Consider the following 55,402-nt stretch of genomic DNA (forward strand, 5'->3'; position numbering starts at 1 on the left):
CCGCCGTGCCAAACGGTGGGGATCGCACGACGTCGTGCAAAGCATTGAATAATAAGGGATAGGCACAAAAGAAGTTGAGCCCGGAAGCGCCACCGGGGGGGGGAGGTCGGCGCGTCCGGGCCCATGATCTGGATAGCGAGAGCGGGGGGGCAAAAGGTCACTATCCGAGCCGCTCAACGAGCCCTGCCGGCTTTGGTTCCCCCGGATCGAACTTTTTTTAGGATTCGGGGATTTTCGCTTTTGCCGCCACGCGCCGCTTGCGCGGGCGGCGGAATCGGGTGAGGCTGGGGAACACGGAAAAAAAGGGGGCGATCATGAAGGCTGTCGTCATTTCGCTGGGAACCGTGCTGCTCCTGGCCGGCTGCGGGAACGAGCAAAAGCGGGTCGAGGACGGCGTCCGCGCCCAACTCTCGGCACAGGGCAATGTCACCCAGGTCAGCATGACCAAGCAGTCCGATGGCGGCTGGCAGGGTCATGCGCTGGTTCGCGTCGCCGACGGCCATGAGGCGCGGGTAAATTGCCGGACGGACGCGAACGGCCAGGGCCGCTGCGGCCAAGTGATCGACCAGCAGCTGATCGATGCGACCACGGCCACGCTCCGGCAGCAATATGCCTCGCGCGGCTTCACCGTGATAGAGGCGGCGATGGCGAAGCAGAACGAGGATCTCATCGCCGGTACCGCCGTGGTCCGGGATCCGAACGGCAACCAGCTGAACATCCGTTGCACTGCGCCGCGCGATCCGGCCAATGGCCGGTTCGGGCTGAACTGCGAAGTGGTCGACGAAGCGGCAGCCGCAGCCGCTTCGCAGACCGAGGAACCGCCGCCGGCGGAGGCACCGCCGCAATAGCGGCTGCGCGCTCCGCCTAGCCGGCGAGACGGCGGATCAGGTCGGTCCAGTGATCGACGTCGTTGTAGAAGGCACGGACCGGCAGCCGTTCGTCGCGTCCGTGCGCGCGCTCGTCCGCCGGGATCACCGCCCAGGAGCCGTCGACGCCGTAGACCGGCACGCCGCGCGCCCGGAAATAGAGGCCGTCCGTCGCGCCGGTGCTCATGTCCGGAGTGACCGCGGCGTTCGGATGGCGGGCACGCACCGCCGCCGTATAGGCGCCGACCACATCGGCCCGCAGCGGCGAGGCGTCGGTCGGGCGGGCCGGATCCACCGGTTCGACGGTGACGTTGTCCGGCTGGCCGAGCCCGCGCAAAGTCGCCAGCACGCTCGCCGGATCCACTCCCGGGAAAATCCGGCAATTGACCGTCGCTCTGGCGAGCTGCGGCAGGGCATTGTCGGCGTGGCCGCCCTCCAGCCGGGTGGCGACGCAGCGCGTCCGCGTGATCCCGACCTCGGTCTCGCTCGCCTCGATCGCGTCCGCGGCCTCGCCGTCATTGGGGTTGGCCAGCCAACGCCGGATCGCCGCGGCCAGCGCCGGCTCGGCGGATTCGGCGCGATGGGCGAAATAGGCGCGCGTCGTCTCGTTCTGCATCGGCTCGAAGCGGTGGCGTTCGAGCCGGTCCAGCGTGTGGGCCAAGGCGTAGATCGCATTGTCGGGCCGCGGCCGGGAGCTGTGCCCGCCGGGATTGGTCGCGGTCAGGATGTAGCTTTGATAGGTCTTCTCGGCGGTCTGGATACCGAAGCCGAGCAGCCGGCCGTCGGCGAGGAAGGCCCCGCCGCCCGCATCGGCGTTGAGCGCGAAATCGAGCGTCGAGGTGTCGATCCATTGTGTCGAGGCAAGCTCGGCGCCGCGCCCGCCCGTTTCCTCGTCGCCGGTGAAGAGGACGATGATGTCGCGGGTCGGGCGGAAGCCCTCGGCGCGCAGCCGCAGCAGCGCGGCGGTGACGGCGACCACGCCCTGCTTGTCGTCGAGCGTGCCGCGCCCGTAGAAATAGCCGCCCTCCTCGCCGAGCTGGAAGGGATCGCGCGACCAGTCCTCCCGCCGCGCCTCGACCACATCCATATGGGCCATGAGCAGCATCGCCTTGCGGCCGGACGGCCGCGCCGCCGGCCAGCGCAGGATCAGGGCCGCGGTCCGGTCGGCCGGGCGCTCGACCTCATAGGGATGGATGGTCACGCCCTCGAGCCCGCCCGCGCGGAACTGCTCCTGCAGATATTGGGCGAGCGCCGGCACCTGGCCGCGGCCCTGCACGGTCGGGATGGAGATGGCCCGTTCGTAAATCTCGCGCGCCTTCGCGTGCCAGCGGTCGGGCGGCGTCTCCGCCGAGGCGATGGTGGCGGTGGCGAGGCCGAGAGCGGTGGCGGCGTACAAAGCAAGGCGCATGGTTACTCCCCGGAAAATGCGCGCGGAGAATGGCGCGATTCCGGGGCCGGTCAAGCGGTCGCGGTGCCCGGTTTCTCGACGATGGCGAGGCGGACCGAATAGAGGCCCTGCTCCGGCTCCCGGTCCAGCTCGGAGCGGAGCTGGCGCGCGAGCCCCGTCACGATCCGCTCGAACCTTTCCTGGAAGGCGGCGTCGCAGTCGGGCGATCCGGCGAGCGCGTCGATCCCGATCGAGAGGCGCGCGAAGCCGGGCCCGTCCCGGTCTAACGTCACCGAAACCAGGCCGGCGCCGCAGAGCATGCCGAATTCGGTGATCTCGGTGATCAGGAAGGCCACCGAGACCGCGACGTCCTGGGTGACGTAGAGCGGGCCGACGTCGAGCCGGATCTGCATGCCGGCCGCGGTGCGCGGCGCGGTCGCGCGCAGATTGGCGGTGAGCTCGGTGATCAGCGGCTTCAGCGCGACGCCGCGATTTTCCTCCAGCTCGGCATAATGGTTGCGGTGGACGACCGCGAGCGCGTCGACCCGGCGCTGGATCGACGCATAGGCGGCGGCGACCTCCTCGTTGCGCGAGCCCCGCGAATGCAGATTGAGCAGCGAGGCGACCACCTGGAGATTGTTCTTCACCCGGTGGTGGACCTCGCGCACCAGCCGCGTCTGGCGAACGACGGCCGCCTCGAGCTCGGCCTCGTGCCGGGCGACGGTCTGGGTCACCCGGCCGAACGCCTGGCCGAGGGCGCCGATCTCCTGCGCCGTGCTGTTGACCGCCGGCAAATCGACGGCCGGGTCGCCGGGCTTGTAGGCGGAGATGACGTTCTGGATGCGCTTCAGTGGCCGCAGCAGCACGCGCTGCACGATGATCCAGCCCATGAGGGAGGCCCACAGCCACATCAGGACCGGGGTCAGCACGATGAAGACCTCGCTGAGCCCGAGCGGAGGCTCCGGCATGCGAATCCGGAGCGCATACTGGTTGTTGGCGAAGGCGTTGCTTTCCGTAACCTGCTCCGAGCGTTCGCCTTCGGGCGACATGGCGCGCAGCTGCATCACCCGGTCACCCTGGACCAGCTCCAGCGCGAAATCGCCGGCCAGGCGGGGCTGGTCCACGGCGCGGGCGAGCGTCGCCCGGTCATATTCGGTAATTCCCTCGACCGCGCCGGCCGGGTCGTAGAGGAAGATCTCGATCTGGTTGCCGCCCGGCATTATCAGCGCCCGCCCGACCTCGCCGCGCGCCGCGGGCACCGTCGGCGGGGTGAAGCCGGGGCTCAGGCAGGGCGACGCGGGGGTGCGGCCGTAAATGGCGAAGCGGCCGGTGACGTTCGGGAAACGGCCAAGCCGGCCCAGAGTCCGCTGGCAGATGCCTTCGCTGTCGCCGAATTCCAGCAAGGCATCGCGGCCGGAGCGGATCGTGAAGGCGTTGCGCGAGAGCGCCAGCGTGAAGCGCTGGACATGCTGCGCGAGCAGCGCCTGGGCCGACTTCTGCGCCGAATCCCGGCTGGCCCGCGCATTGTCGACCGAGGCCGTGACGGCGATCACCCCCAGCGGCAGCAGGCCGAGGCTGAGGATGATCCACATTTTGAGGCCGGTGGAGAGGCGCTCCCAGCGCGAGCCCGACGGCGGTGGTTCGTTTGCGGCGCGTGCCATCCGCCGCGGTCAGTCAAGCTTACCGAGCAGCGCCAGGAGGTCGGGGGGAACTTCTTCCTTGAGTGTATCCTTGTAGGCGGCGCTCAGCGCATTGCCGATGTCGCCCAGCGACGAGCGGCGAGATCCGCCGCGCCCGCCGCCCTTGCCCGACCCGCCAGTACCGGAACCGCCCCCAGCTTTCCTGACCGGCGAGGACTTCGCATTCGAATCGGACAAGGTTCCTACACCCTCCCACAGCACGGCGCGGATTGCCGGCCTGTTGTCACTTGTCAGCACAGCAGCCCCCGCACCAGACACACAAAAAGAGGGCGGCCCCCGATAAATGAGACCGCACGGCCTTGGAAACAAAAAACTCCCTGGATTGTTCCACCCCCCAAGCGAGGACGGGGCAGGGACCTTCAGTTGGGAACCAGCCGCGCGCGTCGCGGTTGCATTCGTACCGGCTGCGAACCAAAAGCCGGTGACGAGATTGAAGGAGTCGTACCGGATATGTCGCTTGGCCAGGAACTCGCGCCGCACCTTCCCTTCCTCCGCCGCTATGCGCGCGCCCTGACCGGGAGCCAGGCGCATGGTGACGCTTTCGTCCGGGCGACGCTGGAGGCGATCGTGGCGGCGCCGGGCGATTTCCCGCGCGACGTCGATCCCAGATTGGGACTCTACCGCACCTTCCACGCCATCTGGTCCTCGGCCAATGTCGAGGAGGAGCCCGGCCATTCGGGTACGGACGGGCCGGAGGACATCGCCCGCGCCCGCCTGTCGCGAATCACCCCGCTGTCCCGGCAAGCCCTCCTCCTGACCGCGATGGAGGGCTTCACGCCCGAGGATGCCGGCTATCTGATCGGCGCCTCGGCCGAGGACGTGGAGAGCCTGGTCGCCGAGGCGCTGGCCGAGATCGAGCGGCAGACCCGCGCTGACGTGCTGATCATCGAGGACGAGCCGATCATCGCCATGGATATCGAGACGATCGTCCGCGATCTCGGCCATAATGTCACCGGGGTGGCGGTGACCCGCGACGAGGCGGTGAGCCAGGCCATGGCCCGGCGGCCCGGCCTGGTGCTGGCCGACATCCAGCTCGCCGACGACAGCTCGGGCATCGATGCGGTGAAGGACATCCTTGCGGAATTCTCGGTCCCGGTGATCTTCATCACCGCCTTCCCCGAGCGCCTGCTGACCGGCGAGCGGCCGGAGCCGACCTTCCTCATCACCAAGCCGTTCCAGCGCTCGACGGTGAAGGCGGCGATCGCCCAGGCCCTGTTCTTCGACACGGCGACGGTTCCCGCCTGACGTGGGTTAGTGACGTTCCGGCGGGGACCCTGGATAAGGCGGGGAACCGGTTCGACACGGGACGCGTTGCGTCCCGAAACGACTGGAACCCGAGTCAGGATCTACCATGAGCGACCACCGCGAGCATATCAGCACGACCGACGCCCGCGCCGGCAGCACGCCGCATATGACGCGCTACATCCTGATTTTCGGGACTCTGCTCGTCATCGCCGCGTTCACTGCGATTGTACTTCTCTGGCAGTGAACCCATCTTCTTCGACACGCGACGCCCGTTCCGGGGACTGAAGAGTCGCGCTAAATGACCAGGGGCAGCTTGATGGCGGGCGAAGCGCCGGCACGGACTGAAAACGAGGAGCGGGGCGGGGCCGAATGGCAGCCGCTTCCGGACGGCGAGTTCAAGGAGCAGCTCGCCCTGGTCATCCCGCATCTGCGCGCCTTCGGCCGCTCGCTGTCGGGCAGCCGCGACCTCGCCGACGACCTCGTCCAGGAGACCCTGCTCAAGGCGTGGGCGGCCCGCAAGCGCTTCCAGGCCGGGACCAACATGCGGGCCTGGACCTTCATCATCCTGAGGAACCTGTTCCTCAGCCAGATGCGCCGCGCGCGCTTCAAGGGCGAGTGGGACGAGCTCACCGCCTCGAGGCTGCTGGCCGCGCCGGCCAGCCAGGACCGCCATATCGAGCTCGGCGACATGCAGCGCGCCTTGCTGCATTTGCCCCAGCCGCAGCGCGAGGCCCTGATCCTCGTCGGCGCGGGCGGCTTCGCCTATGAGGAGGCGGCGGAGATTTGCGGCTGCGCCGTCGGCACGATCAAGAGCCGGGTCGCCCGCGGCCGGGTGGCGCTCGAAAGCCTGCTCGCCGAGGGCAAGCTGCCCTCGCGGCGCAGCCACCAGACGCCCGACAATCAGAGCGCGCTGCAGACGATCATGAATGAGGTGGACGATCTCAGCCGCGACCGGGACCCGGGCCCCGGCAAGGGCGGCAACGAGGACGAACCCGCCTAATCGAGCTGCCGCAGCAATTCCTCGAACGGCCGGAGCGAACGGATATGGCCGTCCATGCGGAAGGCCTGGCGCAGGGCGTCGCCCACGCCGGCATGGACGGTGGGGGGAGCCACCTTCACGTACCGGCGCGTCTGAATTTCGCCCGTGGGCTTCATCTGACTATCCAATTCCTTCACACGGCGACTAACGTGTGTTTGCCCGCCTGGTTTCAACCGTTGCGACAGGCGGAACGGAACGGCAGCATCCTGTGGTATGGAAGAGACAAATCATAAACAGGATTTTAACGGCGCAATCGCCCGTGCGCGGGCTGCTTCGCCTTTCCTGACTTTCCTGCTCGAGAGCTTTCCCGAAATCGCCCGGGCGCTGGCGCAAGGCGACATGGACGCGGCGCTGGCCGGGGCGCGCGGGGCCGGCGAGGCCGCAGAGGTAATGACGGCCGTGCGGCGGGAGCGGAGCGCGCTGGCGCTGGCGCTCGGCATCGGCGATCTCGCCGGGGCGCTCGACCTGGAAGAGGTCGTGCAGCCGCTTTCGGACCTCGCCGACCGGCAGCTCGACCGCGCGCTCGCCGCTGCCATGGCCGAGCGGACGCCGGACGCCCCGGTCCGTGGCTTCGCGATCCTCGCCCTCGGCAAGCTCGGCAGCCGCGAACTCAACTATTCGTCCGACCTCGACCTCATCTTCCTCTACGACCCGGAGACGCTCCCGACGCGGCCCCGCGAGGAGGCGGGACAGGCGGCGCTCCGGATCGGCCAACGGATCGTCGAGATCATGCAGAAGCGTACCGAGGCCGGCTATGCCTTCCGGATCGACCTGCGCCTCCGGCCCTCGCCCGAAGTGACGCCGATCGTGCTGCCGGTCGAGGCGGCCATCTCTTATTATGAAAGCGCGGCCTTGCCCTGGGAACGGGCGGCCTTCGTCCGCGCCCGGGCCGCCGCCGGCGATCCGGCGCTGGGCCGCTATTTCCTCGAGGCGGTCCATCCCTTCGTCTGGCGGCGCTCGCTGGATTATGGCGCGATCGGCGAGATCACCGCGATCAGCCGCCGCATCCGCAACCATTATGCGCAAGGCCAGGCCTTCGGCCCGGGCTTCGACCTGAAGCGCGGCCGCGGCGGCATCCGGGAGGTCGAGTTCTTCGTGCAGATTCACCAGCTCATCCATGGCGGCCGCGAGCCGGAGCTGCGCGCCGCGAGCACGCTGCCGGCGCTGGCCGCGCTCGAAAAAGCGGGACGGGTCGGCGCCGCGGAGGCGGCTGCGCTGCGCGAGGCCTATCGGCTGTTCCGGACGGTCGAGCACCGGCTGCAGATGGTCGAGGACCGGCAGACGCACAGCCTGCCCGCCGATCCCGACGCGCTCGACACGGTCGCGCAGCTGCACGGCCTGGCGGACGGCCCCGCCCTGCTCGATCTGCTCCGGACGCATGTCGAGCGGGTCGCGGCGATCTACGACACGCTCGTCGACGAGGACGAGGCGCGGCTCCCGGAGGATCCGCCGGCGCTCGAGGCGGCGCTCGGGGCACTGGGCTTTCCCGATCCGGCGCTCGCGCGGACCAGGATCGAGGCCTGGCGCTCGGGCCGGGTCCGCTCGCTGCGCACCGCCGCCGCCCGCGCGGCCTTCGAGGCGATGCTGCCGGTGCTGATCGAGGCCCTCGCCAAGGCGCCCGATCCGATCGCCGCGATGAACCGCTTCGAGGATCTGATCCAGGGCCTGCCGAGCGGGGTGAATCTCTACCGGCTGCTGGAGGCCCGGCCCGGGCTCACCCAGCATCTCGCGACGATCCTCAGCCATGCCCCGGCGCTGGCCGAGCAGCTGGGCCGTCGGCCCGATCTGCTCGACGGCCTGATCGACGCGAGCGCGCTCCAGCCGGCCCGGTCGGTCGACTCGCTCGCCGAGCGCTTCGCCCGCTCGGACCGCGCCGACGAGGCCTATGAGCAGGTGCTCGACCGGGTCCGCCGGCGCGTCAACGAGACCCGCTTCGCGCTCGGCGCACAGGTCGTGCTCGGGGCAAGCGATCCGATCGAGGTCAGCCGCGGCTATGCCAGGGTGGCGGAAGCGGCGATCCGCGTGCTCGCCGACGCCACCCTCGCCGAGTTCGAACAGGCGCACGGGCGCGTGCCGGGCTCGCGGCTCGTTATCCTCGGGCTGGGGCGGCTGGGCGGCGGGGCGCTCACCCACGCCTCCGACCTCGACCTCATTTACCTGTTCACCGGCAGCTATGAGGGGGAGTCGGACGGGCCGAAGCCGCTGCGCACCAGCGACTATTTCAACCGGCTCGCGCCGCGGATCAGCGCCGCCCTGTCGGTGCCGACCGCGGCGGGCCGGCTGTACGAGGTGGACACAAGGCTCCGTCCGTCCGGGGTCGACGGCCTGCTCGCAATCTCGCTCGACACCTTCGCCGCCTACCAGCGCGACAAGGCCTGGACGTTCGAGCATATGGCGCTCTGCCGCGCCCGGCCCGTCTACGGCAATGCGGAGGACCAGGCCGCTTTGGCCGCGATCATCGGCGAGGTGCTGCGGCTGCCGCGCGATCCGGCCCGGGTCGCCGCCGATGCGGACCGGATGCGGCTCGAAATCGCCCGCCACAAGAAGCCGCGGGGGCCGTTCGACATCAAGCTGGGGCCGGGCGGGCTCGTCGATCTCGAATTCGCGGTGCACGTGCTGCAGCTCGCCCGGCAGGTTGCGCTGACGCCGCGGATCGGGGAAGCGGTGGCGGCGCTGGCCGAGGCCGGCCTGATTCCGCCGGAGACGGTGGCCCACCAGGCGCTGCTCGCGCGGCTGCTGGTGATCCTGCGCCTCGTCGCGCCGGACGGGGGCGAGCCGGCGCCGGCCGCCCGCGCCCTCGTCGCCCGCGCCAGCGGGACAGAGGGCTGGGAGGAACTGCTTGCGGCGCACGAGGCGGCGCGGCAAAGCATTCACTCCCTTTGGCGAATGGTGGCGGAGTCGGGCTGATGCTGAACGTGGGCGATCCGGTTCCCGACGTGACGCTGACCGGCATGGACGGAGCGCCGCTGAGCCTGTCGGCGTTCAAGGGCAACAAGCTCGTCCTCTATTTCTACCCCAAGGACGACACCTCAGGCTGCACCCGCGAGGCGCAGGATTTTTCCGGCCTCGCCGGCGAGTTCGAGAAAGCGGGCACCTGGATCCTCGGCGTCTCCAAAGACGATCCGAAGAAGCATCACAAGTTTACCGAGAAATATGAGCTGAAGGTGGGCCTCGCCTCCGACATGGACGGCAGCGTCTGCGAGGCCTTCGGCACCTGGGGCGAGAAGAGCCTCTACGGCCGCAAATATATGGGGATCGAGCGGGCGACCTTCCTGATCGACCGGGACGGAACCGTGGCGCGTGTGTGGCGCAAGGTGAAGGTGCCGGGCCATGCCGACGAGGTCCTTGCCGCGGCGCGCGAGCTGCCGTGAGCGCCCTGGCGCGTCCAGGAACGGGCCGGCCCCGCCGGCGTTTTTCAGCGATGTTCCGTGGCCGCCCCAGTACCCTGGCCCTGACCTCCGCCGGCGGGATCTTCGCCGCCATCCTCGGCGTCCAGCTCGGTCAGTCGGCGATCTCGGAGATCAATCCGATCCATTTCCAGGGGGCGCTGGAACGGCCGCATGGGATCACGCCGCCGCCCGAGCCGGCGCCTTACGATCCCTATGCGCGGGACTATGTCTGGTCGCTGCCGCCGGATCCCACCCTCGCGCAATGCTTCGGCGATTGCGACTCGGCGCAGACGAGCGAGGCCGTGCGCCTCGCGCTGGACGAATCCGCGGGACGGGACCGGGCGCTGCCTTACTGGCGGGACGCGACCCCGACGACCGAGCTCCGCCCCTGGCCGCCGGGCGAGATGCCCAGTGCCGGGCTCTCGCTCGAGCGTTACATGCGCTATCCGGTGAACCGGGAGCAGGCGGAGCAGGCCGTGGCCGAAGCCGCCCAGGCGCAGCCGCCCGCCGCGGCGGCAGTTGCCAGGCCCGCGGAAGCGCTTCGCATCCCTGCAGACGTGGCCGAGCCGGTCGTCGAGGAATAGACCGGCGCGGTGACCCCGACGATCGCCCAGGCCTGCCGCGGCGTCCTGCTGGCCGCCGCGCCGCGCGCCAAGGTGAAAGCGGCGCGGGCGGTGGCCCGCGCCTGGCGCCGGGGGGCGCTCGCTTATGCCTTCGACGTAGCGATGCCGGACCGGCCGGCCAGGCCCGACGAGCCGCTCCTGCTGCCGCCCAATCGCATGCCGAAGCGCGGCCGCGCGGGCTCGGAGCGGAGCCGGATCGCCTTGCTGCACGCGCTCGCCCACATCGAGTTCGGCGCGGTTGACCTCGCCTTCGACATGGCCGGCCGGTTCGGCGCGCTGTTCCCGCCCCGCTTCGTCGACGACTGGCTGTCGGTCGGCGCGGACGAGGCGCTGCACTTCGTGCTGCTGGACCGGCGCCTGCGCGCCCTGGGCGCCCATTATGGCGCGCTGCCTGCGCATGACGGCCTCTGGGAAGCGGCGGCGGAAACCGCGCATGACGCGGCCGCCCGGCTCGCCGTCGTGCCGATGGTGCTGGAGGCACGCGGGCTGGACGTGACGCCGGCCACAACGGCCTCCTTCCGGCGCGCCGGCGACGCGCGTTCGGCCGCGATTCTCCAGCGCATCTACCGCGACGAAATCCGCCATGTCGCGATCGGCACCGACTGGTTCAAAAGCGTCTGCGAATCCCGCGGCCTGCCCGCCGTGCCCGAGTGGCAAAGGCTGATTCGGGCGCACTTTCGGGGGATCGTTAAGCCTCCGTTCAACGACTCAGCGCGGGGTGAAGCCGGTCTGTCCCGCGATTTCTACGCCGGGGTTGCCCCCGAGAGATTGGCTTAACATTCTCCGCCCACATTTGGGGTGGGCGGTTTCCACAACATTATTCGAGCCGGGCAGGTAGGCCCTTCTTTGTTCATACGGTCGCCCGGCGCGGCCGAGCCGGTCCAGGGGGACCGAGCGGGGATCATGATGACCACTTTCGTTCCGACGGCCAACCAAAGTCTGTCCGTCAAGTTCCGTAATTTCTTCAAACCGCGCGATATTTTCCTCCACGATGGCAAGAGCCTGCGCCGCTTCACGATCGGCGCGAGGCTGCAGATGGCCGTGGTCTCGGGGATCGTCGCCCTTTTGATCTGGTCGCTGGTCGCCACGATCGCCGCGATCAACGCGATGAGCGGCGACGTCGCCCGCATGCAGCAGCAGGTCGCCCAGATGCAGAGCGACGTCGACGCGATGCGCGTCGCCGTGCGCGAGCGCGCCACCCAGCTCGAGCAGCGCACCGCCTTCCTCGACACCATGCTGACCGGCGAGGCGACCGCGACCCGGCTCTCGCAGCAGCTGCCGCGCAACGTCGAGACCCCGGACAACGCCCGGGCCGCCGCGATGGTCGAGGGCTTCGGCCGCGCCGACGCGATGCAGCTGGCGCTGGCCGAGCGCCTGGAGACGATGACCCGGCAGCGCTACAATGCGCGCGCCGCCGAGCTTCGCCGCCGCGGCTTCGATCCGGCCCGCTTCCAGGCCTATACCGGCCAGGGCGGCCCCTATGAGGCGGCTGCGGCCGCCGACGATGCGGACCCCCGTTTTCGCCAGCTCTTCACCACCTGGCGCGCGCTCGACCAGCTCGAGACCGGCGCCGCCTCGATCCCCTCGGCCCGCCCGATCAACCTTTCGGTGAACTTCACCTCCGGCTACGGCGTCCGCTCCGATCCCTTCCGCGGCAGCGCCGCCATGCATGCCGGCATCGATCTCGCCGGCCCGCTCGGCACGCCGATCTACGCCACGGCGGACGGCATTGTCGGCCGCTCCGAGTGGAACAGCGGCGGCTACGGCAATCTCGTCGAGCTCAATCATGGCCAGGGCATCCAGACCCGCTACGGCCACCTCTCGCAGCGCATCGTCCAGGCCGGCCAGCGCGTCCGCCGCGGCCAGCTGATCGGCCTGATGGGCTCGACCGGCCGCTCGACCGGCAGCCACCTGCACTACGAGGTCCGCATCGACGGCCGCGCCGTGAATCCCATCCCCTTCATGCAGCAGCCCGCCAGCACCATGGCCGCGCTGCAGCGCCCGGCGGCGATCGGCGGCCCGGCCGCGCCCGGCGGCGCCGCCGCGGGCTCGCGCTAGACATTTCCAGCTAGGGAGAGGCCAGAATGGCCGAAGGCCCCGCCGGCAACGGCGGGGCCTTTTCCTTTGGGCTCAATGGGCGTGCTCGCCTGCGCAGTCGCCGTCGCCGACCTCGATCTGGAAGGTCGAGTGGGTGATGCCGAAATGGTGCGCGACATGATGGGCGCAGTCCTTAAGGAAGGCGTCGCCCGGGAAGCCGGCCGGCATCACCAGATGCGCGGTCAGCGCATATTCGGTCGTGCTCATCGACCAGATGTGCAGGTCGTGGACGCGGGTGACGCCCGGCAGGTCGAGCAGATGCTCCTCTACATGGTCCGGATCGATGCTGCGCGGGACGCCGCCCATCGCCATGGTCAAGGATTCCCGGAACAGGTCGGCGGTGGCGAGGAAGATCATGCCGGCGACGATCAGGCTGGTGACCGGGTCGATCCACAGCCAGCCGGTGAACTGGATGCCGAAGCCCGCCACCACCACGCCGGCCGAAACGAGGGCGTCGGCAACCATGTGGAGGTAGGCGCCGCGCACGTTGATGTCGCTCTTGCGCCCGCGCACGAACATCAGGGCGGTGCCCATGTTGACCGCGATGCCGATCGCGGCGACGAAGATCACTGTCTCGCCCTCGACCAGATCCGGCACGATCAGCCGCCAGGCGGCATGGTAGACGATCAGGCAGACCGCGATCAGCAGCAGCACCGCATTGGCGAGCGCGGCGAGGATCGAGGCGCCGCGGAAGCCGTAGCTGAACCGCCGCGAGGCGGGTCTTTTGGCGAGCACCGCGCCGACCCAGGCGGTGGCGAGGCCGAGGACGTCGGCCAGGTTGTGGCCGGCATCAGCGAGCAGGGCCATCGAATTGGCCCACCAGCCATACCAGGCCTCGACCGCGACGAAGCCGAGATTGAGGACGATCCCGATCGCGAAGGCGCGGCCGAAATCGGCGGGATGATGGTGATGCCCGTGCCCGTGGCCATGCGCATGGCCGTGCCCATGATGATGACCGTGACTATGGGCCAAGGCGAAAGCTCCGACACGCCCCGGGCGGGGCCACGGGCGGGAGGCTAAACGAGAAAGAGGGCGTCATTCCAGCGAAAGCTGGAAATCCCCCGCCTTTTGCCGCCGCGGGCACAGATGAAGCGAGATTCCGGCTTGCGCCGGAATGACGGAGCGGCGCAGCCGATCGAAGCGAGACTATTTCCCGCGCTTGGCGCGATGCTCTTCCAGGTCGAGCACGGCATTGCTCTCGCCCTCGGGCAGCAGGCCGAGCCGGCGCGCCACCTCCTGATAGGCCTCGGCCTCGCCGCCCAGATCGCGGCGGAAACGGTCCTTGTCGAGCTTCTCGTTGGTGGTGATGTCCCAGAGCCGGCAGCCGTCCGGGCTGATCTCGTCGGCGAGGATGACCCGGCTATATTCATTCTCCCAGATCCGGCCGAATTCCAGCTTGAAGTCGACCAGCCGGATGCCGATCGCCGCGAACAGGCCGCAGAGGAAGTCGTTCACGCGGATCGCCATGTCGGCGATGTCGTTCATCTCCTCCTGCGTCGCCCAGCCGAAGGCGGCGATATGCTCGTCCGCGATCATCGGGTCGCCGAGCGCGTCGTCCTTGTAATAATATTCGATGATCGTGCGCGGGAGCTGGGTGCCCTCCTCGATGCCGAGCCGCTGCGAGAGCGTGCCGGCGGCGACGTTGCGGACCACCACCTCGATCGGGACGATCTCGACCTGGCGGATCAGTTGCTCGCGCATGTTGAGCCGGCGGATGAAATGGGTCGGAATGCCGATCGTGCCGAGCAGGGTGTAGATATGCTCGGAGATGCGGTTGTTGAGGACGCCCTTGCCGGAGATGGTGCCCTTCTTCTGCGCGTTGAACGCGGTCGCGTCGTCCTTGAAATACTGGATGAGCGTCCCGGGCTCGGGGCCCTCGTAGAGGATCTTGGCCTTGCCCTCGTAGATCATGCGGCGGCGGGACATGGGGAATCGGGCCTCCGGAGGGGCAGGTGGCAATGGAGCGGGCTCTATAGTGAAGCGGGGCGGGGAGGGCAAACGCCGCGCTAGGTCACCTTGCCGCGCACCGCATATTTCGGGTCGCGCCAGCGCTCCTCCGCCATGATCCGGGCGAGGATGTCGACCGCCTGCCAGATCTCCTCGAAGCCGAGATAGAGCGGGGTCAGGCCGAAGCGGATCACCTCGGGCGCGCGGAAGTCGCCGATCACGCCCTCGGCGATCAGGGCCTGGCAGATCTCGAACGCATGGTCGTGCGCGAAGCTGATATGGCTGCCGCGCTGCTCCTCGCCGCGCGGGGTGATGCAGCGGAATTCGGGGCAGCGCGCCTCCATCAGCCCGACGAAGACGTCGAACATTGCCCGCGACTTCGACCAGAGCCGTTCCATCGTGACGCCCTCGAAGGCGTCAAGGGCGCTTTCCAGCGCGGCGAGGCCGAGGATGGGCGGCGTTCCCGCCATGAAGCGGTCGATCCCCCTGGCCGGGCGATAATCGTCGGTGAAGGCGAAGGGTTCGGCATGGCCCATCCAGCCGCGCAACGGGCTGAGCAGTTTCTCCTGGAGATGCTCGGCGATGTAGAGGAAGGCCGGCGCCCCCGGCCCGCCGTTCAGATATTTATAGCCGCAGCCGACCGCGAGATCGGCGCCGGCGTCGTTCAGATGCAGGGGCACTGCCCCGACGCTGTGCGAGAGGTCCCAGACCGTCATCGTGCCGGCGCGCTTCGCCCTGGCGGTGATCCGCGCCATGTCGAACCGTTCGGCGGTCTTGTAGTGGACGTGGGTGAGCAGCAGCACGTTGGTGTCCGCGCCGATCCGCGCCTCGACCTCGGCGCGCGGCGCGATATCGAGGGTCAGCCCGAGCACGTCCGCGACGCCGCTCGCGATATGGAGGTCGGTATGGAAATTGCCGCTCTCCGACAGCAGGGTCTTGCGGTCCGAGAGCCGCGCGGCGGCGACCAGCAATTTGAACAGGTTCACCGAGGTGGAGTCGGTGACGATCACCTCGTGCGGCTTCGCCCCGATCAAAGGTGCGAGCCTGGCGCCGACGCGCTGCGGGGCGTTGATCCAGTCGGCCGTGTTCCAGCTGCGGATCAGGCCGTCCGCCCATTCCTGCTCGACCACGGCGCGCTGGTGCGGCGCCACATTCTTCGGCAGCGGGCCCAGCGAATTGCCGTCGAGATAGATGACCCCTTCGGGCAGATGGAAGCGGTCGCGAAAGTTCCGCAGCGGATCGGCGGCGTCGGCGGCTTTCGCCTCGGCGAGGGTGAAGCTCATCGGCCCAGGGCCCTCCGCAATTCTTCGACCGCCGCGGCCCAGGCGGCCGTCTCGGGCGCGACCAGCTCGACATGGCCGGTCTGGTCCAGCATTCGCACGCGCACATCGTCGCCGGCGGCGCGCATCGGCCGGGCATAGCCCTCGGCATAGGCCGTCGGGATGATCCGGTCCTGCATGCCGTTGATCAGCACCTGCGGCAGGCCGAGCGGGGCGAGCCGGGGCACGGAGGTCTCTGCGAAGCGGCCGCCGGAGATGCGCGCGATCACCTCGGTGCCGCAGCCGCTGCCGGGCTCGCGCGCCGCTTCCTCCAGGTCGGGCAGGCCGCCGAGGCTGACCACCTCGGCGATCGGCAGCGGGCTGGCGGTGCGGAGCGGGGAGCCTCGGGGGAGCCTCGGGCGGCCGGCAAGCCAGAGCGCGAGATGGCCGCCGGCGCTGTGGCCGGTCGCCACGACCCGGCCTGCATCGAGCCGGTACTCCGCGGCATGGGCGCGCAGCGCATCGGCCGCCGCCGCGACATCCTGGAAGGTGCCGGGATATCCGCCGCCGGGCCGGTCGACGCCGCGATAGTCGATGTTCCAGACAGCAATGCCGCGCTTGCGGAGATCGTCGGCGATCCAGTTCATGATCGTCCGGTCGGCGATCCCGGTCTGCCAGCAGCCGCCATGGACCATCAGCACGACCGGATGCGGGCCCGCACCCTCGGGCAGCCAGAGGTCGACGACCTGCAGCGGATCTTCGCCGTAGCGGATGGTGGCGCTGGGCGCGGGCCGCGGCCGCTCCAGCAGATCGGGCCAGGTCATCAGCCGGGCGGACCTTGCGCCCGCCGCCTGTTCCTCGCCTGCATTGTCCGGTGTCTGCCCCACGGCACAGGCCGCTAACGCGATGCCTGAGATCAGGGCAAGCGGTTTCAGGAACAAGCGCATGGCGGCCTCATCGCGATTGCCTCGCGATGGACCGCCCTACGCGTCAGTTCAAGGCCTCATCCGCAACGCGAGCGGGTCGCGTTCCAGGGGGCGCTGTACTGGATCTCCGTCAGCCGGCAGAAGCCGAAGCGGATCGTCTCGGCCAGCCGGCGGAGCGAAGCGAACAGAGTCTTCATTTCGTCTCTCCTCAGGCGGTGGTGGTGGAGGTGAAGCCGAGGCTGGTGACCAGGAAAGCGGCAAGGATCGCAAAAAGTTGCGGCGTCGTGCCGTCCCAGGTCGCGAGCCGCGCCAGGCCGTTGCGCAGGCGCGCCAGACCCCGGTCGATCGACAAGCTCAGCTCATCATGATGGGCCACCCAGAGGCGACCGTCCATTTCGTCACGCATGGCGCACTCCTTTCCAATGTCCCGTCGAAAACCATCTTCGGCGTGTGCCTGAAATGGCAGCTTCCGTGACGGTGCACCAACGAAACGCTGGACAGTCGGCATAAGCAGTGCTTATGAGTTGGCCATGCCCAAGCTGCCTCCTCTCAGTGCCGTCCGCGTGTTCGAGGCGGCCGCGCGCCATCAGAATTTCACCCAGGCCGCGGGCGAGCTCGGCATGACCCAGGCCGCGGTCTCCTATCAGATCCGCATTCTCGAGGAGCGGCTCGGGGCGCCGCTCTTCGCGCGGGTGAAGGGACGGGTGCAGCTGACCGATGCCGGCCGCCGCGTCGCCCCGCTCGTCGCCAATGCCTTCGAGACGCTGGAGGATGCCTTTTCCGGCTTCGTCGCCGAGGACCAGGCCGTGCTCTCGCTCAGCGCGGCGCAGACCTTCGCGACGACCTGGATCGCGCCGCGGCTTGGCAGCTTCCAGGTCCGCCATCCCGAGCTCGCCGTGCGCCTGTCAACGGACAACAGGCTGGTCGATTTCTCGACCGGCGAGTTCCACGCGGCGATCCGGGTCGGCCGCGGCGAGTGGCCGGGCCTGCGCTGCCACTTCCTGTTCCGCATGGCCTTCAGCCCGATCTGCAGCGCCGAGTTCGCCGCGCAGCAGAAGCTGACCCGCCCCGAGCAATTGCTCGACCTGCCCCGTCTCAGCCCGCGCGACGACTGGTGGCGGGACTGGATGAGGGAGATGGGCGTCGAGGATTCCGCGGACGGGCTCGAGACCGGCCTCGTCCTCGACAATCAGGTGATGGAAGCGAATGCGGCCTTTTCCGGCGCCGGCGTCGCGATGATGACGCCGATGTTCTGGCGCGACGAGCTGAGGGCGGGCCGGCTGGTCCAGCCCTTCGACCATATCCGCATCACCGACCGGAGCTACTGGCTGGTCTATCCCGAGGGGCGCCGCAACCAGCCGAAGATCGCGGCCTTCCGCGACTGGATCCTGGCGGAGGTGGCGCGCAACAAGGAAACCGAGCCGGCCGAAATATTCCGGATGGCCGACTAGAGTCGGAGGTGGGCACGGCCGGATTGCGACGGGTCCGGCCGCACCCACCCCCTTTCCCCTCCCTCCAGGGGTGAGGGAGGGGAGGACGATCAGGCCTGCGCGGGCTCCGTTTCGGACGCCGGTGCAGCCGGCTTGGCTGGCCAGCGCTTGCGCGCCGCGCGGAAGCCGACCCAGAGCAGCAGCAGAGTCAGCACCCAGGGCGAGATCGTCACGAAGGCGATCAGGAGATATTTGAGCGCGCCGAGGAAATTGTCGGCGGCGCGGGTGGTCGCCTCCCCGATCGTCGGCTCGCGCGCGGGCCCCGGCGCGAGCGCGCCCGAGCCGTAGCGGAACAGGATCGGCGTGGTCGCCAGCGCATGCTCCTGCGCGCCGGTCGTCTCGCCGAGCGCGGCGATCTGCCGGCGGAGCGACTGGCGCTGCTCGTCGAGCCGGACTCGCTCCGCCCAGCGCAGGTTGCGCTGCGCGAGCCGCGCCTCGACGCGCGCAAGCTCGGCCTGCAGCTCGTCGAGCTGGCCGGTATTGGCCTTGAGCGAGGCGCCGACATCGGTGCCGGCGACCGAACTTTCGGTCAGCTCGCCGTCGGCCGCAGTCACCGCGCGGACGCCTTCGCGGCCGAACTGCGCGGCGATCGCCGGATCGACGGCGAAGGACAGCATCGCCTCCACATCCTCCGCATTGGCCGCGCGGTAATCGACACCGGTGATCTGACAGCGCGGGCCGTAGCGGGCGCAGAGCTCCTGATGCTCGCGCTGGATCTCGGCGATGCGGTCGGCCTCGAGACGGAAGGAATAGCGATAGTCGAAGGCGATGCCCGGCGCCGAGGCCGGGTCGACGTCCGGACCGGTGCCCCGGTCGGCGCGGCCGCGCGGCGCCGGCAGCTCGGGCGGGATCGCGGTGGATTCGGCCGCGTCCGGGGCCGGCGAATTGGCCGGGTTCTCTGCGCGGGTGGCGGTGGTGCCATTGCCGTCGTCGATGGCCTGGCTGCAGCCCGCGGTCGTGGCCAGAAGCAGGATAGCAAGGGGAATGGAACGTCGCATGATCAGGTTTCCTCTTATTATCTATCGATTTAGTAGAGAATAGGACGCACTCCTTCCCCTGTCGAAAGTTCGGGGGTGGGCGGCTGACCGCGTCCCGGCGAGGTTCGGGACAGGCTGCGGCCGCACCCACCCCCTATCCCCTCCCTCCGGGGAGCGAGGGAGGGGAGGGAGATCAGGCCTGGGCGGGCTCCGCCTCCGGCTCGGGCGTCACCGCCGGCCGCTTTTTCGGAAACCAGCGCCGCCGCACGTAGACGGCGATCAGGCCGATGAGCAGGATGGTGATCAGCCAGGGTGCGATCCGGATGAGCGCGGCAAGAACCACTGTCGCTCCCTCCCGGAAGTCCTTCCAGGCATCGCCCAGGGCCTCGCCGAGGCTTTGCGGCGGCCGGTAGCCGGGGACGAGGTCGCCCGAGCCGTAGTTGAACACCATCGGCGTGGTCGCGAGCGTCTCCTGCTGCGCCTGGCGCTGGTCCCCGAGGGCGCGGATCCGCTCGCGCAATTCCTCGGCCTGGGCCTGCAGCTCGGCCCGCTCCGCCGAGCCGATGCCGCCCCGGGCGAGCTGCTGCTCGATGCGGGCGAGGTCGGCCTGCAGCCGGCCGATGTCGGTGCCGGACTGGCGGATCTGGCTGCCGACGTCGACGCCGCTGATCTCGTTCTCGGTCAGCATGCCGTCCGCCTGCAGCACCGCCTCGGTCGCGCGGCGGCCGAAGTGGCGGGCCACGGCGGGGTCGAGCTTCAGCTCGAGCCGGGCCTGGATGTCGTCGGGGCCGATCACCCGATAGGTCATGCCGGTGATCCGGCAGCGGGCGACGGTCAGCTCCTCGCACATCGCCGCGTGCCGCTCCTGCAGCTCGGCGACCCGCGTCGCCGCGAGCGCGAAGGAATAATTGTAGTTGAAGGCGACGCCGGGCGCGGCGGTCGGCGAGATGTTCGGCCCGCCGGCGGCGCGGCCCGCGCTGTCGGCAGCGACGATACCTTGCCTGGGTGCGGCCGGCGGAGCCGCTTCCATGGCCTCGGTCGCGGCATTGCTTGCGAAGCTGCCGCCGCCGGGCTCGCGATTTTGGGGAGCAGAGCCGCCGCCGCCGCAGGAGGCGGTGCCGGCGAGAAGCAGAACAAGAAGGGGGAGTGAGCGTCGCACGACCATGTCTCCTCTTGTTATAACGTCTCATTTTCTATCACACCGGTAGAGATTAGCAAGCACTTCTAATCCCGACTTCTCAAAGGGTTAGAAATTGTCGCCTGGTCTGCCGGGCTGGGTTGGATGGGCGAGCCGAGTCGCCCGAACAAGCCTGTCGCATCGGCGCCGCGGCGCTGCTAACGCAGCCTCATGAGTGATGAATTCGATAGTGTCGTCGAGCATCCGTTCGACGATGCCCTCTCCCAGCGCTACCTCGTCTACGCTCTCTCCACGATCACTGCGCGCTCGCTGCCGGACCTGCGCGACGGGCTGAAGCCCGTGCAAAGGCGGCTGCTCTGGGCGATGCGCCAGCTCCGGCTCGACCCCGGTCAGGCGTACAAGAAAAGCGCCACCGTCGTCGGCGAGGTGATCGGCAAATATCATCCGCACGGCAACGACTCGATCTACGACGCGATGGTGCGGCTCGCGCAGGATTTCTCGCTCCGCTACCCGCTCGTCGACGGCCAGGGCAATTTCGGCAATATCGACGGCGATAATGCCGCCGCCTTCCGCTACACCGAGGCGCGGCTGACCCCCGTCGCGGCGGAGCTGCTTGCCGGCCTGGACGAGGGCACGGTCGACTTCCGCCAGAGCTTCAACGGCGAGAATGAGGAGCCCGAGCTGCTGCCGGGCCTCTTTCCAAACCTGCTCGCCAACGGCGCAAGCGGGATCGCGGTCGGCATGGCCACCTCGATCCCTCCGCACAATGCCGCCGAGCTGATCGACGCGGCCACGATCCTGATCGACACGCCGACCGCCGACGACGCGCAGCTGCTCGAGGTCGTGAAGGGACCGGACTTCCCGACCGGCGGCGTGCTGGTCGACAACCAGGCCACGATCGCGCTCGCTTATGCGACCGGGCGCGGCGCCTTCCGCGTCCGCGCGCGCTGGTCGCTGGAAAAGGGCAGCCAGGGCTCGTGGACCGCGGTGGTCACGGAAATCCCCTACCAAGTGCAGAAGGGCAAATTGATCGAGCAGATCGCGGCCCTGATCTCCGACAGGAAATTGCCGATCCTCGCCGACGTCCGCGACGAATCCGACGAGCGGATCCGGATCGTGATCGAGCCGCGGAGCCGGACGGTCGACGCCGACGTGCTGATGGAGAGCCTGTTCCGCCTGACCGATCTGGAGGTCCGCGTCCCGCTCAATCTCAACGTTCTTGACGCCACCCGCACCCCGCGCGTGCTCGGCCTCAAGGCGGTGGTCGGCCAGTGGGTCACCTTCCAGCTCGAGGTGCTGGTCCGCCGCGCGAACCACCGGATCGGCAGGATCGACGACCGGCTGGAGCTGCTCGAAGGCTATCTCATCGCCTTCCTCAACCTCGATCGGGTCATCGAGATCATCCGCACGGAGGACGAGCCCAAGCCGCTGATGATCGCCGAATTCGGCCTCAGCGACCGTCAGGCCGAGGCCATCCTCAACATGCGGCTGCGCTCGCTGCGCCGGCTCGAGGAGATGCAGCTGAAGGGCGAGCGCGACGCGCTCCACAAGGAACGCGAAGGCCTGCAGCAGCTCGTCGAGTCCCCGGCCCGCCAGCGGACCCGCCTCAAGAAGGATCTCGCCGCGCTCCGCACGAAATACGGGCCGGAGACGGCGATCGGCGCCCGCCGCACCGCCATCGAAGAGGCAGCCCCGGCGCGCGACATCCCGCTCGAGGCGATGATCGAGCGCGAGCCGATCACGGTGATCCTGTCGAAGCGCGGCTGGATCCGCGCGATGAAGGGCCATGTCGAGGTGACCAATGCCGAGGCGCTGAAGTTCAAGGAAGGCGACAGCCTCGCCTTCCCGCTGCTGCACGCCCACACCACCGACAAGTTGCTGCTCGCCTCGTCGGACGGCCGTTTCTACACGCTCGCCGCCGACAAGCTCCCCGGCGGCCGCGGCTTCGGCGAGCCGGTGAAATTGATGGTCGACATCGAGGGCGAGGGGAATGTCGTGGCCCTGCTGCGCGCCGGGGGGGCGGAGAAACTGCTGCTCGCCTCGTCGGACGGCCGCGGCTTCCTCACCTCGGCCGCCGGCGCTGTCGCCGAGACCCGCAAGGGCAAGCAGATCGTCAACCTGAAGCCGGGCGCGAAGCTGAAGGTCGTGCGGCCGATCCCGCCGGGCCATGACTATCTCGCCGTGGTCGGCGAGAATCGCAAGCTGGTCGTCTACCCGCTCGCCGAGCTGCCGGAAATGGGTCGCGGCCAGGGCGTCCAACTGCAGCGCTATCGGGACGGCGGCCTCTCCGACGCCAAGACCTACAAAGCCGAGGAGGGCCTGTCCTGGCCGATGGGCGGGGAGGGCGGCCGCACCCGCAATGAGGACATGAACCCTTGGCGCACCGCCCGCGGCGCCGCAGGCCGGATGCCGCCCCAGGGCTTCCCGCGGGACAACCGGTTCGACTGACCAGCGGGGTCCGTCATGCCCTCGTAAAGCGCGGGAATCCGCGACTTGCGCCGACAATTTGAGACAATTTTTCGCGCGCCCGGACAAAGGATGTTCAGGTAACGGGCCCCAAATACGCCATTGAGCCGCGTGCCGGAACTGTCCGGATCAGGCGGGATCGAGGGATATCGGGATAGTCAGCGTGCGTTTGAAAATTGTGTCCATTCTGCTGCTGGCCGGGACCAGTCTGACGCCGGCCTACGCGCAGGATGCCCCAGCGCCTGTCCCCACCATCCCCGCGCCTGCGCCCGTGGACGCCGCGCCTGCCGCGGCCGAGGACGAAGCCGGCGACGCGGCTGAAGCGCCGGACGCGGAGACCGGGGACGAAAACGACATCACCGTCACGGGCGTGCGACTGCGCGGCGAAATAGAGGGCAATATCCGGCCCGAGCAAAGGCTCGACGAAAATGCAGTCCGCGCCTACGGAGCCGCGACGATCGGGGAGCTGGTGGAGGCGTTGGCGCCGCAGACCCGTTCCGGCCGCGGCCGGGGCGGCGGCCAGCCGGTCATCCTGCTCAACGGCCAGCGCATCGCCGGCTTCGGCGAGATTCGCGAGCTGCCGCCCGAGGCGATCGAGCGGGTCGACATCCTCCCCGAGGAGGCCGCGCTCAATTATGGCTACCGGGCGGACCAGCGCGTCATCAACATCATCCTCAAGGAGAATTTCCGGGCGATCACGATCGCCACCAACCTCACCGTCCCGACGGCCGGCGGCCAGACCAGCTACGAGGCCAATGGCACGCTCGTTCGGATCAGCCCCACGGCGCGCTGGTCGATCGACGGCCGCTATACCCGCGCCGGGGCCCTGCTCGAGGGCGAGCGCGACCTGATCCAGTCCGCCCCGGCCGTGCCCTTCGACCTCATCGGCAATGTCGGCGCCTCGCCCTTCGATCCGACCATAGAAGTCGATCCCGCGCTGAGCGCGCTTGCCGGCCAGCCCGTCACGGTCGCCGGCGTGCCCGTCTCGGCGGCAACCGGCGCGCCGAGCCTGGCGTCGTTCCTGCCCGGCGCGAACAATCCCAATCTCACCGATCTCGGCGCGTATCGGACTTTGCTCCCGGCGACCGAGCAGTTCAACATCAACGCCACTTACAGCCGCCGCTTCGGCCGCGTCGGGGCGACTGGCAATTTGCGGTTCAACCGCAGCACGAGCGAGAGCCGGCTCGGCCTGCGCTCGCTCTCGCTGACCCTGCCGGACACCAATCCCTATTCGCCCTTCTCGCAGGATGCGACCTTGTTCCGCTATGCGGACGCGCTCGGGCCGCTGCTTCGCCAGAACGAGAGCAACACCTATCATGCCGGGCTGACGCTGGACGGCAATATCGGTCGCTGGCGCTGGACCTTCACCGGCAATTACGACCTGATCCAGACCGACACGCGCACCGACACCAACCTCGATCCGGCGACCCTGCAGGCACGGCTCGATGCGAACGACCCGAACTTCAATCCGTTCGCGCCGCTGGGCAGCAGCCTGCTCGTCATGCGTCCGGAGGACCGGGCGGAATCGACCAACAAGTCCGGCGATGCGCAGCTGTTGCTCAACGGCAGCCCGTTCAGCCTGCCTGCCGGCCCGGTGATCGCCAGCTTCGCGGTCCAGGGCAATATGCTGGACCTCAGCAGCGAGACCTTCCGCAACGGCGTCACCACCCTGCGCGATCTTGGCCGCGACCGCATCGCGGCGCGGGGCAATTTCGACCTGCCGATCACGAGCCGCCGCGAGGGCTTCCTCGGCAAGATCGGCGACGTCTCGCTCAACTTCAACGTCGAGGTCGAGCATCTCTCCGACTTCGGCACGCTGCGGACGCTCGGCTACGGCGTGCGCTGGTCGCCGATCGACATTCTCGATCTCAGCGTCTCGGTCACCGACGAGGATGGCGCGCCCAGCGTCTCGCAACTCGGTGACCCGACCCTGGTGACGCCCAACGTCCGCGTCTTCGATTTCGTGCGCGGCGAGACCGTGGACGTGACCAGCATCACCGGCGGCAATCCGTTGCTGATCGGCGACAACCGCCACGTCTTCGCGGTGCGCGCCAATCTGCGGCTGCTCGGCAGCGGCGCACCCGGCTCGCCCAGCCTGTCGCTCAACGCCAATTATTCCGAGAATCGCATCGACAATCCGATCTCGGCTTTCCCCATCGCGACTGCCGAGATCGAAGCCGCGTTCCCGGACCGCTTCGTGCGCGGGCCGGACGGCCGGCTGCTGCAGATCGATACGCGGCCCATCAACTTCGCCCGCTCGGAGCGGAGCGAGCTGCGCTGGGGCTTCCAGTTCCAGCAGCCCTTCGCCCCGCCGCCCGGCGCCAACACCGGCATTCCGGGTCTCGGCAGGGGCGGACGCGGCGGGCGCGGACCGGGCGCCGGGCGGGGCGGCGGCGGTCGCGGGCCGGGCGGCGGTGGCCGCGGCGGCGGTTTCGGCGGTCGTGGCGGCATGATGGGACCGGGCGGCGGCGGCATCAACATCGCTCTCTTCCACACCTGGCGCTTCACCGACGAGGTGCTGATCCGCCCGGGTGTGCCCGAGCTCGACTATCTCGACGGCTCGGCGCTCAACGGCCGCGGCGGCCGGCCGCGCCACGAGGTCGAGCTGTCGGCCGGCTTCTTCAAGAACGGCTTCGGCGCCTTCGCCCAGGCCAGCTGGCAGAGCGGGACCACGGTCAATGGCGGCTCGACCGCCGGCGGCGGGACGAGCAGCGACCTGCGCTTCTCCTCCTTCTCGACGCTCAACCTCAACCTGTTCGCCGATTTGTCGCAGCGGCCGGCGCTGATCGCCCGCCATCCCTGGCTCAAGGGCACGCGGCTCTTCTTCAGCGTCCAGAACGTCTTCGACAGCCACTTGCGGGTGCGCGACGAGACCGGGGCGGTGCCCCTGTCCTACCAGCCCGATTATCTCGATCCGCTCGGCCGGACGGTGCGCATCGGCATCCGCCGGCTTTTCTAGAAATCCGCAAGCTTAGGCAGCGCCTTACCGCGTTTGCCGAAGCAAAATCTCAACGCGGCGTTAACCCTGTTTGTTTAACGCCGCCGCCATGGACGGTGCGAAGACCGGCACACGGCGCAAAAAGACGGACGGGAAGCCCCCGCCGTCTGCAGGCGTGCCTGCCGAGCTCTCGCCGCAAATCTGGCACGTGCTGGAGTCGGTCCGCCAGCGCTATCTCGACGCCCTGCCGATCGCCGCCGCCATCATCACGATCAGCGACGACAGCTTCATCGACTGTGCGAACGACCAGTTCCGCCTGCTCGCCGAATGGGACGAGAGGCTGGGCGAGCGGCGCATCGCCCAGGTGCCGCTGCTCCGTTCGGGGCCGATCGGCACGCGCCTGAGCGCGTTCCTCAAGAAGGACGATCCCGCCTTTCAGTTCGACACGGCCGACGGCCGCGCGATCGGCGGTCGTCATTTCACCGTCCGCTTCGCCCGCCTCTCCATGCTCCCGGGGCAGCCGATCCGGTGCATGGTCTCGCTGATCGACAAGACCGCCCAGGTCGAGACCGAGCGCAGCCTCCGCTCGGAAATGCTGCGCGACACGCTGACCGGCCTGCCCAACCGCTTCGCCTTCAACGAACGGGTCGAGGCGGTGATGAACGAGCCGGGCTTTTCGGACCAGAGCCATGCCGTGCTCGCCGTCGACATGACCCGGTTCAGCCGCGTCAACGAATGTATGGGCGCGATCGCCGGGGACGAGCTGCTGATCACCTTCGCCCGCCGCCTCGTCTCGGCGCTGCGCCCTTCGGACATGCTGGCCCGGATTTCCGGCGACGAGTTCGGTGTCCTCCTGCGCCTCGACCGCGGCCTCGCCGACGCGATGCGCGCGGCGGAGCGCATCAAGGCGGTGCTCACCTTGCCGTTCCGCCTTTCCGAGCTCGAGATCAGGGTGGATTGCGCGATCGGCTGCGCGATCCTCAACAAGAGCGTATCCAGCGCCGACGAGGTGCTCCGCAACGCCCAGTTCGCGCTCAAGAATGCCAAGCGCACGGGCACCACCCAGATTTACGAGCCCGCCCAGGCGCAGGCGGTGCGCCGCCGCTTCTCGATCGAGACCGAGCTGCGCGTCGCCATCGAGGCCGGCCAGCTGGAGCTCGCCTACCAGCCGCTGACCGAATTGAGCACGGGCCGCGTCGCCGGCTTCGAGGCGCTCGCCCGCTGGGAGCTGGAGGGAAAGCCGGTCCCCCCCAGTGAGTTCATCCCGGTCGCCGAGGAGTCCGGGCTGATCGTCCAGCTCGGCCGCTGGGCGCTGGACACCGCGACGCAGACGCTCGCCGACTGGGACCTGAAGACCGGCACCCGCCTCCCGATCAGCGTCAACGTCAATCTCTCGCCAGTGCAGATCAGCCGGGACGACGTCGCCGCGGCCGTGTCCGGCGCGCTCAGCGCCAGCGGGATCGACGGCGACCGGCTCACGCTGGAGCTCACCGAAGGCGCGATCATCCAGGATCCGGAACGCGTCGCCCGCGCGCTCAAAGCGCTGCAGCGCTTCGACGTGAAGATTGCGATGGACGATTTCGGCTCGGGCTACACCTCGCTCGCCTCGCTGCAGCTGCTGCCGATCGACATCCTCAAGATCGACCAGCGCTTCGTGTCCGGCATGCTCCAGGACGGCGACAGCGCCGCGATCGTCGACGCCATCCTCAGCCTGGCGCGCGCGCTTGGCATGGAGACCACAGCCGAGGGCATCGAGAGCGAGGCGCTCGCCGCGGCCCTGCTCCAGAAAGGCTGCACCTACGGCCAGGGCTTCCTCTATTCGGAGGCTCTCCCCGCCGCCGATGCGCTGGCCTACTGGCTGGAGCGCAACGCCTGATCGACGTGGCGCCGGGCCATCGCCCGGACTTCGGCCTTGTCCGGCGGAAAGCCCGCCTCGATCCATTCCGCCTCGATCGCCTGGATCGCCATGGAGACGGCCGGCCCCTCGCTGAGTCCCATGGCGATGAGATCGCCGCCCGACACCGGCAGGCGCGGCTTCTGCCAGCTCTCCAGCGCCTTGAGGCCCGGGCCCGGGCTGCCATGCAGCAGGATCCGGTCGACGGCTTCGGCGGCGCCGATCCGGTAGGCGAGCGGCGCCTCGGGTCCGGTTTGCGTCGCGGCGGCCGAGGCCAGCCGCTTGATCTGCCGGTTCGACAGGCGGAGCCGCGAGCCCACTGCCGTTACCGCAGCGGGATCGGCAGGCAGCAGAGCCGCCAGCCGCCGGATCGCAGCAGGCGCGATCCCGGCCGCGCGCTCGGCCTCGGCCAGGGCGGCCAGCCGGTCCGCGCTCTCGATCTCGGGCAGGACCGGCCGGAAGATGCCGCGCGCGATCATCAGACGGACGGTCTCGGTCGGGTCGGGCAAGGCGAGCAGCTTCAGCAATTCGTCCGCGATCCGCTCGCGCGACAGCGCCATGAGGTCGTTCGCCCGCGCCGCGCAAGCTTCCATACCCTCCGCATCGGGCGCGCCGGTCCCGAACCGTGCGTGAAAGCGGAAGAACCTGAGGATCCGCAAATGATCCTCGGCAATCCGCTGGAGCGGATCGCCGATGAAGCGGACGCGCCGCGCCGCCAGATCGTCCAGCCCGCCGAAATAGTCGAACACCTCACCGGTCAGCGGGTCGGCGGACAAAGCGTTGATCGTGAAGTCGCGCCGCGCCGCATCCTCCTTCCAGTCGTCGGTGAAGGCGACGGTGGCGTGCCGGCCATAGGTCTCGACATCGCGGCGCAGGGTGGTGACCTCGACTGGCGTGCCCGCGGCGACCGCGGTGATCGTGCCGTGGGCGATGCCGGTCGGCACGGCCTTGATATGCGCCGCCTCCAGGCGGGCCAGCACCTCGTCCGGGGTGAAGCGGGTGGCTAGATCGACGTCACTCTGCTCCAGCCCGAGCAGGGCGTCGCGGACGCAGCCGCCGACGAAGCGGGTCGCGCCGCCCTTGGCGTCGAGCGCGGCGAGCAGCCGGTCCATGCCGGCGCGATGTCGCCAGGGGGCGTCGGGCAGGGTCGTCATGCCACCAGCGCCAGGCGGCGGCTCAAATTCACGATCATCGCCGCCGTCGCCCCCCAGATCCTCTGCTCCTGCCAGTCAATCTCATAATAGGTCCGTTCCCGCCCGCGGAACATGGCGGTGCGGACATGCTGATGTGCCGGGTCCAATATATGATGGAACGGCGCCTCGAACACCGCCGCCACCTCTCCCGGATGCGGGCTGAGCTCCAGGTCCGGCGGCACGATCCCCAGCACGGGCGTCACCTCGAAGCCGGTGACGGTCAGATAGGGATCGGCGAGACCGATTATCTCCACGCGCGCGCGCGCGAGGCCGATCTCCTCCTCCGCCTCGCGCAGCGCCGCGTCGACCGGGCCGTCGTCGCCCGGATCGATGCGGCCGCCGGGGAAGCTGACCTGGCCCGGATGCTTGCGCATCGTCTCGGGACGGAGCGTCAGGATCACGGTCGGTTCGGGCCGGTCTACGACGGCAACGAGCACGGCCGCCGGCGTGACGCCGTGCGCGAGCGCCTCCTCGTCGAGCACGTCGCCCCCGATCAGCTCCGGGCTCGACCGATGCCCGGTCTCCAGCGCCGCGCGCAGCGTGTCGGCCAGAGTCACTGGGGGCTGCCTCATGCCGGCTGCTCCAGCGGAAAGAAGGCGCCGCCGCTCCAGACGCCGGGCGGCTCCGCCCCTTCGGCCAGCGCGATCTCGGCCAGCTCGTAATAGACCGGCCGGGCGACGAGCGCGTCGAGGCCGCCGCGCACCTCGACATAGGGATGCGGACCCGCCTCGAAGCGCAACCGGTGCGCCGGCCCGGCGACGACCAGGTCGCCCGTGTTGAGCCGGAAGGCGAGGTTCCGGTTCTCGCCTTCGCCCTCGCTCCTGAGCTCGACCGCCACGAACGGCGCGTCCTCGACCGCGATGTCCAGTTTCTCGACCGGCGTCACCAGCACGAAGCTCCCGTCCGGCTCGCGGCGCAGAATGGTCGAGAAGAGCCGGACCATGGCGGGCCGGCCGATCGGGCTGCCCTGGTGAAACCAGGTGCCGTCGCGCGCGATCCGCATCTCGCTGTCGCCGCAATGGGTCGGGTGCCATTTCTCGACCGGGGGCAGTCGTTTCTCCTCCGCGAGCCGGGCAATCTCGGCAAGGCTGAGGCGGCTGAGATCCTCAGGGAGCGGCGGCATCGGCATGGGAGCGCCTTAGCCGCCCGCTGGCGTTGCGCAAAGCGCGGGGCTATGCGGCGCCCGATGAACACGGCAATCGTCACCGGCGGAGCGAAGCGGATCGGCGCGGAGCTCGTGCGCGCGCTCGCCGCGGACGGCTGGCATGTGCTGATCCATTACCACCGCTCCGGGGCCGAGGCCGAAGCGCTGGCGGCCGAGGTGGGGAGCGCCTCGCTGGTGCGCGCCGATCTCGCCGATCCGGCGGCGGCGGACACGATCATCGCCGCGCTCGACGGGCTCCCGCCGCCGCGGCTACTCATCAACAATGCCTCGATCTTCGCCCATGACGACATCAGCGACTTCACGGCAGAAAGCTGGGCCGCGCATCTGGACGTGAACCTGCGCGCACCGGCTCTGCTGAGCCGCGCCTTCGCCGCCGCGGCCGGGGAGGGGCTGATCGTCAACCTGCTGGACGCCAAGCTGCACGGGCCCAATCCGGACTTCTTCAGCTACACCGTCTCCAAATATGGCCTGGCCGGCGTCACCGAGCTTGCCGCCCGCGCCTTCGCGCCGGCCATCCGCGTCTGCGCGATCGCGCCCTCGGTGACCATGGTCTCCGGCCCGCAGAGCCGCGCCAATTTCGACAAGGTGCACGGCCTCAACGCGCTTGGCCGCGGCGTCAGGGTCGAGGAGATCGTGGCGGCGCTCCGCTTCCTGATCGCCACCCCCAGCATCACCGGCCACACCATCCTGCTCGACGGCGGCCAGCGCTTCCTCGCTTTGCCGCGCGACGTCCAGTTCCTGGAGACACCATGACCCAGACCAACATCGCCAAGCTGGACGGCCTCGTTCCGGACCGGCTCGCCCCCAGAAGCCGGAAGATCGTGCTCGAGGATTACGACCTGCCGGTCGACATCGGCTTCCACGATTTCGAGGTAGGCAAGCCGCAGCGGCTGATCGTGACCGTCGAGGTCTGGGTCGACGAGGCCAGCTTCGCCGCGAGCGACGAGCGCCACCGGGCCTGGGACTATGACTTCCTGCGCACCGAGATCGGCGCGCTCGCCCGCGGCCGGCGCTTCAACCTGCAGGAGACGTTCGTGCGCGAGATTTACGACCTGATCGCCGCCCGGCGCGGCGTCACCGCGCTCCGGGTCTCGACGCGCAAGCCCGACATCTATCCCGACTGCGCCGGGGTCGGCGTCGAGTTGGCCTCCTTCTGAGGGGGTGCTAGCGCCGCGGGACGCGGCTGCGGGCGCAGGGGCCGAGCCCCTCCCGGATCACGCGGTAATCCTCCTGGATCGCCGGCCGCTCCTCGGCGCCCGCCTCGCTCAGCGCGTCGGCCGGCAGGCGCGCGGGCAGGGTGCAGGCCAGCCGGTACCAGAGCAACGTATTGGGCGGGGGCGGGCCGGCGCCCTCGTCGACGATCTCGCCGAGCGAAACGGACCAGCGGACCCGCTCGCCCGGGCGGCGCAACACGGTCAGCGAGATGGGCCTTTGGTCGGCGGTCAGCAGGAAGAACTGGGTTTCCCGCTCGCCGGGCAGGTTGCCGGGTACGCTGAACGCGCGGCCGATGCCGGTGATTCGTGGCGGCGCGTCGGCGCCGCTGGCCTCGCGGACGATCCCCCGCAGCATCTCTGCAGCGGGCGCGGAATAGGCGATCTGGGCGTCGGCGGTGACCAGCCGAAGCTCGTCCGGCCGATTCGGCACCCGAGTCGCCATGACCAGATATTCGCTCCTGCGAGTGATTCGCGGCGGCCGTCCGCGCGAATCGTTGGGCAGGTCGACGAGATAGCGGACCCGCGCCGGGAGTCCGCCCGTGCCGCGAATCAGGGCGATCACCTCGGCCTCGATCTCGAAGCGGGTATGACCCTGCCGGACGTTGGTCGCCTCGCGCTCGCCGAGCCGGTCGGCCCCCCTCACCCTGAGGTGCGCGACAACAGGCGCGCCAGCCCCCAGATCGGCCAGGTCGGCATAAGTAAGATTTTGTAAACCTTCCTGATTCTGTGGCTGCGCCGCCCCTGGAGCGGCAACCGCGAGGGCGGTGAAAAGAGCGATGATTGGCGCTTTCATGGCATGTCCCGTTTCGATCCAGCCCCTCCGCTATGGGGCCGCGGATTAACCCTGCATTGCGCCAAGAATCCAGCGCGCGCGACGGCGAGGTTACAAAGTTACGTGCGGGATTGCCTCATCCAAATCGCCACGATAGAGACCTCGGCCTTGACTACATCCGCGAGACGGATGAACGGTTTCGGGTACGCCGCGTTTCACCGCGCGGGGTGACCGATTGGTGCGATGAGAGGAGCCTGGCGGATTAATGTCGTACGTAGACCAACCCATTAGTCGCGGACGCATCTGGGCCATCGCCATCGTCGCGGTCCTGCACGCGCTCCTCGCCTACGCGTTCGTCTCGGGTCTCGCCTACAAGTTCATCAAGTCGGCGACCGAGGATCTCAAGGTGGTCGACGTGAAGGAAGAGCCGCCGCCGCCGCCCGAGGAGCCGCCGCCCCCGCCGCCCGATCAGCCCAGCTCGCCGCCGGTCACGGCCGTGCCCTCGATCGTCCCGACGCCGTCGCCGATCGCGGTGCCGCCGACGCCGCCCGCAATCTACGTGCCGCCGGTGCCGCAGCCTGCGCCGCCCGCGCCGCCGCCGCCTGCGCCCCCGCCGCCGCCTCGCATCGTGCCGCCGCAGCGCGCCCGGGCGAACCTGAATTCCTATTTCTCGGCTGACGATTACCCGGCTGCCGCCCTTCGCGGCAACGACCAGGGAACGACCGGCTTCAGTCTCACGATCGGCGCGAACGGCCGGGTCGAGAACTGCACCGTCACGTCGTCGAGCGGTTCTGCCGCGCTTGATCAGGCGACCTGCCGGATCCTGCGCAGCCGCGCCCGGTACACGCCGGCGCGCGACCAGAACGGGAATCCGACGTCGGGACGGGACTCCGGTCGGGTAACCTGGCGGCTTCCGTCCGAGTAAACTTCATTCAGTACGGCAATTTCAGAGTGAGAAGGAATTAATCAAATGGCAGCACCAGCAGCAAATGGAGCGGCGGGTCACTCGGGAGCCGACTTCGGCTTCATCCAGGCCCTCAAGGAAGGCGGCATCATTGCGTGGCTCACGCTTGGCGTGCTCGTCCTCATGTCGGTCGGGTCCTGGTATATCTTCTTCGTGAAGCTGATCGACCAGAACCGGATCATCAAGGAAGGCCGGCGCGCGCGCACGACCTTCTGGCAGTCGCCGAACCTGCGCGATGCCGCCAACAAGCTCGACAAGAACGGCGCCTATCGCCAGATCGTCGAGGACGGCCTGCTGGCCGAGGAGCAGCACAACAAGCTGACCGATCCGATCGACCAGCATGAGTGGATGCTGAGCTCGCTGACCCGCAGCCAGGGCGCGATCACCGCCAAGCTCTCCTCAGGTCTCGCCTTCCTCGCCACCGTCGGTTCGACCGCGCCGTTCGTCGGCCTGTTCGGCACCGTCGTCGGCATCTACCGCGCGCTGATCAAGATCGGTGCGGCCGGTCAGGCGTCGATCTCCGCGGTCGCCGGCCCGGTCGGCGAGGCGCTGATCATGACCGCGCTCGGCCTGGTCGTCGCGGTTCCGGCCGTGATGCAGTACAACTGGCTGATGCGTCGCAACAAGGCGATCGGCGAGCAGCTCGCCCGGTTCGCCACCGACGTGCATGGCTACATGATGTCCGGCGGCACCGTCCGTCCGTCCATCCCGTCGCGTCCGGCTCCGGCTGCCAAGCCGGCGGCGACGAGTGCCGCGGCCAGCACCGGCGCGACCACGACCGCCAAGTCGTAAGCACGAAGCATGCGGCGGGCCGGGTCCGGTCCGCCGCGTCTTTCCGGCGCCGCGCGGATGCGGCGCCAAGGCAAGAACGGGAACTAGATTATGGCTATGCAGGTCGGCGAATCAGGCGGTGAAGAAGACGCACCGATGTCCGACATCAACACGACGCCGCTGGTGGACGTGATGCTCGTGCTGCTGATCATCTTCCTGATCGCCGTGCCGGTCGTGCTGCAATCCGTCCAGCTGACGCTGCCCACGGTCCGCTATCAGGTGACGGAGACGAAGCCGGAGAACGTGAACCTCTCGGTCCGGCTGGAGCCGGACGGGACGTGCGGGGTCTACCGGAATCTGACCAGGGTGACCTCGGACGAGCTTTACGAGTTCGCGCGCACCCATCTGGAAAACCAGATCAACGCGGTCGGCGGCCGGCAGAACATCACCGAGGACAACATGCCGGAGGCTCATATCCGCGGCGACGTCGCCACGCCTTACCGGTGCATCGGCGCGGCGATCTACACGATGCAGCGCGCGGGCTTCGCCAGGATCGGCTTCATTTCCGAGCCGGCGCCCGAAGGCGGCCAGCGGCTGTAATTGCGGCGAGTTTAGGAGTGAATTGAATGAGCGCATCGGTCACCAATCCCGAATCATCAGAACCGATGATGGACATCAACACGACGCCGCTCATCGACGTCATGCTGGTGCTGCTGATCATGTTCATCATCACGATCCCCGTGCAGTCGCACGCCGTGAAGCTGGACCTGCCGCAGGCGACCGATGCGCCGCCGCCGCCGGTCGAGCCGCAGAAGAACAAGATCGTGGTCACGGCCGAGGGCGGGATCCTGTGGAACGGCGCGCCCGTCGACCTGGCGCGCCTGCGCCAGTATCTCGACATCACGGCGAACATGAACCCGACGCCGGAGCTGCACCTGCAGCCGGACCGGCTCGCCCGCTACGAGATCGTCGACGAGGTGCTGGCCCAGACCAAGCGCGCCAACATTACGACGATGGGCTTTGTCGGCAACGAGTACTACTCGCGCGAATTCTGACGCGCGGCGAAATCACCTTCTCACAGGGCGGCGCCTCGGCGCCGCCCTTTTCGTTTGGCTTCCGTGCAGGTCGCGACCCCGCGTGACGTCAGCCGAACAGCGCCCGGTTCTGCCGTCGCGCCGCCTTGGTCATGCGCAGGAAGACCGGATCGGTGAACCCGGCCGTCATCGCGTAAAGCTCCGCCACCGCCGCTTCGAGCAGCGGATAGGTGAGGGCCGGGTTCTGCCGGCGTGCCGCCTGGAAGGCCAGATCGGCCTCGCCTACGAGAGTCGCCAGGAGCAGCCATTCCTCGGCATCGTCGCTTGGCCGCCCGTGGCTCATGATCCGTTGGGCTTGCGCCAATCCACGTTCAGCACCGGCCAGTTCGTCGTTCACCTTGGCTCCTCATCGGCCCGCGGTTACGCGGCGATGCCCTCGAACTGCAGCCGCGCCAGCCGCGCATAGAGCCCGCCCTTGCTGCTCAAACTGTCATGCGTGCCTTCCTCGACGATCCTGCCATGGTCCATGACGATGATCCGGTCGGCCGCGCGCACCGTGGCGAGGCGGTGGGCGATGACGATGGTGGTCCGGCCCTCGACCAGCTTCTCGAGCGAGGCCTGGACCAGACGCTCGCTCTCGGCGTCGAGCGCCGAGGTCGCCTCGTCGAGCAGGAGCAAGGGGGAGTCGCGCAGGAGTGCCCGGGCGATGGCGACGCGCTGGCGCTGCCCACCCGACAGGCGCGCGCCGCCTTCGCCGAGATAGGTGTCGAGCCCTTCCGGCAGCTTCCTCAGGAACTCCGCCGCATTGGCCGCCTCGGCCGCCGCCCAGAGCTGCTCGTCCGACGCCTCCCAACGGCCGTAGCGGAGGTTGTCGCGGGCCGAGGCGGCGAAGATCACCGTCTCTTGCGGCACCACCGCGATGCGCGCGCGGATGTCCGCCGGATCGGCCTCGCGCAGCTCGACGCCGTCGAGGCGGATGCTGCCTTCCTGCGGGTCGTAAAAGCGCTGGGCGAGCTGGAAGAGGGTGGATTTGCCCGCGCCCGACGGGCCGACCAGGGCGACGGTCTCCCCGGGCTCGACGGCCAGACTGAAGTCGAGCAAGGCGCTCGCGTCCGGGCGGGTCGGATAGCGGAAGGTCACGCCGGCGAATTCCAGCCGGCCGCGCGCCGGCTCGGGCAGGGCGACCGGCTCGGCGGGGGCGCGGATCTGCGGCACCTGCGCCATCAGCTCCGAAATCCGCCCCGTCGCCCCCGCTCCGCGCAGCAGATCGCCATAGACTTCGGTCAGGGCCCCGAAGGCGCCGGCGACGATACCGCCGGTGATCACGAACGCAGCCACCGTGCCGCCGGAGATCGCGCCGGCCGAGACGTCGATCGCCGCCTCGCGCATCAGCATGGTGACGGAGCCGAACAGCACCGCGATGATGATCGCCGTGAGGATCGCGCGCAGGACGATCCGCCGCCGCGCGGTCTGGAAGGCGCGCTGCACCGCATCACGGAAGCGGCTGCTCTCTCTTTTCTCCTGGCCGAACGCCTGGACCACCTTCATCGCGCCCAGCGTTTCGGCGACGATCGTGCCGAGATCGGCGATCCGGTCCTGGCTGTGCCGCGAGACGGCGCGCACCCGCCGCCCCAGGATCATCACCGGCACAATCACCAGGGGGATGCCGAGCAGCAGGCCGAGGGTCAGCATCGGCGCCAGCGTGAACAGATAGGCGACGCCGCCAATGCCGAGCACGAGGTTCCGGAGCGCCACCGAGACGGTCGAGCCGACCACGATCTCGATCACCGCGGTGTCGGAGGTCACCCGCGAGGCGATCTCGCTCGGCCTGTTCTCCTCGAAGAAGCGCGGCTCCATGCGCAGCAGATTGTCGTGCACGGCGCCGCGGATATCCGCGATCACCTTCTCGCCGAGCATCGAGACGAAATAGAAGCGGAAGGCGGTCGCCACGGCGAGCAGCGCGACCATCGCGAACAGATAGTTGAAATGCGGGCCGATCTCGCCGCCGCCATTGCCGGTGAAGCCCTTGTCGATCACCCGGCGGAAGCCGTCCGGGATGGCGAGCGTCGCCGCCGCGGCGATGAAGAGGGCGGTGGCCGCGCCCGCGATCGTCCATTTGTAGCGGAGCGCGTAGCGCCAGATCATGACGAGATTGCCGATCTTGCCCTTCGGCGTGTCGTCCTCGATCCTGCCCCGTGCCATGAGCGCGGCGTAGCAGGGGGAGGGGGCCGCGCCAAGGGATGCCCCCCTTTCCGTCATTCCAGCGCACCGTGGAATCTCCCTGCCTTCGTTGAGTTCGGGACGACAAAAGGAGATTCCAGCTTGCGCTGGAATGACGGCTACCCCTGCCTCTCCTTTCCCCGCATCGAATTGCTGTGGACTGCGTTCATTCCCATATGGACCAATGCCCCGCACCGGCCCATAAGCCGTCCGAGCCGGGGGTGGAGACTGGATGCTATACGACGCCTATGAGATGCAGCGCTCGCTGCTTGCCGGTGCTTCCACCCTCGCCAACCTCAGTGCCGACTGGCTGAACAACCCCGCCAATCCGCTCCATTATTCCCAGATGGGCCCGATCATCGCCTCCGCGCTGGACGTCTTCGCCCATGCCTCGGCGCCGCGCGGCAAGCCCGCTTTCGGCCTCGACCATGCGGTGGTCGAGGGCGAGGAGGTTGCGGTCGTCGAGGAGGTGGTGCTCCGCAAGCCCTTCGGCCAGCTGAAGCGCTTCCGCCGCGTCCGCGCGGACGGCAGCGAGGTGTCCGGCCAACCGCGGCTGCTGCTGGTCGCGCCCATGTCGGGCCACTATGCCACGTTGCTGCGCGGCACGGTCGAGCGGATGCTGTCCGGCCACGACGTCTACATCACCGACTGGCGCGACGCGAAGCTGGTGCCGCTCGCCGACGGCAGCTTCGATCTCGACGATTATGTCGACTATCTGATCGAGTTCCACGAGCATATCGGAAGCCAGGGCGGCGATCGGCGCGCCCACATGCTCGCCGTCTGCCAGCCCTCCGTCCCGGCCTATGCCGCAGCGGCCCTGATGAGCGCCGACAGGCATCCCTGCCGGCCGAGGACCCTGACCATGATGGGCGGGCCGATCGACACCAGGCTGGCGCCGACCGAGGTCAACACCGTCGCCACCCAGCGCCCGTTCGAATGGTTCGAGCGCAACGTGATCATGACCGTGCCCTATCTCTATCCGGGCGCGGGGCGGAAGGTCTATCCGGGCTTCCTGCAGCTCGCCGGCTTCATGGCGATGAACTTCGGCAACCATCTGCAGAGCCATTGGGGCATGTTTCGCCACCTCGTCGCGGGCGACGGCGAGAGCGCCGACGCGACCAAGGCCTTTTACGAGGAATATCGCGCGGTCTGCGACATGACCGAGGAATTCTACCTGCAGACGATCGACGTCGTCTTCCAGCGCCACCAGCTGCCCAAGGGCGAGATGGAGCATCGTGGCCGCCGCGTCGATCCGGGCGCGATCGACGACATCGCCCTGCTCGCCATCGAGGGCGAGCGCGACGACATTTCCGGCATCGGCCAGACCCGGGCGGCGCTCGACATCTCCACCGGCCTCGACGCGAAGCATAAGAAATATCATCTCGCCAAGGGCGTCGGCCATTACGGCATCTTCAATGGCTCCAAATGGCGCACGAAGATCGCGCCGATCGTCGAACAGTGGATCGCCAGGCACGGCTGAGCGCCGGCGCTGCCCTGCTCGCGCTGGCCCTGCTGGCGGCCTGCGCCGTTCCGCCGCGCACCGAAGGCATTGGCAGCCGGGAATTCGTCCCCGACCGGATCGTGACCGCACGGCATATCGGCCTGGTGGGCGCCGTCTGCGAAGCGCCGGCGGCAGGCCCGGTCCGGCTGGAAGCGCGCCCGACGGAGGGGGTGTTCCGCATCCTGAATCTCACGGACCGGCCGCTCGCCCTTCACTATGACGTCAGTCATTTCTCGGGCGATTATCTGATGTTCTACATCCGCTTCCGCGACCGCACCGGCAATTTCGTGCGCGCGCTGCAGCCGGACGATTGCGGCTGGTGGACGATCAAGGTTCGCGAGAACAATCTCTATTTCGAGGACAATTGGCCGGAGCGTCGGCGGCTGGAGGTCCCGGCCGGCGGGCATCTGGACATTCGGCAGGATCAGGCAGCACTCACCCTTGGCTGGCTGGATCGCCAGAATGCGCCGCCGCCGGTGCCGCCCTGCGAGATGCAGGTCAGGCTCTGGACTTATGCCGGGCCGCGCACCTGGGAGCCGATCTGGGCGGATTCGGAATGGATTCCCGCGCCGTGTCCGCGGGAAGCCGGCTGACCTCGCTCAGCCGAAGATGAGGCCCACGCCCGCCAGAAACATGGCGGGGAGCACCAGCATGGCCAGCATCTCGGTGAGCTCGCTTGTCACCCGGCGGGCGTCGCACACCGCCTGGGGCAGCTCGCAGCCGTTCGTGCCTTGCTGTTCCATCTCCGCCTCGGTTTCATCCTCGTGTGGGGAAGCCGAATAGGCGGCGGGGCGGTTCTGCAAAACCAACGATGTTGCAATCTCGTTCTGCAGATATGAAGAATGGGCCATGTTCGACTGGAACGACGCCCGCTATTTCCTCGCGGTCGCGCGGGATGGCTCGACGCTGACCGCGTCCCGGAAGCTGAAGGTCAGCCAGCCCACCGTCGCGCGGCGGATTGCCATGCTCGAGGAGGCGCTCGGCCTCATCCTGTTCGAGCGGCGCCAGCAGGGCTACCGGCTGACTCAAATCGGCGAGGCCTTGCTCCCTGCCGCGGAAGCGATCGAGGAAGGCGCCACGGCCCTCGCCGATGCCGCTGCTGCCCGTTCGGGCGCGCTCGAGGGGGTGGTGAAGCTGACCTCCAACGAAATGGCAGGGGCGCAGATCAACCCCTTGATGGGCTCGCTCCGCGACGCCTATCCCCGCATCCGCGTCGACCTGATCGCGACCGAGGCCCATCTCGATCTCGCGGCCGGCGAGGCGGATGTCGCCATCCGCACGACGCTCGCGACGCCGCAGGGCGCCGGCCTTTACGTCCGCAAGATCGTCGACCTCCCTTCGGTCGTCTATTGCAGCCGTTCCTATGCCGAGCGGCACGGCGTCCCCCGCAGTCCCGACGACCTCGCCGTCCACCACACTATCGGCGTCGACGGCTATCTGACGCGCCTCCCGGGCTTTCCCTGGTTCGAGGAAAGGGCCGCGGGCGCGACGGTCGCGGCCCGGGCGTCCTCCTTCACCGCTCTGTCCGAGAAGCTCCGGGGGGGGGCTCGGCGTCGGCCTCTTCCACTGGGGCGTGTTCGAGCGCGACCCGAACATGATCCCCTGCTTCTTCATCCCCGCGGAGCTGTACGGCCAGGTCTGGCTGATCACCCACGAGCGCAGCCGAAAGCTGCCGCACGTGCGGGCCGTGGCCGACCATGTCGCCCTGGCGCTGGAGCGCTGGGGGCGGCGGGCGCGGGCCTGGACGATCCCGCCTCTGCCCTAGTCCACCGCCATTGCCGGCTCGCCGGGCTGGGGCTTCCGCCCCTTCTTCAGCAGCAGAAGCAGGGGAATGGCGAGCAGCGAGATGATCATCATCAGCCAGAAATCGTCGATATAGGCGATCATCAGCGCCTGCCGGTTGATCTCGGCATCGGCCATCATCAGCGCCGCATCGGTCAGTGGCGGCGCCCCCTGCAGGATGGCCGGGCTGATATTCGGCAGCGTGTTCTGCGTGATATGGGCGGCCAAGTCGGAATGGCTCGTCTGCAGATTGTGGGCGAGCAGCACCGTCACCACCGAAATGCCGATCGAGCCGCCGACGCTGCGCGAGAGGTTCAGCAGGCTCGCGGCGGTGGTGCGGTATTTCGCGTCCAGCGTGCCGAAGGCCAAAGTGTTCAGCGGCACGAACAGGAAGCCGAGCGCGAAGCCCTGGATGATGCCGCTGGCGATGATCGGCCGCTGGTCCATGTCCAGCGAGAAACCGGACATCTGCCAGAGCGACCAGGCCATCAGGCTGATCCCCACAAGGATGAGCAACCGGGCGTCGACCTTGCCGACCAGCCGGCCGACCACGATCATCGACATCAGCGTGCCGATCCCGCGCGGCGCCGTGAGATAGCCCGACTGCAAGACCGAGTAGCCGAACAGGTTCTGCAACATCGGCGGCAGCAGGGCGAGGCCGGCGAGCAGCATCACGCCCGTCACCGCCATGAACAGCATGCCGGTGGCAAAATTGCGATCTTTGAACATCTTGGGATCGAAGATCGGGTTGGTCGCGGTGAGCATGTGCACGCCGAACATCCAGAGGCCGGCAATGGCGAGGCCGCATTCGATCCAGATCTCCCAGCTCGCGAACCAGTCGAGCGTCTCGCCCCGGTCGAGCATCATCTGCAGCCCGCCGAGCGCCAGCGCGATCAGGAAGAAGCCGAGCAGATCGAACTTCCGCTTCGTCATCGGGGTCGCCGGCAGGAAGCGCAGCATCATCAGCACCGCGATGACCCCGATCGGGAGGTTGATCAGGAACACCCAGCGCCAGTCGAAATTGTCGGTCAGCCAGCCGCCGAGCACCGGGCCGAGGATCGGCCCGATCATCACGCCAGCACCGAACATCGCCATGGCGCGGCCGTGTTTCTCCGGCGGGTTGATGTCGAACATCACCGCCTGCGCGAGCGGGACGAGGAAGGCGCCGGCAATGCCCTGGGCGACGCGAAAGCCGACCATCGTCGTCAGGTTCTGCGCCATCGCGCAGAGCACCGAGGCGACGGTGAAGACGATGACCGACCAGATGAAGAGCCGCTTGCGCCCCACCTGCTCGGCCAGCCAGCCGGTGATCGGGATCGCGATGGCCGAGGCGACGATATAGGAGGTCAGCACCCAGGTGATCGTCTCGCGATTGGCACCAAGGCTGGTCTGCATATGGGGCAGCGCGACATTGGCGATCGTCGTGTCGAGCACCTGCATCAGCATCGCCAGGATCACGGCGAGCGTGGTGAAGCCCCGTTCCGAAGGCGTCATGTCGTAGCTGTGCGCCACGCGAGCGGTCCTACCGGGCGTGGGCCGTCTGCACCGCCTGCGGCGGGCGGTCGCGTGTGTCGACGGTGACGTCGGCGCTGAGGCCGGCGATCATGGGCCGCCCGGGGTTGCCTTCGATGGCGATGCGGACCGGCACGCGCTGGCGCACCTTCACCCAATTGCCGCTCGCATTCTGCGCGGGCAGAACCGAGAATTGCGAGCCGGTGCCGGCCCCGATCGAGGCGACGCGGCCGTGCAGGGTCAGGCCCGGATAGGCGTCGATCTCGATCTCGGCGGGCTGGCCGACATACATGTTGGCGAGGTCAGTTTCCTTGTAGTTGGCCTCGACATAGGTGGTGGCGCTGCGCACGATCGTCACCACAGGCACGCCGGTGACCACGGCATTGCCCACCTGCAGCCGGTCGGTCTGGCTGACCGTGCCGTCGGCGGGGGCACGCACCTCGGTACGGGACAAATTCAGCAGCGCCTGCTCGCGGGCGACATAGGCCGCCTGGAGCTGCGGCTGGCTGGAAGGGCCGCCGGTTGCGAGAGCCGAGCGCGCATTGGCGGCGGCGGCACGGGCATTGGCGAGCCGCTCGCGGGCCTCGTTCACATTGTGCTGGGCCTCGTCGAACCGGGTGCGCGTGATCCAGCCCTGCTGCATCAGCCCCTGGAGGCGAGAGAATTCGCGCTGCTGATAGGCGAGATTGGCCTCGGCGCCCTGGATGTCGGCGGCGGTGCCGGCCGACTGGGTGGAAAGCTGGTTCACCTGCACCTGCGCGGCCGCGATCTGCGCCTCGGCCTGGGCGAGCGCGATGCGGAACGGGCGCGGGTCGATGCGGAACAGCAATTGCCCGCGGCGAACCTGCTGGTTCTCCCGCACGAGCACCTCGGTCACCACGCCCTGCACCTCGGGGGCGACCGAGACCATGTCCTGCTGGACATAGGCATTGTCGGTCGAGACGTAGCGGCCGGAGGTCAGGTAGAAATAGCCGCCGACGAGCAGCAGCAGCAAAGGCACGGACAGCATCAGCACGAGCCGAAGCGGCCCGCGCTTCCTGGCCGGCGCTTCGGGCTCGATGGCCGCTGGCGCAGCCACGGCGGGTTCCGCCACCGCGGCCTGCACTTCGGGCTCGGCCTTGGGCTGCGGCCGCGGCGCGGGCTTTGCCGGCACCGGCCTCTCTTCGATTTCCACGCGGATATCCCCTTCACGCATCACGCGGTTTCCAATTCCTGTTCGTTCTGGTCGAGATTGTCGCGGAGGCGCGCGAGCAGCTTCAGCAGCGCCGCCCGCTCCGCCTCCGAAATGCCGCGCAGCATGTCGGCGTTGAACGTCCGCCCCATCTCCTCGAGCTTGGCGAGGACCGGGGCGGCCGCCGCAGTAAGATGGATGCGCCAGGCGCGCCGGTCGGCCTCGTCGCGGCGGCGCTCGACGAGTCCCGCCTCCTCGAGCCGGTCGATCATCCGGCAGAGCGTGATCGGCTCGACGTCCAGCCCTTCGGCCAGGTCGATCTGCCGGGCGCCGTCACCGGTCCGCTTCAGCCAGGCGAGCACGCGCCATTGCGCCTTGGTCGCGCCGAGCACGGCCGCCCGCTTGTTCGCCTCGCGGCGGATCAACCGGGCCGTCTCGACGATCTCGAAGGCGTAGTTTTCCATGGCGGCCGGCGATATAGTAAGCAGGCTCATTATATTCAAGCTAAGAATTGCCGGCGCACAGATGTGGCGCAGAGGCCGCCCGGCCACATCCCGAAGGCCGATGTCTGATCAGCGGATTCCGCGGCGCGCCAGCTCCTGCCGCGCGGCCTCATAGCCGGCCTCTGCTGCGCGCCGATACCACCGAAGGGCCTCCGCATCGTCGCGCGCGACGCCTCTGCCGCCTGCATGCAGGTTGGCCAGGATATACATCCCCCTCGGGTCACCTCCCTCCGCGCCACGACGATACCAGCCCGCAGCCTCGGCAAGATTCTGGGGTACGCCCCGGCCGGTTTCCAGCAGATAGCCCAGATGCGTCATCCCCACCGCTGAACCCGCCTCCGCACTGCGCCGGTACCAGCGGCCCGCCTCGGTCAGGTCCAGCGCCACGCCGCGGCCGTTCTCGTACATGAAGCCGAGATTGACCATCGCATTCGCATTTCCCGCGTCCGCGGCGCGCCGATACCAGCGCGTCGCCTCGGCATCATCGCGGGTAATTCCGCGGCCATTTGCGTAGGTCCAGCCGAGGGAGTCCATCCCCGGTGGATCGCCGGCCTCCGCACCACGCCGATACCAGCGCACCGCCTCGACGTCGTCGCGCGTGACTCCGCGCCCGTGCAGGTACATCGCGCCCAATCGAGTCATTCCGCCAGGATTGCCCGCCTCCGCGCCGCGCCGGTACCAGCGCACGGCCTCGGCGAAATCCTGGGTCAGGCCGCGGCCATTTTCGTACATGAAGCCGAGATTGGTCATCGCTCCGGCATTGCCCGCCTCTGCGCCCCGTCGGTACCAGCGCACCGCCTCGGCATCGTTGCGCGCGACGCCTCGGCCCATGGCATACATGTCGGCCAGATTGTTCATCGCCCAGCTATTTCCCAGGCCGGCTCCGCGCCGGAACCAGCGGACCGCCTCCTCGTCATTGCGGGCGATCCCCCGACCCTGCTGGTACATCCAGCCGAGATTATCCATTCCGTAGCTGTTTCCGGCCTCTGCGGCGCTCTGGAACAGACGCACGGCTTCGGCATCGTCCCGCGGCACACCCACTCCGGTGCGGAACATGGCTCCCAAGGCGCTCTGCGCGAGCGGCTCGCCAAGCCGTGCGGCCCGGCGATACCATTGCGCCGCCTGGGCCGGATCCCGGGTTGCGCCGAACGTCCCGTTTGCGAACCTGAGCCCCGTCAGGAACTGGGCCCGCCTGTTCCCCGACCTGGCCAGCGCTTCGAGGTCGGCCAGCGTGCCCAGCGTATTCACCTGCCGCTCCATGGCCGAGAAGATCTCATTGTCCGTGGTCAGCCACTCGGTTTCAGGCACCGCGGTGAGCGCATTCCGCATGGCTATGGCGCCGCGAGACAAACTGGGTCCGGCGGGCGTCGGCGGAGGCGCAGGTGGCTGCGGCTGCGAGGGCTGCGGCCGGCGCGGCCGCGGACAGCCGGGCGGATAGCGGCCGAGGGCGCGTTCGGTGGCGCAGTAGCGCGTGCTGGGACTCTGGGCCGCAACCTCTCTCGTGCCCAACCCCGCGACCAGCAGGGCAATCAGCGACGACGATCCCCCGATGGACCTCAGCCTGATCCTTTGCCTCGCCATCGTTTTCCCCCCGCCCGTCGAGGATTCCACTCCTCAGGACCGCGGTCAATCACAGAACCGGGAAGGTTTCGCCCCGCAGCGTCAGGCCGGCTGGCCGACCATCTCCAGCAGGCCTTCGAACAGGCGGCGGCCGTCGGTGAGGCCGTGGGCCGCCTCCACCGCGCGCTCGGGGTGGGGCATCATGCCGAGCACGTTGCCGGCCTCGTTGAGGATGCCGGCGATGTTCCGGGCCGACCCGTTGACGTTGCCGGCATAGCGGAAGGCGATGCGGCCCTCGCCCTCGAGCCGGTTAAGCGTCTCCTCGTCGGCCTGGAAATTGCCGTCATGATGGGCGACCGGGATGACGATCTCCTCGCCTGCGTCATAGCGCGCGGTGAAGGCAGACTGGCTGTTCTCCACCTTCAGCGCCACGTCGCGGCAGACGAACCGGATATCGGCGTTGCGCATCAGCGCGCCGGGCAGCAGCCGCGCCTCGGTCAGCACCTGGAAGCCGTTGCAGACGCCGAGCACCGCGACGCCGCGCTCCGCCGCCTCCTTCACCGCCCACATCACCTCGGACTGGGCCGCCATCGCGCCGGAGCGCAGATAGTCGCCATAGGAAAAGCCGCCGGGGATGGCGATCAGGTCGAGCCCGTCGGGCAGATTGTCCTCGCGGTGCCAGACCATGGTCGGGGCGCGGCCGGTGACGAGGCGAAGCGCCTCGGCCATGTCGCGATCGCAATTGGAGCCGGGGAAAACGATGACGGCGCTCTTCACGCCGGCACCCTCTCGACCTGCTCGATCCGGTAATTCTCGATCACGGTGTTGGCGAGGAGCTTGCGGCACATCTCCTCGATCTCCGATTCGAGGACAGTGTCGGCAAGCTCGAGCTCGATCAATTTGCCGGCGCGGACGTCGTTCACGCCTTCGAAGCCGAGGCCCTCCAGCGCATGATGGATCGCCTTGCCCTGCGGATCGAGGACGCCGTGCTTGAGGGTGACGAAGACGCGGACCTTCATGGCCGCGCCTATGCCCGGAACGCCGCCTGGCCGCAAGCGGCTCAGTCGGTCGTCGCGGCGGTTCCCCGCGGCGGCGAGGCGCGCAGCAGGGCGGACAGGAAGAAGGCGAAGATCAGCTGCCAGGGCAGGAACAGCTTCAGCACCACATCCTTCGCCTCGGGCGTCTCGCCGAGCAGCCAGAGGCCGGCGCCACCCCAGGCGGTGAGCAGCAACAGGCCCGCAAGAAAGACGATGGGGCCTGCAGTCGGGGCGCGCAGGCGCAGCAAGACGAGCAGGAAAAAGGAGACTGCGGCTCCGGCGAAGCCCGCGAGCAGCCCGCCGATCACGGCAGGGCTCACGGTGGGGGCGATCTCCTGGCCCATTTCGTCTATTGCGGGAGCGAGCGCGGCGCCCTCCCCGATCCACCAGAGAAAAAGACTGATCGCGCCGTAGTGAACGGCGGGCACGAGAATGATCAAAAAGAGAATCGCCAGGACATTCGTCCTCCGGGTCAGCTCGTAAAGCGCATAAGGCAGGCCGAAGGCGATCGTGTAGAGCGCGACCTTGAAGGGCGGTCCGAGCCACACGCTCTCATCGCCGGTCGACTCCGCGGTCCAGCCGAGGATGTTGTAGGTGGTCGCGGCATAGAAGACGGCGGCGAACAGGAGTGCGCCGAGCGCGAGCATGGCGAAGCTCATCCGGTTGATCATCGTCCATCTCCTCCTGAGGCCGTGGCTTGATTAGCCCGTTCCACCTGCGCGGCAAAGGGGCGCACTGGTTTTCGCCGGCAGGGCGCCCTATTTTACCGGGATGAGCGACATCGCCCTCTCTCCCTCGGCGGCGGCGCGCGTTGCCGCGATCGCGGCGCGCCAGGCGAAGCCGGCGATCCTGCGCCTGTCGGTGGACGGCGGCGGCTGCGCCGGCTTCCAGTACCGCTTCGGCCTCGCCGATGCGGTCGAGGCGGACGACGTGAAGGCCGAGCAGGACGGCGTCACCCTCGTCGTCGACCCAATCTCGCTCGACCTGGTCCGCGGCTCGGTCGTGGATTTCGTCGAGAGCCTGGGGGGCGCGGCCTTCCAGGTCACCAACCCGAACGCCGCTTCCGGCTGCGGCTGCGGCACCAGCTTCTCCATCTGATCCGCCTGCGCTAAGCGGGCGCCATGAAGATCGTCACCTACAACCTCAACGGCATCCGCGCCCGGCTGCCGCGGCTGCTCGAATATCTGGACGAGCAGAAGCCGGACGCGCTTTGCCTGCAGGAGATCAAGTGCGACGACGACGCCTTTCCGATCAGGGAAATCAGGGCGGCGGGCTATGATGGCGTCTGGCACGGGCAGAAGGGGTTCAACGGCGTCGCCATCCTGACCCCGGCCGCCTCGCCGCCCACGCTCCGCCGCACCGGCCTGCCCGGCGATCCCGACGACACGCACAGCCGCTATATCGAGGCCGAGGTGCAGGGCGTGACGATCGGCTCCATCTATCTGCCCAACGGCAATCCGGTCGGCACCGAAAAATTCGCCTACAAGCTCGCCTGGATGGACCGGCTCCGCGCCCATGCGATGGAGCTGCTCGCCGAGGAGAAGCCGACCGTGCTTTGCGGCGACTATAACGTGATCCCGACCGACGACCCGGACGACGTCTTCTCGGCAAAGGCGATGGCCCATGACGCGCTGATGCAGCCCGAGAGCCGGCAGGCGCTGCGCCGCCTGCTCAATCTCGGCTTCACCGATGCGATCCGCGCCCGCTATCCTGAAGGCGCGGTCTACACCTTCTGGGACTATACGGCCGGCTGCTGGCAGCGCGATGCCGGCTTTCGCATCGACCATCTGCTGCTCAGCGCCCAGGCCGCGGACCGGCTGCGCGACGCCGGCGTCGACAAGGAATATCGCGGGCGGGAGAAAGCCAGCGACCATGCGCCGACCTGGGTGGAGATCGAGGACGAGGCGGCGGCGTAGCCGCAGAAATGGGGACAGTCGGCAAGCGGCTGTCCCCACTCTTCGGCACGCGGTGGGACTTGCATTCCCCACAACGCGTTCGGTCGGCCTGGGGGCCGGACCCGTGCTACGGCAGCAAGATTCACCGTGTCGCGCGCGCCGGAGCCTGCATAGCAGAACCCCGCCGAGTCGAGAATGCTGAAACGGGCCGGTCCGGCGCATGGCGGGCCCGGTTGAGCCCGGCCAACCGGGCCGGCTTGATGTTGCCTGGCCTGCGAAATTTTCAGGGCGACAAGAATAGATTCAAATAATATGAGACGCTCTGTCGGGAGGGCAAGGAAAAGGGGAATAACTTTACTTGCATGTTCTTGGCCTGATCGTCCGGGTGCCGATCCCCTCTGCTCGGCCCAAGAGCCCGGACGACCGGACCGGCCGCCCGCGGCCAAGCGGGCGGCCCGGTTCGGCAGGGCCGATCTTCCCTTGCCGTCATTGCGAGGAGCCGCAGGCGACGAAGCAAGCCAGGACAAGCGGCGAGACTGGGTTGCTTCCCCCGGCCTGCGCCGGGGTCGCAATGACGTGGTTCGCGTTCAGCTGATGCGGAGGTCGTCGAAGCGCACGTTGCCGAGCTGGCCCGCGCAGCGGGTGGAGCGGTCGTGCGAGCCGTCCTCGCCGATCACTTCCATGGTGTCGCGATCGATCGGGATGATGGTGAGCCGGGTGGCGCCCGCCTCGCCGCTCAGGGTCAGGGTGTCGCCGGTCAGGCTCCACTGGCCCTGGAGCCCGTCCCCGGTGGCATAGCCGCCGTCCGGGGCGAAGGCGACGGTGGTCTCGCAGTCGCCGTCGTTGGACCAGGTGCCGATCAGGAAGTCGCGGTCGACATTGGCCCGGGCCGACGGCGCCGCGTCACTCCGGGCGAATTGCGCAAGAGCGGGGCCCGGGACCGAGCAGGCGAGCAAGGTTGCGGCAGCCGCCGCGCGAGCGGTCCTTGCAAAGGCCTGTGTCATCAATTTTCCCCTCCCCGGAAAAATTCCTCAACAGCGTGTCGACCGGCCCGTCGATCCGTCCGGATTGACCACGTTCAGCGTATTCTGGTCCAAAGCGTTGACCCGGACGGTGCGCGGCTCCGCGCCCTCGAAAGTCAGGGTCAATTGGTCGCCCTCGAGCGTCCAGGCGGCGCTCCGGCCGGCCGTGTTGGTGTAGCGCCCGTCGGCGGTGAACTGGCCGGCCTGGTTGCAGTCGCGCGCGTCGGTCCAGCGCCCGATCAGGAAGGCCCGGTCGACCGTGGGAACCAGCGCCGAGGCGGCCGGAATCGCATTGGGATTGCCGGCCAGGCCCTGGCCGTCCGGCTGGCCGTTGGTGGCCGGGAGGCCGGTGCTGGAGGCGCGGACGCCGTTCGTCTCCGCCTTCTGCGCCGGCGTGCCACGGGCCTTCTCGCCCGAGGCGGTTTGGCTGGAGGGCGAGAGACGGTCGCAGGCGCCGAGCGCCAGCAGTGCCGCCGCTGCGGCCAGAGTGGATACCAACTTCATGCACCGGTCCCCGAAATGCCTGAAACCAGAAACATAGCGATTGCCGCGCCCGAGTAAAAGGGGCGTGAAACTACGCATGCGGGGATGTGTAGCTTTGGGGCGGAACGGCACGGGCCGTTGACGCCGTAACGACCGCGCGTTTCCGGGGCGGACGGCCCCGCGCGGGTCCCTACAGGGCTTTCTCGTAAATCCGGTAGGTGCGGTTGTTCCTGCTCTCGATGGCCTCGGCGATCGAGATCATTGGGCCATTGTCGTCGAGCACCCAGCCGACCTCGGCGCGGGTGATGCCGTAATGGCCGTTCCCGGCGCGGCGGATATATTCAATCATCATGAAGGCGAGCTGGCTGGCCAGCCGGGTCGCGTGCAGCTTCTTCAGCACGCCCATCAGCGGCACCCGCCCGCCCCTGGGCCGCATCTTCTTCAGCCGCCAGAGCAATTTGATGAAGCCGAACGGATAAAGCTCGCCCTTCAGGTCCATGAGGAACTCGTTGATATCGGGCAGCGCCATCATGAAGGCGACCGGCTCGCCGTCATATTCGGCGATCTTGATCATGTCCTCGAGCACGATCGGCTTCAATTTCTTGCCCGCATAGGCGATCTCGGCGTCGGTCAGCGGGATGAAACCCCAATTTTCCGACCAGGCCTCGTTGAGGATGGAGAGGATCAACTGCGCCTCTTCATCGAAGCGGCTCTTGTCGACGTCGCGGATGCGGATCCGCTCGTTCTTCTCGCCATTGGCGACGATGCGGTTGACGAGGGGCGGGAAGGGGATGTCGACGGGGAGGTCGTAGGTGAAGAGATCCTTGACCCCATGATAACCGGCGCTCTCCACCCAGGCTTCATATTCGGCCTTGTTGTGCCCCATCATCACCATCGGCGGATGGTCGAACCCCTTGATGAGCAGCCCCGGCTGGTCCCAGATGCCGAGCGAGAAGGGGCCCATGGCGCGGGTCATCCCGCGGCCGCGCAGCCAGCCCTCCGCCGCCGCGAACAGGGCGTGCGCCACCGCCTCGTCCTCGGCCTCGAACATGCCCCACTGGCCGAGGCCCTCGCCCATATGGATCAGGACCAGCTCGTCCACCTGCGCCGAGATCCGGCCCACGGGCTCGCTGCGGCCCTCCCGCCAGGCGAGGAAGAATTCCGCCACGGCATGCTCGAACCAGGGGTTCTTGCCCGGCGTGATCAGGCCGCGCACCTCGTCCTTGAGCTCGGGCACCCAATTGGGGTCGGAGAGGTTCAGCCGGTAGGCGAGCTCGACGAAGGCCTTCTTCTCGGCGCTGGAGGCGACGGGTCGGACGGTGATGGCAGCGGCGTTGCTCATGGCCGCCTGCCTAGCCCGTCCGTGCGGGCCTGTCTCCCCTCCGCTGCGGAGGATCAGCTCAGCGAGCGGGGCGGCGGCGCCGACGCCGGCGCGGGCTTCTCACCGTCCTCGGTCTCCAGCTCGCGGGCCATCTCCATGAGGATGTGATGGGTGCGCTCGTCGCTCGTCCACAAAGCGAGCTCGCGGCAATGGTCGGCCATCACCCGGGTGGAAGTATTACGCCCCGACATGGCGCGAAAAACGTCTTGATCTAGATCAGGTTCCGGCCCCAGTTACTTTTCATCGACAATAACGGCAGCTCAACGATGCAAGGCCTTAGCGCAGCAAGGCGGCGAGCTCGGCGAGCGCGGTGTCGAGCTGCCGCGCGAGCCGTGCGGCGGCGGCGCGGGAGGGCGTCCCGTCCGGCGCGGCGAGCAGGGCCTCGACCCCGGCCGCCGCCCAGAGTGCGGTCTCGTTGGCCAGCGCCTCGAAGCGGCGCTGCACGACCGGCAGGGCGAGGTCATAGGCGCTCGAGATGCGCGCGGCCTCGTCGAGCGCATGGTCGTGGCCGCGCGTTTCGCCGGCAAGCCGCTCGACCAGCCGCAGCGCCTCGCGCAGCCGCGCGATCTGGCGGCCGGGATCGGGCCCGGCCGTCGCGGGAGAGGGCGGCGCCTGATGCGTCATCGGCGCCGAGGCTAGGCCCGGATGCCTAATGAAGCGCTAACGGCTCCCCCCGTCATCCCGGCGAAAGCCGGGATCTCCGTGCCTTTGCCGTGGCCGGAGCAACAGGAAACGGGATTCCAGCATTCGCTGGAATGACGCGGGGAGATTTGCCGCGGTCAGTTGGGGACGGAAACCGCCGCTTCCTGGCCGTCGCCCTGCGGCAGCTGCAGGATGGTCTGGACCAGGGTGCCGCGGCTCACCACCGCGGTCTGCGGATCGCCGGCGACCGAGCGGGCGCCGAGCGCGGCGCGCTCCGAGCGGGCGAGCTGGAGCAGGTTGTTCTCCACTGCGCTGCGCGGCTGCGGGCCGCCGAACAGGGCCTGCAGCGCCTGCGCGCGCGGATCCTGGGCGCCGGCGCTCTCGGCCTCGCCGGGCCGCGGCGGGGTCAGCGCGAAATCGGGCGGCACCGCCAGCGGGGCGCTGCGGGCGACCGCGAACTCGTCGGGCCCGCGGCCGCGGCCGAACGGGCCGCCGCCGGCACAACCGGCGACGAGGGTGGCGGCCGAGAGGGCCAGGACGAGACGGGCGGCGCTACGCATATCAAACTTCCTTCTTGGGCGCCTTGCCATCGCGCATCAGGAGCGCGCGCACAAGCAAAAGCAGCACGCCGATGGTAATCGCGGCATCGGCGACATTGAAGACCAAAAACGGCCTGAACTCGCCGAAGTGCAGATCGGCATAATCGACGACATAGCCGAGCCGGATCCGGTCGATGATGTTGCCGAGCGCGCCGCCGAGCACCATCGCCAGCGCCACCGAATCGGTGCGCTTGCGCTCCTTCCAGAGCCAGAAGGTGACGAAGGTGGCGATCGCGCCGGTCAGCAGCACCAGCAGCCAGCGCCCCCAGAAGCTGCTCGCCGAGAGCAGGCCCAGCGAGACCCCGTTATTCTCCACCCAGCGCAGGTTGAAGAAGTCGGTGATCTTGATCGTCCACTCCGGCTGGCCGCGCAGGTTCAGCGGATAGGTCACCACCCATTTCACCGCCTGGTCGAAGACGAAGATCAGGAAGGCGATGACCAGAGCCTGGGCGCGCAGCGCCTTCAGCCGCAGCCGGTCCGCCGGGGACAGGCCCGGCTCGGGCGCCGGCGCCGGCCTTTCCTCCGCCGGAGCGTCGACAAGGTCACCCATTCACCACCCCCTCGCAGCGGCCGCAGAGTTCGCCATCCTCCACCACTTCGGGCAGCAGGCGCCAGCAGCGGCCGCATTTGTGATTATCCGTGCGCTCTATCAGCACGCCCTCAAGACCCGCTTCCGGCCGCACTTCAGATACGATGAAGTACTCGGCCAGGTCATCATCGCGAATGTCGCTAAGAATCGCCTCTATGTCCGAAAAGCGGACACGAGCCTCGAGGCTCGAACCGATTGTCTTTTCCCGTCTTAGCGGCTCGATCGCCTCGTTGACTCTTTCACGCAGCGCGATGATTCCGGTCCACTTTTTGCTGAGCTCGTGATCCCGCCAGCCGGCATCGATCTCCGGCCATTCGAGCAGGTGGACCGAGCCATGCGCCGGATAGCGGGTCTGCCAGACCTCCTCCGTGGTGAAGCAGAGGATCGGGCTCAACCAGCGCACCAGGGCCTGAAACACCGTGTCCAGCACCGTCCGGTAGGCGCGCCGCTTGGGATCGTCCGCGGCATCGCAATAGAGGCTGTCCTTGCGGATATCGAAGAAGAAGGCGGAGAGATCGTCATTGGCGAAGGCCATGAGCGCCCGCGCATAGCGGTTGAACTCATAACCCTCCGCCGCCTCGCGCAGCTCCGCGTCCAGCTCGGCGAGCCGGTGCAGCACCCAGCGCTCCAGCTCCGGCATCTCCGCCGGCGCCACCTTCTCCGCGTCGCCGAAGCCATCCAGCGCGCCGAGCAGATAGCGGAAGGTGTTGCGGAGCTTGCGATAGGCGTCGGACGTGCCGGCGAGCACCTCCTTGCCGATCCGCACGTCCTCGAAATAGTCGGTCGAGGCGACCCAGAGGCGGAGGATGTCCGCCCCATTGTCGCGGATGATCGCCAGCGGATCGACCACGTTGCCCGTCGACTTGGACATCTTGCGGCCCTGGCCGTCCAGCGCGAAGCCGTGGGTGAGCACGCCTTTGTACGGCGCCTGGCCGCGCGTGCCGCTGCTCTCCAGCAAAGAGGAATGGAACCAGCCGCGATGCTGGTCCGAGCCTTCCAGATAGAGGTCGGCACGCACGCCCTCGCCATAGCGGGCCTCGATCACATAGGCGTGGGTCGAGCCTGAATCGAACCAGACGTCGAGAATGTCCTTCTGCGGCTCGTAATCCTCGAGCTTGTAGCCGTTGCCGAGCAGCGACTGGTGGTCCGCCTTGAACCAGGCGTCGGCGCCGCCCTCGTGGAAGGCGCGGATGATCCGCGAATTGACCGCCGGGTCCTTCAGATATTCGCCGGTCTTCTTGTTCACGTAGAGCGCTATCGGCACGCCCCAGGCGCGCTGCCGGCTGATCACCCAGTCCGGGCGCTGCTCGATCATCGCGCGGATGCGGTTGCGCGATTTCTCGGGGACCCAGCGCGTGTCGTCGATCGCCTTGAGGGCGGTGGAACGCAGCGTGGCAAGCCCCTCCCCTTCAGGGGAGGGGTTGGGGTGGGGCATGTCGGAAGCCTGCGCGGTCCCGCCAGCAGCCCCCATCCCTCGATCCCCTCCCCTGAAGGGGAGGGGAAGCTGGCTGTCCATCGGGATGAACCATTGCGGGGTGCAGCGGAAGATGACCTTGGCTTTCGACCGCCACGAATGCGGATAGCTGTGCTGGAAGTCCGCGCTGGCCGCGAGCAGTCCGCCCGCCTCGCGCAGGCCCGCGCAGATCGGCCCGTCCGGCGCGTTGAACTTCGCGTTGATGACGCTGCCGAGCCCGCCGAGCCAGAGCCAGTCGTTCCGGTACTTGCCGTCGTCCTCGACGGCGAAGACCGGGTCGATGCCGTGCGCCTTGCAGAGCAGGAAATCGTCCTCGCCATGGTCCGGCGCCATATGGACGAGGCCGGTGCCCGCATCGGTGGTGACGAAGTCGCCGGGCAGGAAGGGGCGTGGCTTCGCGAAGAAGCCGCCGAGATGATGCATCGGGTGACGGGCGACGGTGCCGGCGAGGTCGGAGCCTTTGCCGCGCCAATCCACCGCCTCGCTGTAAATGCCCAAGCGCTTGCAAACCGCTTCAGCCAAGGCGCTCACCACCAGTATGTGGCTCATCCCCGGTCGAGGTGTCGCGCCCTCGGGCGGATCGATCCTGTTGATGTGCAGGAGCGAATATTCGACGTCAGGGCCGTAAGCGATCGCTTGGTTGACCGGGATCGTCCAGGGCGTCGTCGTCCACACCACCGCATGGGCGCCGACCAGATCAGGGATCGGACTCTCCGTGATCTCGAACGCCACATCGATCTGGGTCGAGACGATGTCCTCATATTCGACCTCGGCCTCGGCCAAAGCCGTCTTCTCGACCGGCGACCACATCACCGGCTTGGCGCCGCGGTAGAGCTGGCCGCTCTCGGCGAATTTCAGCAATTCCTCGCAGATCTTCGCCTCGGCCTCGTATTTCATGGTGAGATAGGGATCGTCCCACTCGCCCATGACGCCGAGCCGCTGGAACTGCCCGGACTGCACCGCGACCCATTTCTCCGCATAGGCCCGGCATTCCGCGCGGAACTGGTCGACCGGGACCTCGTCCTTGTCCTGCTTCTTCTTGCGATAGGCCTCCTCGACCTTCCACTCGATCGGCAAGCCGTGGCAGTCCCAGCCGGGAATGTAAGGCGCATCGAAGCCGCGCAGGCTCGCTGAGCGGACGATGATGTCCTTCAGGATTTTGTTCATGGCATGGCCCATGTGGAGGTCGCCATTGGCGTAGGGCGGGCCGTCGTGCAGGATGAAGCGCTCGCGTCCCGCGCGGGCCTCCCGCAGCCGCTTGTACAGCTCCTCGCTCGCCCAGCGCGCGAGGATGGCCGGCTCCTTCTGGGCGAGGCCGGCCTTCATCGGGAAGTCCGTCTTCGGCAGGAAGACGGTCGAGCGGTAATCGGGTTTTTCGGACATTGCGGGCGGACTTAGCGGCTGAGGTGCATAAGTCAAAGCCCCTCCCCTTCAGGGGAGGGGTTGGGGTAGGTGAGTCTGGTGAGTGGCTCGTACGCCCGCCCCACCCCTCGATCCCCTCCCCCTGAAGGGGCGGGGAGGAACGCCTCAACGCACC

Annotated in this window: 58 protein-coding genes and 1 pseudogene (1 of these 59 cut by a window edge); 25 read left to right on the plus strand and 34 right to left on the minus strand. The window is 68.5% G+C overall.

Features of this window, described 5'->3' with window-relative positions:
• Positions 1-314: 314 nt before the first annotated feature.
• A complete protein-coding gene (locus VEC11_RS02055; protein ID WP_464128689.1) occupies positions 315-848 on the plus strand; it encodes a hypothetical protein in 534 nt (177 codons plus the stop codon).
• Between the two features lie 16 nt (positions 849-864).
• Here the strand turns inward: VEC11_RS02055 and VEC11_RS02060 are convergent, their stop codons facing one another.
• Genes VEC11_RS02060 through VEC11_RS02070 form a run of 3 tightly spaced genes read right to left on the minus strand, consistent with a single transcriptional unit; the run spans position 865 to position 4,433 of the window.
• Positions 865-2,274 (minus strand): M20/M25/M40 family metallo-hydrolase, encoded by a 1,410-nt coding sequence (locus VEC11_RS02060; protein ID WP_464128691.1) that lies wholly within the window; start codon positions 2,272-2,274, stop codon positions 865-867.
• 50 nt (positions 2,275-2,324) lie between these two features.
• Entirely contained in the window at positions 2,325-3,914 is a 1,590-nt protein-coding gene (locus VEC11_RS02065; protein WP_464128693.1) for a sensor histidine kinase, read from the minus strand.
• 9 nt (positions 3,915-3,923) lie between these two features.
• Positions 3,924-4,433 (minus strand): hypothetical protein, encoded by a 510-nt coding sequence (locus tag VEC11_RS02070; RefSeq protein WP_464128694.1) that lies wholly within the window; start codon positions 4,431-4,433, stop codon positions 3,924-3,926.
• On the opposite strand from VEC11_RS02070, the gene VEC11_RS02075 reads away from it, so the two are divergent.
• The 3 genes from VEC11_RS02075 to VEC11_RS02085 all read left to right on the plus strand — a co-directional run bounded on the left by VEC11_RS02075 (position 4,404) and on the right by VEC11_RS02085 (position 6,198).
• Positions 4,404-5,198 carry a response regulator gene (locus VEC11_RS02075; RefSeq protein WP_464128695.1) on the plus strand — a complete coding sequence of 265 codons (795 nt, stop codon included), beginning with the start codon at positions 4,404-4,406 and terminating at the stop codon, positions 5,196-5,198. The genes VEC11_RS02070 and VEC11_RS02075 overlap by 30 nt on opposite strands.
• A 106-nt stretch (positions 5,199-5,304) precedes the next feature.
• A complete protein-coding gene (locus VEC11_RS02080; protein WP_464128697.1) occupies positions 5,305-5,442 on the plus strand; it encodes a hypothetical protein in 138 nt (45 codons plus the stop codon).
• Positions 5,443-5,514: 72 nt separating this feature from the next.
• Positions 5,515-6,198: a sigma-70 family RNA polymerase sigma factor gene (locus VEC11_RS02085; protein ID WP_464128924.1), complete on the plus strand. Its 684-nt coding sequence runs from the start codon at positions 5,515-5,517 to the stop codon at positions 6,196-6,198.
• Here the strand turns inward: VEC11_RS02085 and VEC11_RS02090 are convergent.
• Positions 6,195-6,353: a hypothetical protein gene (locus tag VEC11_RS02090; RefSeq protein WP_464128698.1), complete on the minus strand. Its 159-nt coding sequence runs from the start codon at positions 6,351-6,353 to the stop codon at positions 6,195-6,197. The genes VEC11_RS02085 and VEC11_RS02090 overlap by 4 nt on opposite strands.
• Positions 6,354-6,450: 97 nt before the next feature.
• Between VEC11_RS02090 and VEC11_RS02095 the strand changes: the two genes are divergently transcribed.
• The 5 genes from VEC11_RS02095 (at position 6,451) to VEC11_RS02115 (ending at position 12,307) form a co-directional block, all read left to right on the plus strand.
• Positions 6,451-9,144, plus strand: coding sequence for a bifunctional [glutamine synthetase] adenylyltransferase/[glutamine synthetase]-adenylyl-L-tyrosine phosphorylase (locus VEC11_RS02095; protein WP_464128700.1), 2,694 nt, complete (start codon positions 6,451-6,453; stop codon positions 9,142-9,144).
• Complete coding sequence (bcp, locus tag VEC11_RS02100) at positions 9,144-9,608, plus strand: thioredoxin-dependent thiol peroxidase (RefSeq protein WP_464128701.1); 465 nt, start codon at positions 9,144-9,146, stop codon at positions 9,606-9,608. The genes VEC11_RS02095 and bcp overlap by 1 nt, the downstream gene beginning before the upstream one ends.
• 50 nt (positions 9,609-9,658) lie before the next feature.
• Positions 9,659-10,210 carry a hypothetical protein gene (locus VEC11_RS02105; protein ID WP_464128703.1) on the plus strand — a complete coding sequence of 184 codons (552 nt, stop codon included), beginning with the start codon at positions 9,659-9,661 and terminating at the stop codon, positions 10,208-10,210.
• A 9-nt stretch (positions 10,211-10,219) separates the two neighbouring features.
• On the plus strand, positions 10,220-11,026 hold the full coding sequence (locus VEC11_RS02110) for a ferritin-like domain-containing protein (RefSeq protein ID WP_464128705.1): 807 nt from the start codon (positions 10,220-10,222) through the stop codon (positions 11,024-11,026).
• Between the two features lie 129 nt (positions 11,027-11,155).
• Entirely contained in the window at positions 11,156-12,307 is a 1,152-nt protein-coding gene (locus VEC11_RS02115; protein WP_464128706.1) for a peptidoglycan DD-metalloendopeptidase family protein, read from the plus strand.
• 72 nt (positions 12,308-12,379) lie between these two features.
• Here the strand turns inward: VEC11_RS02115 and VEC11_RS02120 are convergent, their stop codons facing one another.
• The 5 genes from VEC11_RS02120 to VEC11_RS02140 form a co-directional block, all read right to left on the minus strand.
• Positions 12,380-13,318, minus strand: coding sequence for a cation diffusion facilitator family transporter (locus VEC11_RS02120; protein ID WP_464128708.1), 939 nt, complete (start codon positions 13,316-13,318; stop codon positions 12,380-12,382).
• Between the two features lie 174 nt (positions 13,319-13,492).
• Positions 13,493-14,272, minus strand: coding sequence for a phosphoribosylaminoimidazolesuccinocarboxamide synthase (purC, locus tag VEC11_RS02125; RefSeq protein WP_464128709.1), 780 nt, complete (start codon positions 14,270-14,272; stop codon positions 13,493-13,495).
• An 80-nt stretch (positions 14,273-14,352) separates the two neighbouring features.
• Positions 14,353-15,576: a kynureninase gene (gene kynU, locus VEC11_RS02130; RefSeq protein WP_464128711.1), complete on the minus strand. Its 1,224-nt coding sequence runs from the start codon at positions 15,574-15,576 to the stop codon at positions 14,353-14,355.
• On the minus strand, positions 15,573-16,439 hold the full coding sequence (locus VEC11_RS02135; RefSeq protein WP_464128713.1) for an alpha/beta hydrolase: 867 nt from the start codon (positions 16,437-16,439) through the stop codon (positions 15,573-15,575). Before VEC11_RS02135 ends, kynU begins: the two co-directional genes overlap by 4 nt.
• Positions 16,440-16,686: 247 nt before the next feature.
• Positions 16,687-16,884: a hypothetical protein gene (locus tag VEC11_RS02140; RefSeq protein ID WP_464128714.1), complete on the minus strand. Its 198-nt coding sequence runs from the start codon at positions 16,882-16,884 to the stop codon at positions 16,687-16,689.
• 124 nt (positions 16,885-17,008) lie between these two features.
• Here VEC11_RS02140 and gcvA point away from each other — a divergent pair, with 124 nt between their 5' ends.
• Complete coding sequence (gene gcvA, locus VEC11_RS02145) at positions 17,009-17,929, plus strand: transcriptional regulator GcvA (RefSeq protein WP_464128715.1); 921 nt, start codon at positions 17,009-17,011, stop codon at positions 17,927-17,929.
• An 89-nt stretch (positions 17,930-18,018) separates the two neighbouring features.
• On the opposite strand, the gene VEC11_RS02150 is transcribed toward gcvA, so the two are convergent.
• Entirely contained in the window at positions 18,019-18,966 is a 948-nt protein-coding gene (locus VEC11_RS02150) for a DUF4349 domain-containing protein (protein ID WP_464128717.1), read from the minus strand.
• A 172-nt stretch (positions 18,967-19,138) separates the two neighbouring features.
• Entirely contained in the window at positions 19,139-20,104 is a 966-nt protein-coding gene (locus VEC11_RS02155; RefSeq protein ID WP_464128718.1) for a DUF4349 domain-containing protein, read from the minus strand.
• Positions 20,105-20,293: 189 nt separating this feature from the next.
• On the opposite strand from VEC11_RS02155, the gene parC reads away from it, so the two are divergent.
• The 3 genes from parC to VEC11_RS02170 all read left to right on the plus strand — a co-directional run bounded on the left by parC (position 20,294) and on the right by VEC11_RS02170 (position 27,363).
• A complete protein-coding gene (gene parC, locus VEC11_RS02160) occupies positions 20,294-22,531 on the plus strand; it encodes a DNA topoisomerase IV subunit A (protein WP_464128720.1) in 2,238 nt (745 codons plus the stop codon).
• A 181-nt stretch (positions 22,532-22,712) separates the two neighbouring features.
• Complete coding sequence (locus tag VEC11_RS02165; protein ID WP_464128722.1) at positions 22,713-25,508, plus strand: TonB-dependent receptor; 2,796 nt, start codon at positions 22,713-22,715, stop codon at positions 25,506-25,508.
• A gap of 154 nt (positions 25,509-25,662) precedes the next feature.
• Positions 25,663-27,363: a putative bifunctional diguanylate cyclase/phosphodiesterase gene (locus VEC11_RS02170; RefSeq protein ID WP_464128723.1), complete on the plus strand. Its 1,701-nt coding sequence runs from the start codon at positions 25,663-25,665 to the stop codon at positions 27,361-27,363.
• Here VEC11_RS02170 and VEC11_RS02175 read toward each other — a convergent pair.
• The 3 genes from VEC11_RS02175 to VEC11_RS02185 are packed head-to-tail and all read right to left on the minus strand — an operon-like array spanning position 27,339 to position 29,703.
• Positions 27,339-28,535 carry a CCA tRNA nucleotidyltransferase gene (locus VEC11_RS02175; RefSeq protein ID WP_464128725.1) on the minus strand — a complete coding sequence of 399 codons (1,197 nt, stop codon included), beginning with the start codon at positions 28,533-28,535 and terminating at the stop codon, positions 27,339-27,341. The two genes, VEC11_RS02170 and VEC11_RS02175, sit on opposite strands and share 25 nt — an antisense overlap.
• Complete coding sequence (locus VEC11_RS02180; protein WP_464128926.1) at positions 28,532-29,131, minus strand: CoA pyrophosphatase; 600 nt, start codon at positions 29,129-29,131, stop codon at positions 28,532-28,534. Before VEC11_RS02180 ends, VEC11_RS02175 begins: the two co-directional genes overlap by 4 nt.
• A gap of 11 nt (positions 29,132-29,142) precedes the next feature.
• Positions 29,143-29,703 carry a DUF1285 domain-containing protein gene (locus VEC11_RS02185; RefSeq protein ID WP_464128726.1) on the minus strand — a complete coding sequence of 187 codons (561 nt, stop codon included), beginning with the start codon at positions 29,701-29,703 and terminating at the stop codon, positions 29,143-29,145.
• Between the two features lie 57 nt (positions 29,704-29,760).
• On the opposite strand from VEC11_RS02185, the gene VEC11_RS02190 reads away from it, so the two are divergent.
• Both VEC11_RS02190 and VEC11_RS02195 read left to right on the plus strand, forming a co-directional pair.
• Positions 29,761-30,492 carry an SDR family oxidoreductase gene (locus VEC11_RS02190; RefSeq protein ID WP_464128728.1) on the plus strand — a complete coding sequence of 244 codons (732 nt, stop codon included), beginning with the start codon at positions 29,761-29,763 and terminating at the stop codon, positions 30,490-30,492.
• Positions 30,489-30,896 (plus strand): dihydroneopterin aldolase, encoded by a 408-nt coding sequence (locus VEC11_RS02195; protein WP_464128729.1) that lies wholly within the window; start codon positions 30,489-30,491, stop codon positions 30,894-30,896. The genes VEC11_RS02190 and VEC11_RS02195 overlap by 4 nt, the downstream gene beginning before the upstream one ends.
• A 7-nt stretch (positions 30,897-30,903) precedes the next feature.
• Here VEC11_RS02195 and VEC11_RS02200 read toward each other — a convergent pair whose 3' ends face one another.
• Positions 30,904-31,596, minus strand: a complete 693-nt coding sequence (locus tag VEC11_RS02200; protein WP_464128731.1) for a hypothetical protein — start codon at positions 31,594-31,596, stop codon at positions 30,904-30,906.
• Between the two features lie 394 nt (positions 31,597-31,990).
• On the opposite strand from VEC11_RS02200, the gene VEC11_RS02205 reads away from it, so the two are divergent.
• From VEC11_RS02205 to VEC11_RS02220, 4 genes are all read left to right on the plus strand, one after another.
• Entirely contained in the window at positions 31,991-32,650 is a 660-nt protein-coding gene (locus VEC11_RS02205) for an energy transducer TonB (protein WP_464128733.1), read from the plus strand.
• A gap of 45 nt (positions 32,651-32,695) precedes the next feature.
• On the plus strand, positions 32,696-33,481 hold the full coding sequence (locus tag VEC11_RS02210; RefSeq protein WP_464128735.1) for a MotA/TolQ/ExbB proton channel family protein: 786 nt from the start codon (positions 32,696-32,698) through the stop codon (positions 33,479-33,481).
• A gap of 90 nt (positions 33,482-33,571) precedes the next feature.
• Entirely contained in the window at positions 33,572-34,060 is a 489-nt protein-coding gene (locus VEC11_RS02215) for an ExbD/TolR family protein (protein ID WP_464128737.1), read from the plus strand.
• A 26-nt stretch (positions 34,061-34,086) separates the two neighbouring features.
• Entirely contained in the window at positions 34,087-34,515 is a 429-nt protein-coding gene (locus VEC11_RS02220) for an ExbD/TolR family protein (RefSeq protein ID WP_464128738.1), read from the plus strand.
• Between the two features lie 88 nt (positions 34,516-34,603).
• Here the strand turns inward: VEC11_RS02220 and VEC11_RS02225 are convergent, their stop codons facing one another.
• On the minus strand, positions 34,604-34,891 hold the full coding sequence (locus tag VEC11_RS02225; RefSeq protein ID WP_464128740.1) for a hypothetical protein: 288 nt from the start codon (positions 34,889-34,891) through the stop codon (positions 34,604-34,606).
• 23 nt (positions 34,892-34,914) lie between these two features.
• Complete coding sequence (locus VEC11_RS02230) at positions 34,915-36,696, minus strand: ABC transporter transmembrane domain-containing protein (RefSeq protein ID WP_464128742.1); 1,782 nt, start codon at positions 36,694-36,696, stop codon at positions 34,915-34,917.
• Positions 36,697-36,946: 250 nt separating this feature from the next.
• Between VEC11_RS02230 and VEC11_RS02235 the strand changes: the two genes are divergently transcribed.
• Positions 36,947-38,194: a polyhydroxyalkanoate depolymerase gene (locus VEC11_RS02235; protein WP_464128744.1), complete on the plus strand. Its 1,248-nt coding sequence runs from the start codon at positions 36,947-36,949 to the stop codon at positions 38,192-38,194.
• A complete protein-coding gene (locus tag VEC11_RS02240; RefSeq protein ID WP_464128745.1) occupies positions 38,173-38,808 on the plus strand; it encodes a hypothetical protein in 636 nt (211 codons plus the stop codon). The genes VEC11_RS02235 and VEC11_RS02240 overlap by 22 nt, the downstream gene beginning before the upstream one ends.
• 6 nt (positions 38,809-38,814) lie before the next feature.
• On the opposite strand, the gene VEC11_RS02245 is transcribed toward VEC11_RS02240, so the two are convergent.
• On the minus strand, positions 38,815-38,958 hold the full coding sequence (locus VEC11_RS02245) for a hypothetical protein (protein WP_464128747.1): 144 nt from the start codon (positions 38,956-38,958) through the stop codon (positions 38,815-38,817).
• A 106-nt stretch (positions 38,959-39,064) separates the two neighbouring features.
• Here VEC11_RS02245 and VEC11_RS02250 point away from each other — a divergent pair.
• Together VEC11_RS02250 and VEC11_RS02255 are read left to right on the plus strand one after the other, a co-directional pair.
• Positions 39,065-39,193 (plus strand): annotated as a pseudogene (locus tag VEC11_RS02250) (helix-turn-helix domain-containing protein); the annotation flags it as partial.
• A gap of 595 nt (positions 39,194-39,788) precedes the next feature.
• The gene (locus tag VEC11_RS02255; protein WP_464128749.1) at positions 39,789-39,980 is read left to right on the plus strand and encodes a hypothetical protein; all 192 of its coding nucleotides are present in this window, start codon (positions 39,789-39,791) and stop codon (positions 39,978-39,980) included.
• Here the strand turns inward: VEC11_RS02255 and VEC11_RS02260 are convergent.
• The 7 genes from VEC11_RS02260 to VEC11_RS02290 form a co-directional block, all read right to left on the minus strand.
• Positions 39,977-41,509, minus strand: coding sequence for a DHA2 family efflux MFS transporter permease subunit (locus VEC11_RS02260; protein WP_464128750.1), 1,533 nt, complete (start codon positions 41,507-41,509; stop codon positions 39,977-39,979). The genes VEC11_RS02255 and VEC11_RS02260 overlap by 4 nt on opposite strands.
• A gap of 10 nt (positions 41,510-41,519) precedes the next feature.
• Positions 41,520-42,683 (minus strand): HlyD family secretion protein, encoded by a 1,164-nt coding sequence (locus VEC11_RS02265; protein ID WP_464128751.1) that lies wholly within the window; start codon positions 42,681-42,683, stop codon positions 41,520-41,522.
• Between the two features lie 20 nt (positions 42,684-42,703).
• A complete protein-coding gene (locus VEC11_RS02270) occupies positions 42,704-43,174 on the minus strand; it encodes a MarR family winged helix-turn-helix transcriptional regulator (protein ID WP_464128752.1) in 471 nt (156 codons plus the stop codon).
• A gap of 78 nt (positions 43,175-43,252) precedes the next feature.
• Positions 43,253-44,512: an SEL1-like repeat protein gene (locus VEC11_RS02275; RefSeq protein WP_464128754.1), complete on the minus strand. Its 1,260-nt coding sequence runs from the start codon at positions 44,510-44,512 to the stop codon at positions 43,253-43,255.
• A 333-nt stretch (positions 44,513-44,845) separates the two neighbouring features.
• A complete protein-coding gene (purQ, locus tag VEC11_RS02280; protein WP_464128755.1) occupies positions 44,846-45,520 on the minus strand; it encodes a phosphoribosylformylglycinamidine synthase subunit PurQ in 675 nt (224 codons plus the stop codon).
• Entirely contained in the window at positions 45,517-45,762 is a 246-nt protein-coding gene (gene purS / locus VEC11_RS02285) for a phosphoribosylformylglycinamidine synthase subunit PurS (protein ID WP_464128756.1), read from the minus strand. The genes purQ and purS overlap by 4 nt, the downstream gene beginning before the upstream one ends.
• A 41-nt stretch (positions 45,763-45,803) precedes the next feature.
• Complete coding sequence (locus VEC11_RS02290) at positions 45,804-46,451, minus strand: hypothetical protein (RefSeq protein WP_464128758.1); 648 nt, start codon at positions 46,449-46,451, stop codon at positions 45,804-45,806.
• A 100-nt stretch (positions 46,452-46,551) separates the two neighbouring features.
• On the opposite strand from VEC11_RS02290, the gene VEC11_RS02295 reads away from it, so the two are divergent.
• Both VEC11_RS02295 and xth read left to right on the plus strand, forming a co-directional pair.
• On the plus strand, positions 46,552-46,878 hold the full coding sequence (locus VEC11_RS02295; RefSeq protein WP_464128760.1) for a HesB/IscA family protein: 327 nt from the start codon (positions 46,552-46,554) through the stop codon (positions 46,876-46,878).
• A 23-nt stretch (positions 46,879-46,901) separates the two neighbouring features.
• The gene (gene xth / locus VEC11_RS02300) at positions 46,902-47,696 is read left to right on the plus strand and encodes an exodeoxyribonuclease III (protein ID WP_464128762.1); all 795 of its coding nucleotides are present in this window, start codon (positions 46,902-46,904) and stop codon (positions 47,694-47,696) included.
• Between the two features lie 566 nt (positions 47,697-48,262).
• Here the strand turns inward: xth and VEC11_RS02305 are convergent.
• The 9 genes from VEC11_RS02305 to VEC11_RS02345 all read right to left on the minus strand — a co-directional run.
• A complete protein-coding gene (locus tag VEC11_RS02305; protein ID WP_464128763.1) occupies positions 48,263-48,679 on the minus strand; it encodes a hypothetical protein in 417 nt (138 codons plus the stop codon).
• Positions 48,680-48,706: 27 nt separating this feature from the next.
• A complete protein-coding gene (locus tag VEC11_RS02310) occupies positions 48,707-49,201 on the minus strand; it encodes a hypothetical protein (protein ID WP_464128765.1) in 495 nt (164 codons plus the stop codon).
• A gap of 169 nt (positions 49,202-49,370) precedes the next feature.
• Entirely contained in the window at positions 49,371-50,522 is a 1,152-nt protein-coding gene (locus VEC11_RS02315; protein ID WP_464128767.1) for an N-acetyltransferase, read from the minus strand.
• 53 nt (positions 50,523-50,575) lie between these two features.
• Positions 50,576-50,752 carry a hypothetical protein gene (locus VEC11_RS02320; RefSeq protein WP_464128768.1) on the minus strand — a complete coding sequence of 59 codons (177 nt, stop codon included), beginning with the start codon at positions 50,750-50,752 and terminating at the stop codon, positions 50,576-50,578.
• 85 nt (positions 50,753-50,837) lie between these two features.
• Entirely contained in the window at positions 50,838-51,185 is a 348-nt protein-coding gene (locus tag VEC11_RS02325) for a hypothetical protein (RefSeq protein WP_464128770.1), read from the minus strand.
• Positions 51,186-51,340: 155 nt separating this feature from the next.
• Positions 51,341-51,763 carry a DUF3035 domain-containing protein gene (locus VEC11_RS02330; RefSeq protein ID WP_464128772.1) on the minus strand — a complete coding sequence of 141 codons (423 nt, stop codon included), beginning with the start codon at positions 51,761-51,763 and terminating at the stop codon, positions 51,341-51,343.
• Position 51,764: 1 nt separating this feature from the next.
• A complete protein-coding gene (lspA, locus tag VEC11_RS02335; RefSeq protein WP_464128773.1) occupies positions 51,765-52,352 on the minus strand; it encodes a signal peptidase II in 588 nt (195 codons plus the stop codon).
• Positions 52,345-55,248 carry an isoleucine--tRNA ligase gene (gene ileS / locus VEC11_RS02340; RefSeq protein WP_464128774.1) on the minus strand — a complete coding sequence of 968 codons (2,904 nt, stop codon included), beginning with the start codon at positions 55,246-55,248 and terminating at the stop codon, positions 52,345-52,347. Before ileS ends, lspA begins: the two co-directional genes overlap by 8 nt.
• Positions 55,249-55,392: 144 nt before the next feature.
• Positions 55,393-55,402 carry the end of a glycerophosphodiester phosphodiesterase family protein gene (locus VEC11_RS02345; RefSeq protein ID WP_464128776.1) on the minus strand. Its footprint extends 953 nt past the window's final position, so 10 of the gene's 963 nt are visible here — the last part of the coding sequence; its start codon lies beyond the right edge, outside the window — the gene reads right to left on this strand; its stop codon occupies positions 55,393-55,395.

The sequence above is a fragment of the Allosphingosinicella sp. genome, from assembly GCF_035626655.1.
Taxonomy (GTDB): Bacteria; Pseudomonadota; Alphaproteobacteria; order Sphingomonadales; family Sphingomonadaceae; genus Allosphingosinicella.

Coding starts and splice junctions, on each gene's coding strand:
- VEC11_RS02055 (WP_464128689.1), top strand. CDS start 315: ATGAAGGCTGTCGTCATTTCGCTGGGAACCGTGCTGCTCCTGGCCGGC.
- VEC11_RS02060 (WP_464128691.1), bottom strand. CDS start 2,274: ATGCGCCTTGCTTTGTACGCCGCCACCGCTCTCGGCCTCGCCACCGCC.
- VEC11_RS02065 (WP_464128693.1), bottom strand. CDS start 3,914: ATGGCACGCGCCGCAAACGAACCACCGCCGTCGGGCTCGCGCTGGGAG.
- VEC11_RS02075 (WP_464128695.1), top strand. CDS start 4,404: ATGTCGCTTGGCCAGGAACTCGCGCCGCACCTTCCCTTCCTCCGCCGC.
- VEC11_RS02080 (WP_464128697.1), top strand. CDS start 5,305: ATGAGCGACCACCGCGAGCATATCAGCACGACCGACGCCCGCGCCGGC.
- VEC11_RS02085 (WP_464128924.1), top strand. CDS start 5,515: ATGGCGGGCGAAGCGCCGGCACGGACTGAAAACGAGGAGCGGGGCGGG.
- VEC11_RS02090 (WP_464128698.1), bottom strand. CDS start 6,353: ATGAAGCCCACGGGCGAAATTCAGACGCGCCGGTACGTGAAGGTGGCT.
- VEC11_RS02095 (WP_464128700.1), top strand. CDS start 6,451: ATGGAAGAGACAAATCATAAACAGGATTTTAACGGCGCAATCGCCCGT.
- bcp (WP_464128701.1), top strand. CDS start 9,144: ATGCTGAACGTGGGCGATCCGGTTCCCGACGTGACGCTGACCGGCATG.
- VEC11_RS02105 (WP_464128703.1), top strand. CDS start 9,659: ATGTTCCGTGGCCGCCCCAGTACCCTGGCCCTGACCTCCGCCGGCGGG.
- VEC11_RS02115 (WP_464128706.1), top strand. CDS start 11,156: ATGACCACTTTCGTTCCGACGGCCAACCAAAGTCTGTCCGTCAAGTTC.
- purC (WP_464128709.1), bottom strand. CDS start 14,272: ATGTCCCGCCGCCGCATGATCTACGAGGGCAAGGCCAAGATCCTCTAC.
- kynU (WP_464128711.1), bottom strand. CDS start 15,576: ATGAGCTTCACCCTCGCCGAGGCGAAAGCCGCCGACGCCGCCGATCCG.
- VEC11_RS02140 (WP_464128714.1), bottom strand. CDS start 16,884: ATGCGTGACGAAATGGACGGTCGCCTCTGGGTGGCCCATCATGATGAG.
- gcvA (WP_464128715.1), top strand. CDS start 17,009: ATGCCCAAGCTGCCTCCTCTCAGTGCCGTCCGCGTGTTCGAGGCGGCC.
- VEC11_RS02150 (WP_464128717.1), bottom strand. CDS start 18,966: ATGCGACGTTCCATTCCCCTTGCTATCCTGCTTCTGGCCACGACCGCG.
- parC (WP_464128720.1), top strand. CDS start 20,294: ATGAGTGATGAATTCGATAGTGTCGTCGAGCATCCGTTCGACGATGCC.
- VEC11_RS02175 (WP_464128725.1), bottom strand. CDS start 28,535: ATGACGACCCTGCCCGACGCCCCCTGGCGACATCGCGCCGGCATGGAC.
- VEC11_RS02185 (WP_464128726.1), bottom strand. CDS start 29,703: ATGCCGATGCCGCCGCTCCCTGAGGATCTCAGCCGCCTCAGCCTTGCC.
- VEC11_RS02190 (WP_464128728.1), top strand. CDS start 29,761: ATGAACACGGCAATCGTCACCGGCGGAGCGAAGCGGATCGGCGCGGAG.
- VEC11_RS02195 (WP_464128729.1), top strand. CDS start 30,489: ATGACCCAGACCAACATCGCCAAGCTGGACGGCCTCGTTCCGGACCGG.
- VEC11_RS02205 (WP_464128733.1), top strand. CDS start 31,991: ATGTCGTACGTAGACCAACCCATTAGTCGCGGACGCATCTGGGCCATC.
- VEC11_RS02210 (WP_464128735.1), top strand. CDS start 32,696: ATGGCAGCACCAGCAGCAAATGGAGCGGCGGGTCACTCGGGAGCCGAC.
- VEC11_RS02215 (WP_464128737.1), top strand. CDS start 33,572: ATGGCTATGCAGGTCGGCGAATCAGGCGGTGAAGAAGACGCACCGATG.
- VEC11_RS02220 (WP_464128738.1), top strand. CDS start 34,087: ATGAGCGCATCGGTCACCAATCCCGAATCATCAGAACCGATGATGGAC.
- VEC11_RS02230 (WP_464128742.1), bottom strand. CDS start 36,696: ATGGCACGGGGCAGGATCGAGGACGACACGCCGAAGGGCAAGATCGGC.
- VEC11_RS02235 (WP_464128744.1), top strand. CDS start 36,947: ATGCTATACGACGCCTATGAGATGCAGCGCTCGCTGCTTGCCGGTGCT.
- VEC11_RS02245 (WP_464128747.1), bottom strand. CDS start 38,958: ATGGAACAGCAAGGCACGAACGGCTGCGAGCTGCCCCAGGCGGTGTGC.
- VEC11_RS02270 (WP_464128752.1), bottom strand. CDS start 43,174: ATGAGCCTGCTTACTATATCGCCGGCCGCCATGGAAAACTACGCCTTC.
- VEC11_RS02275 (WP_464128754.1), bottom strand. CDS start 44,512: ATGCGGAATGCGCTCACCGCGGTGCCTGAAACCGAGTGGCTGACCACG.
- purS (WP_464128756.1), bottom strand. CDS start 45,762: ATGAAGGTCCGCGTCTTCGTCACCCTCAAGCACGGCGTCCTCGATCCG.
- VEC11_RS02290 (WP_464128758.1), bottom strand. CDS start 46,451: ATGATCAACCGGATGAGCTTCGCCATGCTCGCGCTCGGCGCACTCCTG.
- VEC11_RS02295 (WP_464128760.1), top strand. CDS start 46,552: ATGAGCGACATCGCCCTCTCTCCCTCGGCGGCGGCGCGCGTTGCCGCG.
- xth (WP_464128762.1), top strand. CDS start 46,902: ATGAAGATCGTCACCTACAACCTCAACGGCATCCGCGCCCGGCTGCCG.
- VEC11_RS02305 (WP_464128763.1), bottom strand. CDS start 48,679: ATGACACAGGCCTTTGCAAGGACCGCTCGCGCGGCGGCTGCCGCAACC.
- VEC11_RS02310 (WP_464128765.1), bottom strand. CDS start 49,201: ATGAAGTTGGTATCCACTCTGGCCGCAGCGGCGGCACTGCTGGCGCTC.
- VEC11_RS02315 (WP_464128767.1), bottom strand. CDS start 50,522: ATGAGCAACGCCGCTGCCATCACCGTCCGACCCGTCGCCTCCAGCGCC.
- VEC11_RS02320 (WP_464128768.1), bottom strand. CDS start 50,752: ATGTCGGGGCGTAATACTTCCACCCGGGTGATGGCCGACCATTGCCGC.
- VEC11_RS02325 (WP_464128770.1), bottom strand. CDS start 51,185: ATGACGCATCAGGCGCCGCCCTCTCCCGCGACGGCCGGGCCCGATCCC.
- VEC11_RS02330 (WP_464128772.1), bottom strand. CDS start 51,763: ATGCGTAGCGCCGCCCGTCTCGTCCTGGCCCTCTCGGCCGCCACCCTC.
- lspA (WP_464128773.1), bottom strand. CDS start 52,352: ATGGGTGACCTTGTCGACGCTCCGGCGGAGGAAAGGCCGGCGCCGGCG.
- ileS (WP_464128774.1), bottom strand. CDS start 55,248: ATGTCCGAAAAACCCGATTACCGCTCGACCGTCTTCCTGCCGAAGACG.